51 protein-coding genes and 1 tRNA gene (1 of these 52 running past the window's edge) are annotated in these 56,705 nt (G+C 66.1%); 23 read left to right on the forward strand and 29 right to left on the reverse strand.

What is annotated here, in order from left to right:
* Positions 1-223 precede the first annotated feature (223 nt).
* The 3 genes from Q0743_RS20395 to Q0743_RS20405 all read right to left on the reverse strand — a co-directional run bounded on the left by Q0743_RS20395 (position 224) and on the right by Q0743_RS20405 (position 2,382).
* On the reverse strand, positions 224-721 hold the full coding sequence (locus Q0743_RS20395) for a TPM domain-containing protein (protein WP_298243286.1): 498 nt from the start codon (positions 719-721) through the stop codon (positions 224-226).
* 5 nt (positions 722-726) lie between these two features.
* Positions 727-1,641, reverse strand: coding sequence for a YgcG family protein (locus tag Q0743_RS20400; RefSeq protein WP_298243287.1), 915 nt, complete (start codon positions 1,639-1,641; stop codon positions 727-729).
* 132 nt (positions 1,642-1,773) lie between these two features.
* Positions 1,774-2,382, reverse strand: a complete 609-nt coding sequence (locus Q0743_RS20405; RefSeq protein ID WP_298243288.1) for a LemA family protein — start codon at positions 2,380-2,382, stop codon at positions 1,774-1,776.
* A 164-nt stretch (positions 2,383-2,546) separates the two neighbouring features.
* On the opposite strand from Q0743_RS20405, the gene Q0743_RS20410 reads away from it, so the two are divergent.
* Genes Q0743_RS20410 through Q0743_RS20420 form a run of 3 tightly spaced genes read left to right on the forward strand, consistent with a single transcriptional unit; the run spans position 2,547 to position 5,757 of the window.
* On the forward strand, positions 2,547-3,401 hold the full coding sequence (locus Q0743_RS20410) for an enoyl-CoA hydratase (protein WP_298243289.1): 855 nt from the start codon (positions 2,547-2,549) through the stop codon (positions 3,399-3,401).
* Between the two features lie 4 nt (positions 3,402-3,405).
* A complete protein-coding gene (locus tag Q0743_RS20415) occupies positions 3,406-4,545 on the forward strand; it encodes an acyl-CoA dehydrogenase (RefSeq protein WP_298243290.1) in 1,140 nt (379 codons plus the stop codon).
* Between the two features lie 15 nt (positions 4,546-4,560).
* The gene (locus Q0743_RS20420; protein WP_298243291.1) at positions 4,561-5,757 is read left to right on the forward strand and encodes an acyl-CoA dehydrogenase family protein; all 1,197 of its coding nucleotides are present in this window, start codon (positions 4,561-4,563) and stop codon (positions 5,755-5,757) included.
* Between the two features lie 211 nt (positions 5,758-5,968).
* On the opposite strand, the gene Q0743_RS20425 is transcribed toward Q0743_RS20420, so the two are convergent.
* From Q0743_RS20425 to Q0743_RS20435, 3 genes are all read right to left on the reverse strand, one after another.
* On the reverse strand, positions 5,969-8,293 hold the full coding sequence (locus Q0743_RS20425) for a xanthine dehydrogenase family protein molybdopterin-binding subunit (RefSeq protein WP_298243292.1): 2,325 nt from the start codon (positions 8,291-8,293) through the stop codon (positions 5,969-5,971).
* Positions 8,294-8,423: 130 nt separating this feature from the next.
* Positions 8,424-9,299, reverse strand: a complete 876-nt coding sequence (locus tag Q0743_RS20430) for a dihydrodipicolinate synthase family protein (protein WP_298243293.1) — start codon at positions 9,297-9,299, stop codon at positions 8,424-8,426.
* Positions 9,300-9,364: 65 nt separating this feature from the next.
* On the reverse strand, positions 9,365-10,330 hold the full coding sequence (locus tag Q0743_RS20435) for a VOC family protein (protein ID WP_298243294.1): 966 nt from the start codon (positions 10,328-10,330) through the stop codon (positions 9,365-9,367).
* Between the two features lie 187 nt (positions 10,331-10,517).
* Between Q0743_RS20435 and Q0743_RS20440 the strand changes: the two genes are divergently transcribed.
* On the forward strand, positions 10,518-11,384 hold the full coding sequence (locus Q0743_RS20440; RefSeq protein WP_298243295.1) for a S1C family serine protease: 867 nt from the start codon (positions 10,518-10,520) through the stop codon (positions 11,382-11,384).
* Complete coding sequence (locus Q0743_RS20445; protein ID WP_298243296.1) at positions 11,381-11,752, forward strand: response regulator transcription factor; 372 nt, start codon at positions 11,381-11,383, stop codon at positions 11,750-11,752. The genes Q0743_RS20440 and Q0743_RS20445 overlap by 4 nt, the downstream gene beginning before the upstream one ends.
* On the opposite strand, the gene Q0743_RS20450 is transcribed toward Q0743_RS20445, so the two are convergent.
* The 4 genes from Q0743_RS20450 to Q0743_RS20465 form a co-directional block, all read right to left on the reverse strand.
* On the reverse strand, positions 11,747-12,817 hold the full coding sequence (locus Q0743_RS20450; RefSeq protein WP_298243297.1) for a HAMP domain-containing sensor histidine kinase: 1,071 nt from the start codon (positions 12,815-12,817) through the stop codon (positions 11,747-11,749). The two genes, Q0743_RS20445 and Q0743_RS20450, sit on opposite strands and share 6 nt — an antisense overlap.
* Positions 12,804-13,496, reverse strand: a complete 693-nt coding sequence (locus Q0743_RS20455) for a response regulator transcription factor (protein ID WP_298243298.1) — start codon at positions 13,494-13,496, stop codon at positions 12,804-12,806. The genes Q0743_RS20450 and Q0743_RS20455 overlap by 14 nt, the downstream gene beginning before the upstream one ends.
* 100 nt (positions 13,497-13,596) lie before the next feature.
* Positions 13,597-14,001: a hypothetical protein gene (locus Q0743_RS20460; RefSeq protein WP_298243299.1), complete on the reverse strand. Its 405-nt coding sequence runs from the start codon at positions 13,999-14,001 to the stop codon at positions 13,597-13,599.
* A gap of 267 nt (positions 14,002-14,268) precedes the next feature.
* Positions 14,269-16,605: a Tex family protein gene (locus tag Q0743_RS20465; protein ID WP_298243300.1), complete on the reverse strand. Its 2,337-nt coding sequence runs from the start codon at positions 16,603-16,605 to the stop codon at positions 14,269-14,271.
* A 1,229-nt stretch (positions 16,606-17,834) separates the two neighbouring features.
* Here Q0743_RS20465 and Q0743_RS20470 point away from each other — a divergent pair.
* The gene (locus Q0743_RS20470) at positions 17,835-19,310 is read left to right on the forward strand and encodes an amidase (protein WP_298243301.1); all 1,476 of its coding nucleotides are present in this window, start codon (positions 17,835-17,837) and stop codon (positions 19,308-19,310) included.
* Positions 19,311-19,420: 110 nt separating this feature from the next.
* Here Q0743_RS20470 and Q0743_RS20475 read toward each other — a convergent pair whose 3' ends face one another.
* Positions 19,421-19,741: a hypothetical protein gene (locus Q0743_RS20475; RefSeq protein ID WP_298243302.1), complete on the reverse strand. Its 321-nt coding sequence runs from the start codon at positions 19,739-19,741 to the stop codon at positions 19,421-19,423.
* Between the two features lie 133 nt (positions 19,742-19,874).
* On the opposite strand from Q0743_RS20475, the gene Q0743_RS20480 reads away from it, so the two are divergent.
* Positions 19,875-20,783 carry a PaaI family thioesterase gene (locus tag Q0743_RS20480; RefSeq protein WP_298243303.1) on the forward strand — a complete coding sequence of 303 codons (909 nt, stop codon included), beginning with the start codon at positions 19,875-19,877 and terminating at the stop codon, positions 20,781-20,783.
* A 67-nt stretch (positions 20,784-20,850) separates the two neighbouring features.
* Positions 20,851-21,216 carry a hypothetical protein gene (locus Q0743_RS20485; RefSeq protein WP_298243304.1) on the forward strand — a complete coding sequence of 122 codons (366 nt, stop codon included), beginning with the start codon at positions 20,851-20,853 and terminating at the stop codon, positions 21,214-21,216.
* Here the strand turns inward: Q0743_RS20485 and poxB are convergent.
* From poxB to Q0743_RS20500, 3 genes are all read right to left on the reverse strand, one after another.
* On the reverse strand, positions 21,213-22,949 hold the full coding sequence (gene poxB / locus Q0743_RS20490; protein WP_298243305.1) for a ubiquinone-dependent pyruvate dehydrogenase: 1,737 nt from the start codon (positions 22,947-22,949) through the stop codon (positions 21,213-21,215). The two genes, Q0743_RS20485 and poxB, sit on opposite strands and share 4 nt — an antisense overlap.
* Before the next feature lie 108 nt (positions 22,950-23,057).
* The gene (locus Q0743_RS20495) at positions 23,058-23,690 is read right to left on the reverse strand and encodes a 2-dehydro-3-deoxy-6-phosphogalactonate aldolase (RefSeq protein ID WP_298243306.1); all 633 of its coding nucleotides are present in this window, start codon (positions 23,688-23,690) and stop codon (positions 23,058-23,060) included.
* 13 nt (positions 23,691-23,703) lie between these two features.
* On the reverse strand, positions 23,704-24,618 hold the full coding sequence (locus Q0743_RS20500) for a 2-dehydro-3-deoxygalactonokinase (protein ID WP_298243307.1): 915 nt from the start codon (positions 24,616-24,618) through the stop codon (positions 23,704-23,706).
* 237 nt (positions 24,619-24,855) lie between these two features.
* Here Q0743_RS20500 and Q0743_RS20505 point away from each other — a divergent pair, with 237 nt between their 5' ends.
* Together Q0743_RS20505 and Q0743_RS20510 are read left to right on the forward strand one after the other, a co-directional pair.
* Complete coding sequence (locus Q0743_RS20505) at positions 24,856-25,953, forward strand: LLM class flavin-dependent oxidoreductase (protein ID WP_298243391.1); 1,098 nt, start codon at positions 24,856-24,858, stop codon at positions 25,951-25,953.
* Between the two features lie 120 nt (positions 25,954-26,073).
* Positions 26,074-26,595 (forward strand): flavin reductase family protein, encoded by a 522-nt coding sequence (locus Q0743_RS20510; RefSeq protein ID WP_298243392.1) that lies wholly within the window; start codon positions 26,074-26,076, stop codon positions 26,593-26,595.
* A gap of 209 nt (positions 26,596-26,804) precedes the next feature.
* Here Q0743_RS20510 and Q0743_RS20515 read toward each other — a convergent pair whose 3' ends face one another.
* The 5 genes from Q0743_RS20515 to Q0743_RS20535 form a co-directional block, all read right to left on the reverse strand.
* Positions 26,805-28,661 (reverse strand): sigma-54-dependent Fis family transcriptional regulator, encoded by a 1,857-nt coding sequence (locus tag Q0743_RS20515; protein ID WP_298243308.1) that lies wholly within the window; start codon positions 28,659-28,661, stop codon positions 26,805-26,807.
* Between the two features lie 96 nt (positions 28,662-28,757).
* A complete protein-coding gene (locus tag Q0743_RS20520; RefSeq protein ID WP_298243309.1) occupies positions 28,758-32,063 on the reverse strand; it encodes a carboxyl transferase domain-containing protein in 3,306 nt (1,101 codons plus the stop codon).
* 12 nt (positions 32,064-32,075) lie between these two features.
* A complete protein-coding gene (locus Q0743_RS20525) occupies positions 32,076-33,797 on the reverse strand; it encodes an AMP-binding protein (protein ID WP_298243310.1) in 1,722 nt (573 codons plus the stop codon).
* A 150-nt stretch (positions 33,798-33,947) separates the two neighbouring features.
* On the reverse strand, positions 33,948-34,604 hold the full coding sequence (locus Q0743_RS20530) for an aspartate/glutamate racemase family protein (RefSeq protein ID WP_298243311.1): 657 nt from the start codon (positions 34,602-34,604) through the stop codon (positions 33,948-33,950).
* Between the two features lies 1 nt (position 34,605).
* A complete protein-coding gene (locus tag Q0743_RS20535; protein WP_298243312.1) occupies positions 34,606-35,376 on the reverse strand; it encodes a GntR family transcriptional regulator in 771 nt (256 codons plus the stop codon).
* A gap of 210 nt (positions 35,377-35,586) precedes the next feature.
* Between Q0743_RS20535 and Q0743_RS20540 the strand changes: the two genes are divergently transcribed.
* Genes Q0743_RS20540 through Q0743_RS20560 form a run of 5 tightly spaced genes read left to right on the forward strand, consistent with a single transcriptional unit; the run spans position 35,587 to position 40,309 of the window.
* Positions 35,587-36,699: an ABC transporter ATP-binding protein gene (locus Q0743_RS20540; protein ID WP_298243313.1), complete on the forward strand. Its 1,113-nt coding sequence runs from the start codon at positions 35,587-35,589 to the stop codon at positions 36,697-36,699.
* A 1-nt stretch (position 36,700) separates the two neighbouring features.
* Positions 36,701-37,750, forward strand: coding sequence for an extracellular solute-binding protein (locus tag Q0743_RS20545; RefSeq protein WP_298243314.1), 1,050 nt, complete (start codon positions 36,701-36,703; stop codon positions 37,748-37,750).
* Complete coding sequence (locus Q0743_RS20550; RefSeq protein WP_298243315.1) at positions 37,751-38,608, forward strand: ABC transporter permease; 858 nt, start codon at positions 37,751-37,753, stop codon at positions 38,606-38,608.
* A complete protein-coding gene (locus Q0743_RS20555; protein ID WP_298243316.1) occupies positions 38,598-39,407 on the forward strand; it encodes an ABC transporter permease in 810 nt (269 codons plus the stop codon). The genes Q0743_RS20550 and Q0743_RS20555 overlap by 11 nt, the downstream gene beginning before the upstream one ends.
* 2 nt (positions 39,408-39,409) lie before the next feature.
* Entirely contained in the window at positions 39,410-40,309 is a 900-nt protein-coding gene (locus Q0743_RS20560; RefSeq protein WP_298243317.1) for a polysaccharide deacetylase family protein, read from the forward strand.
* Here Q0743_RS20560 and Q0743_RS20565 read toward each other — a convergent pair.
* Complete coding sequence (locus Q0743_RS20565) at positions 40,306-41,988, reverse strand: methyl-accepting chemotaxis protein (protein ID WP_298243318.1); 1,683 nt, start codon at positions 41,986-41,988, stop codon at positions 40,306-40,308. The two genes, Q0743_RS20560 and Q0743_RS20565, sit on opposite strands and share 4 nt — an antisense overlap.
* A 95-nt stretch (positions 41,989-42,083) precedes the next feature.
* Entirely contained in the window at positions 42,084-43,769 is a 1,686-nt protein-coding gene (locus Q0743_RS20570; protein WP_298243319.1) for a methyl-accepting chemotaxis protein, read from the reverse strand.
* Between the two features lie 336 nt (positions 43,770-44,105).
* On the opposite strand from Q0743_RS20570, the gene Q0743_RS20575 reads away from it, so the two are divergent.
* Positions 44,106-44,606: a hypothetical protein gene (locus Q0743_RS20575; protein WP_298243320.1), complete on the forward strand. Its 501-nt coding sequence runs from the start codon at positions 44,106-44,108 to the stop codon at positions 44,604-44,606.
* A 10-nt stretch (positions 44,607-44,616) separates the two neighbouring features.
* Positions 44,617-45,090: a hypothetical protein gene (locus tag Q0743_RS20580; RefSeq protein WP_298243321.1), complete on the forward strand. Its 474-nt coding sequence runs from the start codon at positions 44,617-44,619 to the stop codon at positions 45,088-45,090.
* Between the two features lie 3 nt (positions 45,091-45,093).
* Here Q0743_RS20580 and Q0743_RS20585 read toward each other — a convergent pair whose 3' ends face one another.
* Positions 45,094-45,693, reverse strand: a complete 600-nt coding sequence (locus Q0743_RS20585) for a TetR/AcrR family transcriptional regulator (protein WP_298243322.1) — start codon at positions 45,691-45,693, stop codon at positions 45,094-45,096.
* A gap of 157 nt (positions 45,694-45,850) precedes the next feature.
* Here Q0743_RS20585 and Q0743_RS20590 point away from each other — a divergent pair, with 157 nt between their 5' ends.
* The 3 genes from Q0743_RS20590 (at position 45,851) to Q0743_RS20600 (ending at position 47,099) form a co-directional block, all read left to right on the forward strand.
* Positions 45,851-46,228: a tautomerase family protein gene (locus Q0743_RS20590; protein WP_298243323.1), complete on the forward strand. Its 378-nt coding sequence runs from the start codon at positions 45,851-45,853 to the stop codon at positions 46,226-46,228.
* Between the two features lie 102 nt (positions 46,229-46,330).
* Positions 46,331-46,702, forward strand: coding sequence for a hypothetical protein (locus tag Q0743_RS20595; protein ID WP_298243324.1), 372 nt, complete (start codon positions 46,331-46,333; stop codon positions 46,700-46,702).
* Between the two features lies 1 nt (position 46,703).
* Positions 46,704-47,099: a GFA family protein gene (locus Q0743_RS20600; RefSeq protein WP_298243325.1), complete on the forward strand. Its 396-nt coding sequence runs from the start codon at positions 46,704-46,706 to the stop codon at positions 47,097-47,099.
* Between the two features lie 36 nt (positions 47,100-47,135).
* Here Q0743_RS20600 and Q0743_RS20605 read toward each other — a convergent pair whose 3' ends face one another.
* The 3 genes from Q0743_RS20605 to Q0743_RS20615 all read right to left on the reverse strand — a co-directional run bounded on the left by Q0743_RS20605 (position 47,136) and on the right by Q0743_RS20615 (position 50,934).
* The gene (locus Q0743_RS20605) at positions 47,136-48,065 is read right to left on the reverse strand and encodes a GTP-binding protein (protein WP_298243326.1); all 930 of its coding nucleotides are present in this window, start codon (positions 48,063-48,065) and stop codon (positions 47,136-47,138) included.
* Positions 48,066-48,068: 3 nt separating this feature from the next.
* Positions 48,069-49,559, reverse strand: a complete 1,491-nt coding sequence (locus Q0743_RS20610) for an amidohydrolase family protein (protein WP_298243327.1) — start codon at positions 49,557-49,559, stop codon at positions 48,069-48,071.
* 166 nt (positions 49,560-49,725) lie between these two features.
* Positions 49,726-50,934 (reverse strand): alpha/beta fold hydrolase, encoded by a 1,209-nt coding sequence (locus Q0743_RS20615; RefSeq protein ID WP_298243328.1) that lies wholly within the window; start codon positions 50,932-50,934, stop codon positions 49,726-49,728.
* A gap of 798 nt (positions 50,935-51,732) precedes the next feature.
* On the opposite strand from Q0743_RS20615, the gene Q0743_RS20620 reads away from it, so the two are divergent.
* Together Q0743_RS20620 and Q0743_RS20625 are read left to right on the forward strand one after the other, a co-directional pair.
* Positions 51,733-52,161 carry a hypothetical protein gene (locus tag Q0743_RS20620; protein WP_298243329.1) on the forward strand — a complete coding sequence of 143 codons (429 nt, stop codon included), beginning with the start codon at positions 51,733-51,735 and terminating at the stop codon, positions 52,159-52,161.
* A gap of 191 nt (positions 52,162-52,352) precedes the next feature.
* A complete protein-coding gene (locus Q0743_RS20625) occupies positions 52,353-53,336 on the forward strand; it encodes an alpha/beta fold hydrolase (protein ID WP_298243330.1) in 984 nt (327 codons plus the stop codon).
* A gap of 34 nt (positions 53,337-53,370) precedes the next feature.
* Here the strand turns inward: Q0743_RS20625 and Q0743_RS20630 are convergent, their stop codons facing one another.
* The 4 genes from Q0743_RS20630 to Q0743_RS20645 all read right to left on the reverse strand — a co-directional run bounded on the left by Q0743_RS20630 (position 53,371) and on the right by Q0743_RS20645 (position 56,419).
* The gene (locus Q0743_RS20630) at positions 53,371-53,904 is read right to left on the reverse strand and encodes a 2'-5' RNA ligase family protein (protein ID WP_298243331.1); all 534 of its coding nucleotides are present in this window, start codon (positions 53,902-53,904) and stop codon (positions 53,371-53,373) included.
* 112 nt (positions 53,905-54,016) lie between these two features.
* Positions 54,017-55,834 carry an NERD domain-containing protein/DEAD/DEAH box helicase gene (locus Q0743_RS20635; RefSeq protein WP_298243332.1) on the reverse strand — a complete coding sequence of 606 codons (1,818 nt, stop codon included), beginning with the start codon at positions 55,832-55,834 and terminating at the stop codon, positions 54,017-54,019.
* Positions 55,835-55,942: 108 nt separating this feature from the next.
* Positions 55,943-56,017: transfer RNA gene (locus tag Q0743_RS20640), tRNA-Glu, on the reverse strand.
* A 57-nt stretch (positions 56,018-56,074) separates the two neighbouring features.
* Positions 56,075-56,419, reverse strand: a complete 345-nt coding sequence (locus Q0743_RS20645) for a hypothetical protein (RefSeq protein ID WP_298243333.1) — start codon at positions 56,417-56,419, stop codon at positions 56,075-56,077.
* Between Q0743_RS20645 and Q0743_RS20650 the strand changes: the two genes are divergently transcribed.
* On the forward strand, positions 56,418-56,705 hold the 5' end (the start) of the coding sequence (locus Q0743_RS20650) for an RluA family pseudouridine synthase (protein ID WP_298243334.1). It continues 747 nt past the right edge of the window; 288 of the gene's 1,035 nt are visible here — the first part of the coding sequence; its start codon is at positions 56,418-56,420; the stop codon falls past the right edge of the window. The two genes, Q0743_RS20645 and Q0743_RS20650, sit on opposite strands and share 2 nt — an antisense overlap.

A 56,705-nucleotide genomic window follows, 5' to 3' on the forward strand; every position in this document is an offset into this window, starting at 1 on the left:
CCGCGCGGGGAGCCTCAAAGCATGAAAGGCCGAGCTGGAGCTCCAGCCGGGCCGTCGCCCTTCGAGGCTCGCCGAAGGGGCGAGCACCTCGGGGTGACGGTGAGAGAGTTGAGTCCGCTGCCTCCACGTCGTCATTGCGAGGAGCCAGCGCAAAATTGCTTTGCAATTTTGTCGCGGGCTCCTCGCAATGACGGCAGAGGCCCCCCCCCCACGTCACACACCGTCACATCACGACGGGCGCATCCGGCAGCTCGTTCGGGTGCGATGCGCCCGGCGGGAAATGCCGCGCCAGCTCGCGCGACACCGCCTCGATGCCGGCGATGACGCCGCGCTCGAACTGGCCCGAGCCGAACTCGGCCTCCATGGCGCGGCAGATGCGCTCCCAACCAGTGGCCCCGACCTTCGCGTCGATGCCGCGATCGGCGATGATCTCGACGTCGCGGTCGGCGAGCAGGAGGTAGATCAGGACGCCGTTATTGTGTGCGGTGTCCCAGATGCGCAGGTGCGAGAACACGTCGAGCGCGCGCGCCCGCGCCGGCTGGTTGCGGAACAGGGGACGGCCGTCGAGCGCGGCCTCGACGACGAAGCGGACCTGGCCGGAATGGGTGGCTTCACCGCGCTTGATCGCCTGCTCGACGCGCGCGAGCACGGCCGGCGGAAAGATCTGCCTCGCCCGCCAATGATGCTGCACCAGATGCCTGGCAATGCGCTTGATGCTCATGACCGCTACCAGCTCCCCGAGGCGCCGCCGCCGCCAAAACTGCCGCCACCGCCACTGAAGCTGCCGCTGTCGCTGCTGCTCGACGAGCCGCTGCTCCAGCCGCCTGAGGAAGAGCCGCTCGACCAGGCGCCGCCGCGCGAGCGGCCCGTGCCCGGCGTGATCGCCGAAAACAGATCGGCGACGAACCCGATGATGAAGCCGAGACCGCCCAGCGCAAGGGCCAATCCGAACGATCCGAGGATGAACCAGGTCAGCGTCGCGATGATGCCCCCTGTCACCAGCGATCCAAGCAGCCGTCCCAGCATGGCGCGGATGGCGCCGCCGATGCCCACCGAGACGAACAGCGTGACGATGAACAGCGGCGCGAGATCGTCGAGACTGCCGAAGTTCACGGTGGGCGACGGAACCGGCAGCGGTTCGCCGTCGATCACCTTGATGATGCGATCGACGCCATCGGCGATGCCGCCGGCGAAATCGCCGCTCCTGAATTTTGGCGTGATGATTTCGTCGATGATCCGCCGTGCGGTGACGTCGGTGAGCGCACCTTCCAGGCCATAGCCGACCTCGATGCGCAAATGACGGTCGTTCTTGGCAACGACGAGGATCGCACCGTCGTCGATCTTCTTGCGGCCGATCTTCCAGGCCTCCGCGACACGGATCGATAACTGCTCGATCGTTTCCGGCTGCGTGGTCGGCACGATCAGAACGGCGATCTGGCTGCCCTTGCGTGTCTCGAAGTCACGCAGCTTTTGCGACAGCGAGGCGACGTCGCTGCTGGAGAGGGTGCCGGTCTGATCGACGACGCGGCCGGTGAGCTCGGGCACGGCGACGTCGGCGGAGGCGGGAAGCGCGAAGAAGAGCGCGAAGGCGAGGACCAGTGCGGCCGCCACCGAGTACGCCCGCCACGCATTCGCTGTCATCGCCCGCGAAGGCGGGCGATCCAGTATTCCAGAGGCCGCCGTGCTTGAACCGAGACGCCGCGGCGTACTGGATTCCCCGCCTGCGGGGGGAATGACAGTGGTGGGTGGGGCGCGCATGGGAGGCGAACGCGGCTACTTCGACGGCGCAGGCGCCGGATTGAAATCCACCTTCGGCGCGGTCGAGATTTCCTTTTCATTCGCCACCGCAAAATTCGGCTTCTCCTTGTAGCCGAACATCATGGCCGTGAGGTTGCTCGGGAACGAGCGGATGGTGACGTTATAGTCCTGCACCGACTTGATGTAGCGGTTGCGCGCCACGGTGATGCGGTTCTCGGTGCCCTCGAGCTGCGACATCAGATCCTTGAACAGAGCGTCGGACTTCAGCTGCGGATAGTTTTCGGTCACCACCAGCAGCCGCGACAGCGCGCTGGAGAGCTCGCCCTGGGCCGCCTGGAACTTCTGGAACGCGGCCGGATCGTTGAGCACCTCGGGCGTTGCCTGGATGCTGCCGACCTTGGCGCGCGCATTGGTGACGCCGAGCAGCACGTCCTTCTCCTGCTGCGCAAAGCCCTTCACCGAGTTGACGAGATTGGGCACGAGGTCGGCGCGGCGCTGGTACTGGTTCACGACCTCGGACCAGTTCGCCTTGATCTGCTCGTCCTCGCTCTGGATCGCGTTGTAGCCGCAATTGGTGAGGCTCAGCGAGGCCAGCGCCGCCAGCACGGTCAGGATCTTGCGCATTAAATTTCTCCCGGTGGAATCCGGCACAAACTACCAGATTGGGCGCGCGAGACGCCAGACTTCTTGGAGGCGCGAAAAACAGCCGACTGACGCAAGCCCCTTGCCTATCTCCGGCCGACATTGTCAACTCGGGCAAAACAACAGGGAACGTCAGGGGAAACGCGATGACCTCGTTCGAGACCATCCTCGTGGAGCGGCCCGCGCCTGACATCACCCGGGTCGTGATGAACCGGCCCGAGGCGCGCAACGCGCAGAACCTGCAAATGACCTACGACCTCAACGCCGCCTTCGACGCGGCGGTGCAGGACGATGCGGTCAAGGTCATCATCCTCGCCGGTAACGGCCCGCATTTCTCCTCCGGCCATGATCTTCGCCCCGGCGGCAAGAACGCGGCCGGCGTCGATTTTCCACCGATCGGAAATTGGGGCGGCTTTGCCGAGCCGAATGCCCATGGCCGCTTCGCGCGCGAACAGGAAATTTATCTCCAGATCACCCGGCGCTGGCGCAACCTCGCCAAGCCGACCATTGCCGAGGTGCACGGCAAGTGCATCGCCGGCGGGCTGATGCTGGCCTGGGCCTGCGACCTCATCGTCGCCAGCGACGATGCGCAATTCTGCGACCCGGTCGTCGCCATGGGCGTCTGCGGCGTCGAATGGTTCGTGCATCCCTGGGAGCTTGGCCCGCGCAAGGCCAAGGAGCTGCTGTTCACCGCCGACAGCTGGAGCGCGCAGGAAGCGCACCAGCTCGGCATGGTCAATCAGGTCGTGCCGCGCGCGGAGCTGTCAACGCGCGTGCTGGAGCTGGCGCGCCGGATCGCGGCAAAGCCGTCCTTCGCGCTGAAGATGACCAAGGAGGCGGTGAACCGCTCGGTCGACGTGATGGGCCAGCCCGCCGCGATCGACCAAGCCTTTGCGCTGCATCAGCTCTGCCACGCCCACAATCTTCAGGAGTTCGGCATGATCGTCGATCCCGCCGGACTGCATCCCTCCGTGCGCAAGCCGCCGGCGGCCGCGGAATAGAACCATGGACCTCACTCTCAGTGACGAGCAAAAGCTGCTGCGCGAGAGCGCGGAGCGTTTCGTGGCCGGCAGCTACAATGCCGATCATCGCCGCAAGATGGCGAACGATCCACTCGGCTTCAGCCCCGCGGTGTGGAAGCAGTTCGCCGAGCTTGGCTGGCTGGCGCTGCCGATCCCCGAGGAATTCGACGGCCTCGGCGGCGGCCCGGTCGAGATCGCCATTTTGATGGAAGCCTTCGGCCGCGGCCTGGTCTCGGAGCCCTATCTCGCAACCGTCGTGCTCGGTGCCGCGCTGATCGACAGATGCGGCAGCACTGCGCAGAAGCAGGCAAGCCTGCCGAAGGTCGCGGACGGCACGTTGAAGCTCGCCTTCGCCCATTCCGAGCGCACTGCCCGGTTCGATCTCGCAAGGGTCACCACGTCAGCGACCAAGACGGCGCAGGGCTGGCGCCTTGCCGGCGGCAAGATCGCGGTACTCGACGGCCACGCCGCCGACGAGATCATCGTCTCCGCAACTCTCCACGACCATCACGGCCCCTCCGGGCGGATCGGCCTGTTCGTGGTGCCGGCAACAGTGCAGGGCCTCGCGATCTCCGACTACGCACGCCTCGGCGGCGGCCGCGCCTGCAACCTTGAACTTTCCGACGTGCATCTGCCTGATGACGCGCTGCTCGGCGACGGCCATGACGCCCTGCCGGCGATCGAATGGGCCGTCGATCGCGCCATGGCCGCGCTGGGAGCGGAAGCCGTCGGCATCATGCAGACGCTGCTCGAGACCACGCTCGACTACACCAAGATCAGAAAGCAGTTCGGCCGGCCGCTCTCCGCCAACCAGGTGATCCGCCACCGCCTCGCCGACATGGCGATGCAGGTCGACGAGGCGCGCTCGATGGCGCTGCGGGCTGCACTGAAGGCCGACAGTCCGCCCACCGAGCGGGCCCGGACCGCGTCGGGCGCGAAAGCCAAGATCGGCAAATGCGCCCGCTTCGTCGGCGAGCAGTCGATCCAGCTTCACGGCGGCATGGGCGTCACCGAGGAGCTTGAGGTCGGCGCCTATTTCAAGCGGCTCGTCGCCTTCGACACGCTGTTTGGTGGCAGCGCGCATCACTATGCCCGCCACGCCGAGCTTGGCCGCAAAGCCTGACACCGGGAGAGCCTCATGGACCTCAATTTCAATGCCGAGGAGCGTGCCTTCCAGAGCGAGGTGCGCGGCTTCATTGCCAAAAATCTCACCGAGGAGATGAAGCGCGCGACGGCGCTGACGCCGTCGGTGTTCTCCGACCCCGACATCGGCATGGCCTGGCAACGCGCGCTGCACGCCAACGGATGGGGCGCGCCGGGCTGGCCGGTCGAGCATGGCGGCCCGGCCTGGACGCCGGCGCAGCGCTGGATCTTCGAGACTGAATGCGCGCGGGCCGGCGTGCCCAATGTCAACGTGATGGGCGTGAAGATGGTTGGGCCCGTCATCATTGGTTTCGGCTCGCCCGAGCAGAAAAACTTCTATCTGCCGCGGATCCTCTCCGGCGAGGATTACTGGTGCCAGGGCTATTCCGAGCCGGGCTCCGGCTCCGATCTCTCCTCGCTGAAGACGCGGGCGGTGCGCGATGGTGACGACTACATCATCAACGGCACCAAGATCTGGACCACGCACGCTCACCATGCCAACCGCATGTTCGCACTGGTGCGCACCAGCGACGGCGAGCGGCAGCAGGACGGCATCAGCTTCATCCTGATCGACATGAAGACGCCGGGCATCACGACGCGCCCGATCCTCACCATCGGCGGCGACCACGAGGTCAACCAGGTGTTCTTCGACGACGTCCGCGTGCCCGTGGCGAACCGCGTCGGCGACGAAGGCAAGGGCTGGACCTACGGCAAATATCTGCTCGAGTTCGAGCGCGGCTCCGGCATCGCGTCGGCCAAGCTCCGCGAAGGGCTGAAGGCGATCTCCGATCTCGCCGAGTCCGATCTGACGGGCCGCGCCATCGACAGCCCCGACATCGCCTCGCGCATCTCCGAGGTCGAGGTCGACATCGACGCGCTGGAGATGACCGAGCTGCGCGTGCTCTCGGCGCTGCAGACGGGGCAAAATCCCGGCGCGGTGTCGTCGATCCTGAAACTGCGCAACAGCGAGATCCGCCAGGCCGTCACGCGCCTCGGCGTCGACGTGATCGGCCACGACGCCCTCGCCGTCGAACCGATGCGCCCGCTCTACAAGCTCAACCACGAGCCGGCCAGCCCAGAGGAGATGCTGACGGTGGTGCCGGAATATCTCAACGGCCGCGCCTACACCATCTTCGGCGGCACCTCGGAGATCCAGCGCGATATCATCGCGAAGATGATGCTGGGGATTTGAGGGCGGGCGCTGGTGTGCCACATACTCGGTGTCGTCCCGGACAAGCGTAAGCGCAGATCCGGGACCCATACTCCGCAGCAATCGTTTTGCGAAGACTCGTAGTTGCCGGCTGCGCGCGACAACCACTCCCTGTGGCTATGGGTCCCGGATCGGCGCGCGCTTGAGGCGCGCTTGTCCGGGACGACAGCGGAGCTTGGAGCGACAAGGAGAGTTAACCCGCCGCCTTCGCATCCCGGATCGCCTGCCAGATCTTCTGCGGCGTCAGGGGCGTATTGAGCTGGGTGATGCCGAGCTCGGCGAGCGCGTCCATCACGCCGTTGGTGACGCAGGGCGGGCCGCCGATGGCGCCGGACTCGCCGCAGCCCTTGGCACCGAGCGGGTTGGTGCGGCAGGGCGCGGTATCGTCCAGGGTCACCACGATCGGCGGCACGTCGTCGGCGCGCGGGATGCAGTAGTCCTGGTAGCTCGCGGTGAGCAGCTGGCCGTCGGCATCGTAGGACACGCCCTCATACAGCGCCTGGCCGATGCCCTGCGCGACGCCGCCATGGATCTGGCCGGTCACCAGCATCGGGTTCACGGCAACGCCGACGTCGTCGACCGTGGTGTAGCGCACGACCTTGGAGACGCCAGTCTCCGGATCGATCTCGACCTCGCAGATATGCGTGCCGTTCGGCCAGCTCGGACCGTCCACCTCGCCTTCGGAATCGACGCTGAGCTTGGCGCCGCCTTCCTTCTCGGCGAGATCGAACAGGCTGATGCGGCGGTCGGTGCCGACCACGGTCAGCATGCCGCCCTGGTATTCGATGTCCTCGACCGAGGTCTCCAGCACGTTCGCCGCCTTCTCGCGCGCCTTCTGGATCAAATCGTTGGAGGAGACCGCCACGGCCGTGCCACCGACGAACAGCGAGCGCGAGCCGACGCTGCCGAAGCCCAGGGCAAGATCGGTGTCGCCCTGGACGACGTCGATCTTGTCCATGGCAATGCCGAGCGTGTCGGAGATCATCTGGGTGTAGGTGGTCTGCAGCCCCTGCCCCATCGCCATGGTGCCGGAATGCAGCACGACGCGGCCTTGCGAAGTCGCTTGCAGCGTGACCTTCTCGGTGTGGGCGCGGCCGCCGGTCCATTCGATATAGGAGGTGAGGCCGCGGCCGTAGAGCAGACCCTTCTTCTTCGCCGCCTTCTTGCGCGCGGCAAAGCCGTCCCAGTCGGCCAGCTTGACGGCGCGATCGAGCATGTGCGCGAAGGCGCCGGAATCGTAAACCTGCCCGGCCGCGTTGGTATAGGGCAGCTGCGCCGGCTTGATGTAGTTGGCTTTGCGGATCGCGCGCGGATCCATGCCGATCTTGCGGGCGGCAGCGTCGAACAGGCGCTCGACGATGAACACGGCTTCAGGCCGGCCCGCGCCGCGATAGGCGCCGACCGGCGCGGTGTGGGTCATCACCGACTGCACCTCGAAATGCACCAGCGGCAGGTCGTAGACGCCGGTCTGCACGAACGGCCCGAGCACCAGCGGGATGATGTTCGCCGCGCCCGAGGAATAGGCGCCGGTGCAGCCGATTGACTTGACGCGATAGGCCAGCACCTTGCCCTTCTCGTCGAGTGCGAAGGAGGCGGTCGAAGTGAGATCGCGGCCATGGGTGCCACCGACGAACTCGTCGGTGCGGTCGCCGCGCCAGCGGATCTTCTTGTTCAGCTTGGTCGCGGCGTAGGCGACGATACCGTCCTCGGGATAGAGGTTGGTCTTCTGGCCAAAGCCGCCGCCGATATCGCCAACCAGCACGCGCACGCTGTCCTTCGGGCGCTTCAGCACGGCTTCCGCCAGCACGTCGCGGGTCGAGGCCGGGGTCTGCGACTGCACATGCAGCAGGAGACGGCCGGTCTTCTCGTCGATCTCGGCAATGGTCGAGCGCGGCTCCATCGCCGACGGCACGAGGCGCTGGCTGACGATGTCGAGCTCGACGGTGTGCGCGGCCCTGGCGAAGGCTTCATCGGCCTTGGCCGCGTCACCGTAAGACATGGCGCCGACGATGTTGTCAGGCGCCTCCGGCCATACCACGGGCGCGCCTGATTTCACGGCCTCGACGGGATCGACCACCGCGGGCTGCACGTCGTATTCGACCACGATCGCCTCCGCCGCGCTCTGCGCTTCGGTGCGCGACGATGCCACGACGGCCGCCACGGCCTCGCCGGCATAGCGCACGACCTCATGGGCGAGCAGCCGGCGTGGCGGCACGGTCATCGGCTTGCCGTCGGGGCGCTTGAAGATGCTCAGGGTCGGGATGCTGCCGATGTCGTCCTTGACGAGGTCCGCCCCGGTGTAGATCGCGGCCACGCCCGGCATCGACGCCGCGGCGCTGGTGTCGATCGAGGTGATCTTCGCATGCGCATGCGGCGAGCGCAGCACGTGCAACCACAGCGCGCCATCGGCCGGCTTGTCGTCGATGAATTGCCCCTTCCCGGTCAGCAGCCGCTGGTCTTCCAAACGCTTGACGGGCTGCCCCGCTCCGAAACGCAAATTGCCGGGAAGAATGTTCATTCCGTGGGATCCTCAGGGTCTTTTCGAAACTGCGGGCAGCCTTTTAGCGGATCGACCACAGGCGTACCAGCCGCGGTTTTAGGCGGGATATCCGCGATTTCGTCATGCCCGGGCTTGACGGCGGAAAGACCTATGCAAGCTCCCGCAGCGCCGCCTCCACCACCTTGCGCGCCTCCGCCGTCAGCGGGGCCTGCGGCGGGATGGGGTCGCCGACGTCGTAGCCCTGGATCGCGAGCCCCGCCTTGATGCAGGCGGCGAGGTTGAAGCGGGCGAAGGCTTCGTTGATGCGCCACAGCCGGCGCTGCAGCGCCATGGCCTCGTCCCAGCGGCCGGCCTTGCCGAGCTCGTAGAGCTTAACACTCTGGCGCGGGATGATGCAGGCCGGGCCCGCCATCCAGCCGAGCCCGCCGATCAGCATCACCGCGGCCGGAATGTGGGCGGAGGCCGAGAACACGCGCAAGGAATCCCCGCAGCGGTTCATGATCGAGAGCAGCCGGCCCGTATTGGTCGAGGCGTCCTTGATGTAGCCGATGCGCGGATGCTCGGCGAGGCGCGCGATGACGTCGAGGGTGAGATCGGAGCGCTGGAATTGCGGATTGGTGTAGATGACGACGGGAATGTCGACGGCGTCCGCAATGGCGCGGAAGTAGGATTCGATCTGGGCATCATTGAGCGGAAAATACGCCTCCAGGATCGCCAGGATGCCGTCGGCCCCGCACTTCTGATAGGCCTTCGCCTGCGCCACCGCATCCGCCGTCGAGGTCGAGGCGACGCCGGCCACGACCGGCACGCGGCCCTTGGCAGCCTCGATCGTGGTCTGCACGACCGCGGTGCGCTGCGCGGCATTGAGATAGGCGAATTCGCCGGTGGAGCCCAGCGGCGTCAGCCCGTGCACGCCGGCGCCGATCAGATCGTCGCAGAGCCTTGCAAGCACGTTCGTTCGCACCGCGCCATCGGCATCGACGGGCGAGACGAGATAGGGAAAGACGCCGTGGAATTCGGTCATGTCGATGAGGACCCCGGAGACGCTGGTTCGCGTCTGAGGGGTCTTAGCAACGCTCGCGCCCGCGATCAAATCCTGAGCAGCCGTACCCGCGTGCCCCAGGGATCGGCGGCCTCCACGCCATTGGCGAGCGCCGTCACCTGCGCGCCGCCCTTGCGCAGGCGCTGTTCCTGGGCGGCGAGGATGTCAGGCTTTTCCGTCACCAGCGAAAACCAGGCCAGGCCCGTCATCTGATCGTCGCGCTGGCCCGCGCCCTGGCTCTGCCACACGTTCATGCCGAGGTGGTGATGATAGCGGCCCGACGACAGGAACGCCGCGCCGTTGCGGCTGCGGGTGGGATCGAGACCGATCGCGCCATGATAAAAGCTTCCGGCCTGCGCGAGATCGCCGACACGCAGATGCATGTGGCCGATGCGCAAGCCCTCCGGCGCGCCGGCATAATCGGGCACGCGCGTATTGGTCAGCGACAGCAGGTCGGGGATGTTGAGCTCGTCAGTCGCCATCTTCACGCTGCCCTCGCTCCACTGCCATTGCGAGGGATCGCGGTCGGCATAGACCTCGATGCCGTTACCCTCGGGGTCGTCGAGATAGACGGATTCGCTGACGAGGTGGTCGGCAAAGCCCGACAGCTTCACGCGGTGTGAGGCAGCGTGCACCAGCCAGCGCGCAAGGTCCTTGCGGGTCGGCATCAGGAACGCGGTGTGATAGAGGCCCGCGGCATTGCGCGGCTCGATCGCCGCATCGGGCCGCGCCTCCAGCACCAGCAACGTGATGCCCGACGTGCCGAGCTTCGCCGCAGTGGCCGAGCGCTCCATCACGGCGAGCCCGATCACGTCGCGATAATAGTCCGCGACGGTGTCGAGGTTCTTGACCCGCAGCGTCACCATGCCGACCCGCATCGGCGTGCGGCTGGCATAGGTCGGCCCGCCGCCCTGCGGCGCGCCCTCGGCTCGCGCCGCAGCCGCGGCGGCCATAGCAAGCGAGGTGGCGCCGGCGAGCTGAAGCAGGGTACGGCGGGTGAGGTCGATGGACATGAGAGCTCGCTGAAATCCGTGAGGCCATAGAGGCGCAATTTCGGGATTGCTACACGTTCCCGTGAGGCACTCCCAATCACATGTTCGTCGGCCGTGGCCCCCCGGGGCGTGGTCAGGTCCTGGCCACCCGGCCAGTTTCGCAATCGCCCGCGACATCCCAGATTGAGGGCAACATCAGGAGCACACCATGACTGATCTCACCGCCCTGTCCTCACTCTCGTCCGCCCTCGCGGACCTCGTGGCGCGCACCGCGCCCGCTGTGGTCTCCGTGCATTCGCATCGCTCGCGCGCGACCGGCTTTGTCTGGAAAAGCGGCCTGATCGTCACCGCCGACGAGGCGCTGGCCGACGAGGGCGAGGTCGAGATCGGCCTGCCCGACGGCAGCAGGGTCGCCGCCGCCATCGTGGGCCGCGACCACACCACCGATATCGCGCTGCTGCGCGCCGACGTCGCGACGGCCCCGGTCAAGCTCGCCGCAACCGTGCCGCCGCTTGGCGCATTGGCGGTCGTGGTCGCCACCAACCGCGAGACGCAGAGCGCTGCGCTCGGGATGGTGTCGGCCTCCGGTAGTGGCTGGCGCTCCCTGCGCGGCGGCGAGATCGATGCGCGGATCGAGCTCGATGTGCGCCTGCGTCCTGCCCAGCAAGGCGGCCTCGCGCTCGATGCATCAGGGCAAGCGTTCGGCATGGCCGTGCTCGGCCCGCGGCGCGTGCTGGTGATCCCGACGGCGACGATCGAGCGCGTCGCGGCGCAGCTCGAGACGCGCGGCCGTATCGCGCGCGGCTATCTCGGCCTCGGGCTGCAGCCGGTGCGGCTCGACGACGGCGTCGGCGCGATGGTGATGAATGTCGACAAGGCCGGGCCCTCGGCTGCGGCCGGCATCCGCCAAGGTGACGTGATCGTAGGGGTCAACGACCAGAAACTCTCCGGCGTGCGCGCACTGTCGCGCTCCCTGGGTCCTTCCAGCGTCGGTACGGTGGTCAACGTCGCGGTGCGCCGCGGCGGCGAACCGGTCAGCTTCAAGGTCACGATCGGCGAGAGGCCGGAGGCGTGAGCGCGGACAACGCACCGGAAATCGTGCTGTCGCTGGAGATCGACGATCCGGCGCTGGCCGATCGCCTGGCGGCCCTGCTCGGCAACGTCGCCGGGCTTCGTCTTGCCAAGCCCGGCGAGCAGGCTGCCGCGACGGTCGTCGCGCGCGATCCGCGCATCATGCCCGAGGACATCGCGCTGACGCAGCGCGAGCTCGACGTGCTGGCGCTGATGGCCGAGGGCGCCTCCAACAAGATGATCGCGCGCCGGCTCGGCATCTCCGTGCACACCGTCAAATTCCACGTCGGCTCGCTGCTCGACAAGCTCGATGCCACCGGCCGCACCGACGCGGTGGCGCATGCGGCCCGCCGCGGCGTGATCGAGCTATGACGACGCGGGGAAGCTGAGCTCGATCGTCAGGCCGGGCGCGTTGTCGCGCAGCGTGATCTCCGCGCCGTGAAGGCGCGCGACTGCGGCGACGAGGCTGAGGCCGAGCCCATTGCCCGGCGTGTAACGGCTCTGCTCGAGCCGGTAGAAGCGCCTGAAGACGTAATCATGCTGATCGGCGGCGATGCCCGGACCGTCGTCCGCGATGGCGATCACCGCACTGTCGCCGGAATGGCGGCAGCTCACCGTGACCTTTCCGCCGGGGCGACCGTGCTTGATCGCGTTGTCGACGAGATTGGCGATGGCATCGAACAGCAGGTCGCGATCGCCTGTGATCGCCACCTGGCGGTCCCCGGCGAGGCTGAGGCGGGTCGCGACCTCTTCGGCGGCGGCGTCGTAGAGTTCGACCACCTCGCCGGCGATTTCAGTCAGGTTCAGCGCGCGGAAGGCGCCGGTGCGGGCACGGGTCTCGATCTCGGAGATCCGCGTGATGGAGGCGAACATGCCGAGCACGGCGTCGAGATCGGCGATGGTGTCGCCGATCAGCGCGGCATCGGCCTCGCTGTTGCGCGGCGCGTGATAGGCCTTCTCGAGGCGGCCGCGCATCCGCGTCAGCGGCGTGCGCAGATCGTGGGCGACGTTGTCGCTGACCTGCTTGACCTCGCCCATCAGCGTCTCAATGCGGTCGAGCATCTGGTTGAGGTTCTCGGCGACGCGGTCCCACTCGTCGTTGCTGCCGCGCAAGGGAATGCGCTGGTCGAGGCCGGACAGCATGATGGCGCGGCTGGTGGCGTTGATCTCCTCGATCCGCCCCACCGTGCGTCGCGTCACCAGCACGGCGGCGAGGCCCGCGAGCACCAGCAGCAGCACGGCGACGGCGGCCATCGCAAGCTCGATCATTCCGATGAAGTCGTCATGGTCGACGGCGTGGCCGATCCGGCCCTCCACATAGGCCAGCGTACCGAAATAGACATAGGCCATGATCGCCGCAACGATCAGCCCGAAGGCCGCGATCGCGAGCAGCGCGAGGCGAAAGGTCGAGGAGCGGAGCGTCTTAGCCAGGAGCACGGAGGCAATATCCGATGCCGCGGATGGTGTGGATCAACGGATAGGCCTGGGCATCGTCGACCTTGCGGCGGACACGCCCGACATAGACGTCGATGATGTTGGTGGAGGGATCGAAATGCAGGTCCCAGACGTGCTGGAGCAGCATCGCGCGGGAGACGACGCGGCCCTCGTTGCGAACGAGATATTCGAGCAATTGAAACTCGCGCGGCAACAGCGGGATCTTGCGGCCCCGGCGGCTGGCGTTGCGCGCGATCAGGTCGATGGCGAGATCGCCGACCCGCAGCAGAGTCTCCTTGGCGATGGTCTCGCTGCGGCGGCCGAGCGCCTCCAGGCGCGCCAGCAGCTCGGTGAAGGAAAACGGCTTGACCAGATAGTCGTCGCCGCCGGCACGCAGGCCGCGCACGCGGTCGTCGACCTCGCCGAGCGCAGAAATGATCAGGAACGGCGCGGCGACGCCCTCCTCGCGCAATTGCCGCATCACGCTGATGCCGTCGATGTCGGGCAGCATGCGGTCGATCGTGATCACGGCATAGTCGCGCGCGGCGCCGTGGCTGAGCGCTTCACGCCCCGTGGCTGCGAGATCGACGTCGTAGCCGGAGGTCGTCAATTCCTCGACGAGCTGGCCTGCGGTTTCCGGATCGTCCTCGACGACCAGGATGCGACGGTGACCTCCGGTCATGCAAAACTCCGCGCGACGATCGCCACCAGACTATCCCGTTCCGGGGCTGGACGGAACTGTCCGGCGGCGACCGCGACAATGGTACGGTACGGCGATGCGTCTACCAATAGTCTCCGCACACATTGACCCATTGCCATCCATAGGGCGTCCAGCTCCTGCGCCAGCAGCCGTCGTTGTAGCCGGCGTAGAAATAAGGCGCGCCGAACACGGCGAAACGGCGGAAATGGTGATGATGGAAGCCGTGATGGCCGTGCCAGCCGGAGCCGGCAAAGCGCGGCCCGATCGCGGCATGGGCGAAGCGGGCCCCGCCGAAGGCGGGACCGCCGACATGGGCGAAGCGCGCGCCGCCCATCCCGCCGGCATGCATGCCGCCACCGAAATGGCCACCGCCGCCGAAATGGCCGCCGCCGCCATGACCCCCGCCACGGGCGAGCACAGGTGAAGCGAGCGCCATCGTCGCTGCGAGCGTGGCCGCGGCGACGCCCTTGAGAAGCCTGTTGTTCATCGAAGCATCCTCCTCGTGCGGCGGTCGTCCCGCCGCGCAGGGAGGATCAGATGAGAGGGACGCACCTTCAACTTACAAACACGCCAGATTCTGACGCGGGTGTCAGGGAGCCCCGACTCTCTCCCCGTCATTGCGAGGAGCCCTTGCGACGAAGCAATCCAGACTGTCTCCGCGGAGGGATTCTGGATTGCTTCGCTACGCTCGCAATGACGTGGACAGAGTTTGATCAGGCCCCCTCCCCGCTCTGCTGCGGGGAGAGGTGAAAGACTACACCCGCTTCCCGCCGCTCTTCTCCGCGGCGCGCCGCAGCGCTTCGGCAAGAGCGCCGCCGCCACCGGAGGATTCCTGCTTGCGCGGGGCCGACGAGGTCATGCGGGCCGGGTTGCGCTGATTGTTGTCGCGCTGCATGCCGGGGGCGTCCTTCTTGGCCCCGACCTCGTCATCGAGGCGCAGCGTCAGCGAGATGCGTTTGCGCGCGACCTCGAAGTCCAGCACCTTCACCTTGACGATGTCGCCGGGCTTCACCACCTCGCGCGGGTCCTTGATGTAGTTCCTGGACATCGCCGAGATGTGCACGAGGCCGTCCTGGTGCACGCCGATGTCGACGAAGGCGCCGAAGGCGGCGACGTTGGTCACGGTGCCCTCGAGGATCATGCCTTTCTTGAGATGCTTGATCTCCTCGACGCCCTCCATGAACACGGCGGCCTTGAACGCAGGGCGCGGGTCGCGGCCGGGCTTTTCCAATTCCTTCAGGATGTCGGTGACGGTCGGCAGACCGAAGGTCTCGTCGACGAAATCCTTCGGCTTCAAGGTGCGCACGATCTCGCTGGAGCCGATCAGCGCCTTGATGTCGCTCTTGGTCGCCGCGAGGATGCGACGCACCACCGGATAGGCCTCCGGATGCACGCCGGACGCATCGAGCGGGTCCTCGCCGCCGAGGATGCGCAAAAAGCCCGCGCATTGCTCGAACGCCTTCGGACCCAGGCGCGGCACGTCCTTCAGCGCCTTGCGCGACTTGAACGGGCCGTTGGCGTCGCGGTGCGCGACGATGCTCTGCGCCAAACCCGAGCCGACGCCCGACACGCGCGCGAGCAGCGGTGCCGAGGCGGTGTTGACGTCGACGCCGACCGCGTTCACGCAATCTTCGACCACGGCATCGAGCGATTTGGCGAGCTTGGCCTGGCCGAGGTCATGCTGGTACTGGCCGACGCCGATCGCCTTGGGCTCGATCTTGACGAGCTCGGCGAGCGGATCCTGCAGGCGGCGGGCGATCGAGACCGCGCCGCGCAGGGTGACGTCGAGGCCCGGCAACTCCTCCGAGGCGAAGGCCGAGGCCGAATAGACCGATGCGCCGGCTTCCGACACCACGATCTTGGACATCTTCAGCTCCGCGAGGCCCTTGACCAGCTCGGTCGCGAGCTTGTCGGTCTCGCGCGAGGCAGTGCCGTTGCCGATCGCGATCAGCTCGACCTTGTGCTTCATCGCGAGGCGGCCGAGCGTCGCAAGCGACTCGTTCCACTGCCGCTGCGGCTCGTGCGGATAGATCGCGGTGGTATCGACCACCTTGCCGGTGGCGTCGATCACGGCGACCTTGACGCCGGTGCGGTAGCCGGGGTCGAGGCCCATGGTGACGCGGGTGCCGGCCGGCGCCGCCAGCAGGAGATCGCGCAGGTTGGAGGCGAACACGCGCACCGCCTCGGTCTCGGCGGCATTCCACAGCCGCATGCGCAGATCGATGTTGAGATGCACCTGGATCTTGGTGCGCCAGGCCCAGCGCACGGTGTCGATCAGCCAGCGGTCGCCGGCGCGCTTGAGGTCGGCGATGCCGAATCGCTTCATGATCTTCAGCTCATAGGCGCCCGGCACGCCGGCAGGCGGCGCCTCCTCGGCCTGGATCTGCAGGTCGAGAATCTCTTCCTTCTCGCCGCGGAACATCGCCAAGATTCTATGCGAGGGCAGCTTGGTCAGCGGCTCCGAGAAATCGAAATAGTCGGCGAATTTCTCGCCCTCGGTCTTCTTGCCGTCGCGCACCTTGGAGGCCATGCGCGCATTGGTCCACACGTCCTCGCGCAGTGCACCGATCAGATCGGCGTCCTCGTCGAAGCGCTCGACCAGGATGGCGCGGGCGCCGTCGAGCGCAGCAGCGGCGTCAGTGACACCCTTCTCGGCGTTGACGAAACCTTCGGCCACCACCTTCGGATCGTTGCCGGGCTCGGCCATCAGCTGGTTGGCGAGCGGCTCGAGACCGGCCTCCCTGGCGACTTCCGCCTTGGTGCGGCGCTTCGGCTTGAACGGCAGGTAGATGTCTTCCAGGCGCGCCTTGCTGTCGGCGGCCATGATCGAGGCCTCCAGCGCGGCATCGAGCTTGCCCTGCTCGCGGACTGATTCGAGGATGGCCTTGCGGCGGTCTTCCAGTTCGCGCAGGTAGACCAGGCGCTCCTCCAGGGTGCGCAATTGCGCGTCGTCGAGCGCACCGGTCGCTTCCTTGCGGTAGCGCGCGATGAAGGGAACCGTGGCGCCGCCGTCGAGCAGCGTTACCGCCGCCTCGACCTGCTCCGAGCGAACCCCAAGCTCCTGCGCAATCTTCTGGTTGATGTTTGCCACGCGAGATTCCCTTTATCCAAGCTTCCCGCGCGGCAGCGAACTACCGGCCACGGGACGCCGCTTATGGACCAACCAAGGTTGATTCATCAAGGTGCGGCGCGCAACCGTCGACAGAGGATTTTTTTGTCGAACCGATGCGATCCCGCCACAATCGTGGGGATGGCCAGCGGATTTTGTGTTCGGGTCGGCCATGATACCAGCTCCGTCATCCTGAGGCGCGAGGCGTGCGATGCGAAAGCAGCGCATGCTGAGCCTCGAAGGATGTACGGCCGAGATGCGGCGGGGCCGCTCATCCTTCGAGGCTCGCCCAGCAGCGCGTTGCGCCGCAGGGCTCGCACCTCAGGATGACGGTGATAAACATGCGCCGCGATATCGTCTGTCACTTCGATCACCAGACACGCCTTCTCCTTCTCGCGGCTTGTTTCGCCCGAGTCTTGCTGTCTTTTTCACGCCCTGAAAACGAAAGGGCGCAGGGAAGGCCGGGTGCCGGCTGGCACCCGCAAGACTCCCGTGCAAGACTGATGCACACGCAAAGCACAGGAGCGCTACAGGGCAGCCGCAACATCCGGCCTTCCCTGCGCGATGTTTGACGGCCTATGGCGCGCTCTCCCCGGAGACGAATTCCTGCTTGCCTCCGTCACCTCGCGAATTGACGGCGCGCCTCGCCCGGTTGGGCTTGGCGCACCTCCGCAAGGCTTGGCTGTAGCAACGACAGCCAGGACCACGCGATTTGGCCGTACGCACCAGCGCCGCTCGTCCGCACGAAGGCTGGACCTCACGGGGTTCATCCCGCCCTGCTCCCGCCTCTCGTGCACGACGCCACCTGCGTCCACCGCTCCCCGATCCGCGGCTCGTTGCGACGTACGACCGCCCCTTCGCCGGATCAGGATGGGCGACACATACGCCGAAACCGAATTTCGGTAAAGTGGAATATCTTTGCGAACGTCGATTGACCCAGCGCTGGCGTGTTTTGCCCGTCGGGCAACGCAAGGGGTTGTGGCAAGCCTCGTAGCCTTGTAGCCCGGGTGAACGGAAGCGGCACCCGGGATCGGTTCGGCAGGAACGAAGGTCCTCTATATCGCTCCGCTCATCCGGCCTACAATCGAAACATCCGGGGCGGCCTCGCGACCCCTCCGCCCCGCGCAACCCTGCCCCTCGTGCCGGCTCAGTTGATTCAGGCGGCCCCTTGCGAAAAAGGTGGCGCCACTCTTCGAGGGGATCTGGATCTTATGACTTTGCCGATGAGCTGGACTGAATGGGCGCAGCACGATGGCGTCGCGCTGGCGGGACGCGTCCGCAAGGGCGAGCTGACGGCGAAGGAGCTGGCGCGCCAGGCCGCCGCCGGCGTCGCCAAGGTCAATCCGGCTCTTTCGGGCGTGGTCGAGCTGTTCGAGGACGTGATCGCCGATCCCGCCAAGGACGGCGCCAATCTCGCAGGTCCCTTTGCCGGCCTGCCCTTCCTGATGAAGGACCTCGGGCCGACCATGAAGGGCCGGCTGCAGGAGATGGGCTCGCTGCTGATGCGCGGCAATCGCGCCGCGGCCGATACCTTCCTCACCGGCAAGTTCCGCCAGGCCGGCCTCAATCTGATCGGACGCACCACGACGCCGGAATTCGGCGTGTGCTCTTCAGCCGACAATCCCGCCGTCTACGTCACCCGCAATCCCTGGAATACCGATTACACCACCTGCGGCTCGTCGGCGGGCAGCGCCGCGATGGTTGCGGCCGGCGTGGTGCCGATCGCGCATGCCACCGACGGCGGCGGCTCGATCCGCATTCCCGCCGGCGTCAACGGCAATATCGGATTGAAGGTCTCGCGCGGCGTGTTCTCGCTGGCGCCGCACATGTCCGATCTCACCGGCCTCGTCTCGATCCAGGGCTGCCAGTCGCGCTCGGTGCGCGACACCGCCGCCTTCGTCGATCATGCCCGCGGGCCGGCACCCGGCGAGTTCATGCCGTTCTGGACCACGGCGCAGCCTTATTCTGAAATGATCAAGCGCGATCCGGGCAAGCTGCGCATCGCATTGTCCCACACCTGGGGCGACTACACGGCGACGCCTGAGCTCGCAGCCGAGCTGGAGAAGACCGGCCGCTTCCTCGAAGGCCTCGGCCATCACGTCGACTACGCGCTGCCGGAGCTGGATTTCCGCGCCGCCTTCGCGGCACAGACGATGTGCTACATCTCGAACTTCGCCGTGGTGATCTCGAACATGCTCGCCGCGCGCGGGCTCACGAGCCCGCCGGAAGACCTGATCGAGCCCATGAACATCCGGATCTGGGAAGCCGGCCGCCACACGACATTCGCCGAGCGCGCGAAGATGCAGGGCGTGTTCAACACCACCTCGCGCGGCTTCGGCAGCTTCTTCGAGCAATGGGACGTGATCCTGACCCCGATCACCGCGCTGCCGACGCCGAAGGTCGGCACCAAGGAATATCTCACCATCTCCGACAATCCTGATGTGCTCGACTGGTTCGGCAATCTCTGGCGCTTCTTCGCCTTCACGCCGCTCGCCAATCTCTGCGGCATGCCGGCGATCTCGATGCCGATGGCAGCCCAAGACCACGGCCTGCCGCTCGGCATCCAGGCCATCGCCAAGCAGGCCAATGACGGCCTGCTGCTGCAGCTCGCCGCCCAGATCGAGCGCGCGCTCGACGGCAAGTGGAACGGCGGCAAGACCGCGAAGGTGCACGTGACCAAGGGATAAGCGGACTACTTTCCGTAGCCCGGATGGAGCGCAGCGCAACCCGGGGAGCGGCGACAGAGATTCCCGGATTACGCTGCGCTCCATCCGGGCTACACACTCGCATACGGCTGTCAGTTCTTCACCGCCGGGATGTCCTCCGCCGGCGGTTGCTGCTGGCCCTGCTGGTACATCGCCAGCGCCTTGTCGAGGGCTTCGCGCAAGGCCAGCGCGGCGGCGACGCTGCAGCGCAGATGCGCGGTCTGGACCACGTCGACCCTGACGGCGGCACCGACCGGCATCAGCAGGTTCGCGGCGAGCTCGATCTGGATCGCGCCGTTGTGATGACCGAAGCAGGACGCGCCGTCGAAATAGATGATCGGCGCCCGCTCCGAGCTGGAGCTCGAAATGATCACGGGCCCCTGATTGGCGGCGGGCGTTTGGGGGTCGGCCATGGGCACTCCTTGCTTCATCGACGTACGAAGCACCCACCATCGGTGCTTTGGCTCGCGCTGTCGAGGCCAAACCGGACTCGCAGGGCCCATCATGGGTTTTGCGCGGCGCCCGACACTGGTCTAGAACCTTCCCATGAGCACCATAACGACCACGCTGCCGTTCGAGGAACTCGCCGAGGCGATCAAGGGCCGTCGCTCCGATTACGGCCATATCAGCGGGCTCCAGCTCGACCGCTTCGCGCCCGCCGAGGCCTGGTCCAGCCTGCCCTACCGCCCCGTGTTCGTCGGAGACACCGAGACCGGCGTGCTGCATGGCGGCGTCGTCACGGCGATGCTGGACGAAAGCTGCGGCATGGCGGTGCAGCTTGCGCTCGACGGCACGCGCGCGATCGCGACCCTCGACCTGCGCATCGACTACCAGAAGCCGGCAACGCCGGGCCTCGACATCAAGGCGCATTCGGTCTGCTACCGTACCACACGATCGATCGCCTTCGTGCGCTCCACCGCCTATCAGGAGTCCGAGGACGATCCGGTCGCGACTGCGACCGCCTGCTTCATGATCGGCGCCAACCGCACCAACATGCTGGCCGACCGAAGGATGGATGCGCGCAGTATCCCGGTGCTGGAGGCGCCGGAGGATCCGGATGGCCCCTTCGCGCGCAGCCCGTTCGCGCGTGCGCTCGGCATCCGCGTCAACGACGACGGCACCTTGACGATGCCGTTCTCGCCGCAAATCATCGGCAACCCGATCCTGCCCGCGATCCACGGCGGCATGACCGGCGCCTTTCTCGAGACCACGGCCGTCATCGGCGTCGCGCGCGAGCTCGGCACCGCCGCGCCGCCGAAGCCGATCGGGCTGACCGTCAACTATTTGCGCTCCGGCCGCGCGCTCGACACGTTCGCCAACGTCTCGATCGTGAAGCAGGGCCGGCGCATCGTCGCCTTCGAGGCGCGCGCCTGGCAGGACGATGCGGACAGGCCGATCGCCACCGCCTTCGGCCATTTCATGCTGCGCCCGACGCCGGGAAGTGACGAGGAATAGGCGCATTTTGACTTGACGGCCGCGGCTCCGGCCACAACGATAGCGCGTCCCCGCGAGAGGTATTGGATTGCGGCATCCGCTCGACATCGTCGCCATGTTCGCCGCGCTGTGGCTGCTGGCCTCGATGATGCTCGACGCGTTGACGCCGAAGGAGCTGAACGCGGTCATGATCGCGGTGGCGATCGGCCCTGCGATCGTCATCACCGCCGTGTTCTACTACCTGCGCTGCCCGCGAACCGACTTCGCGGTGATCTTCGCGGCGCTCTGGCTGATCTCGGACATCGCCATCGCCTTCGTCTCGCCGACGGGCCTGCCGCATTTCCTGATTGCGCTCGGCTTCGTGCCCGCCCTGCTGATCGGCAGCGTGCTGCACTGGCAGCGCTTCCAGCGCCGCCACGAGCGACTGCCGGCCCCTTCCGTCAAACGAAGCTAGCGCGGCAAGAGATTCGTCTTGGCGAGGTCCAGCACCTCGTCGCCGCGGCCGTTCATCACTGCGCGCAACACCCAGAGGCTGAAGCCCTTGACCTGCTCGGCCGTGATGGTCGGCGGCATCGACAGCTCCTGCTTGGCGGTGACGACGTCGAGCAGCGCCGGACCGTCGTGCGCCAGCATCTCCTTCACCGCCCCGGGGAGCTCACCGGGATCCTCGACGCGCCTGGCGAAGATGCCCATCGCGCGCGCCATCGCGGCAAAGTCCGGGTTCTTCAGGTCGACATTGGTGTCGACGAAGCCCGCCGCCTTCATCTCCAGCGCGACGAAGCCGAGCACGCCGTTGTTGAAGACGACCACCTTCACCGGCAGCCTCTCCTGCGTCAGCGTGATGAGGTCCCCCATCAGCATGGTGAAGCCGCCGTCGCCGGAGAGCGAGATCACCTGCCGGCCGGGCTGCGCGGCCTGCGCGCCGATCGCCTGCGGCATCGCGTTGGCCATCGAGCCATGCACGAAGGAGCCGATCAGCCGGCGGCGGCCGTTCATGCCGAGATAGCGCGCGGCCCACACCGTCGGCGTGCCGACATCGGCGGTGAAGACCGCATCGTCACTCGCGTGGTCACTGATGACTTTAGCGAGATATTGCGGATGGATCGGTTTGCTGCCGGGTGTACCCTTGGCCAGCGAGTCCAGGCCCTCGCGCGCCTTCCTGTAATGCGCGACGGCATCCTCGAGATGCTTGCGCGACGTCTTCGCTTTCAGGAGCGGCAGCAGCGCCTCGATGGTCAGCTTGACGTCGCCGACGAGGCCGAGATCGATCTTGGCGCGCCGTCCGAGATTTTCGGGGCGGATGTCGATCTGTGCGATCCTGGCATCGACAGGAAAGAACTGCTTGTAGGGAAAGTCGGTGCCGAGCATCACCAGCGTGTCGCAGGCGTGCATGGCGGCATAGCCCGAGGAGAAGCCGATGAAGCCGGTCATGCCGACGTCGTAAGGGTTGTCGTATTCGACATGCTCCTTGCCGCCGAGCGCATGCACGATCGGGCTCTTCAGCGCCTCGGCGAGCTGCATCAGGGGCGCATGCGCGCCGGCGCAGCCGCGGCCGCAGAACAGGGTGACGCGCTCGGCGCCGTTGAGGAGATCGGCCAGCGCCTGCAGCTCATCGGCCTGCGGCACAACCTTCGGCGCCGCCAATTTGAGGCCGCGCGTCGTCGACAAGGCGCGCTTGGGCGGGCTGCGGAAGGCGACATCGCCGGGCATCGCGACGACAGCGACACCGCGCAGGCCTACTGCCGCGCGGATCGCGTTCTCCAGCACGAAAGGAAGCTGGCTGGGGTCGGAGACCAGCTCGCAATAATGGCTGCATTCGCGGAACAGGTTTTGCGGATGCGTCTCCTGGAAATAGCCGCCGCCGATCTCGGCGGTCGGGATCTGCGCCGCGATCGCCAGCACGGGGACGCGGCTGCGATGGGCGTCGAACAAGCCGTTGATCAGATGCAGATTGCCGGGACCGCAGGAGCCCGCGCATACCGCAAGGCTGCCGGTCATCTCGGCTTCGCCGGCGGCGGCGAAGGCGGCGACCTCCTCGTGGCGGACATGGATCCATTCGATCGTGCCGCGGCGGCGCAACGCCTCGGTCAGTGCGTTCAGGCTGTCGCCGACGATGCCGTAGATGCGCTTGACGCCGGCCTGTTCGAGCGTTTCCACGAACAGATCGGCCACGTTGTTGATCGCCATGTCGGTCTCCTGATGCGCCGCTCACACTACATGATGCGTCGATATCGGCATCGCGGCAATATGAGGCACAATAGCCGATGAGGCGTTCACGGCTTGTTTATGACCGGCTCAGTCTTTCGCAATCGCCCGATCGTAGGCCGTTATCGTCGCCTTCGCGCGCGCTGCGACATCGGCCGCGCTCATGCCGGGCTTGTAGAGGCTGGAGCCGAGCCCGAACGCGGTGACGCCGCCCTTGATGTACTCGGCAAAGTTCTGGTCGGAGACGCCACCGACGGCGGCGATCATCACGCCCGCCGGCAGCACGGCGCGGATCGCGGCAATGCCGGAGGCGCCGAGCACGCTCGCGGGAAAGAATTTCAGGCCCGATGCGCCGGAGCGCGCGGCGAGCAGCGCCTCGGTCGGCGAGAACACGCCGGGCAACGTCACCATGGCGTATTGGTGCGCGCGCACGAGCACCTGCGTATCCACGTTCGGCGACACCATCAGCCTGCCACCGACGTCGTTGAGGCGGTCGACATCCGCCGTGGCCAGCACGGTGCCGGCGCCGATCAGCACGCTTGACGGCGCGAGCTTCACGGCCGTCGCGATGGAGCGAAACGGATCGGGCGAATTCAGGGGAATCTCGATCGCGGTCATGCCGGCCTCGATCAGGACGCCGACGATGGCCTCGGTCTCCTCGGGCTTGACGCCGCGCAGGATCGCGACCAGCGGGCGCTTCATCGGTGGAAAGGGAACGCTCATCGCAAAGATCCTTCTACTTCGTCCAGATCGCGGCAGCCGCCATCGAAAGGCCGCGGCGGACGGCTTCATCCGCATCGATAGGCTGCACCGTGATCGACACCGCGTCGAAGGCGTGACGATACAGCGCCGCGAGCCGGCCCGAGGCGATCAGCGTGACGCCTGCCTGCGGTACGCTGCCGGAAAGGCCGGCCGCGAGCTCCACGCCGATCAACGTGCCCGACAGCGTCTCGCGCGCCGCCGCCGGCGTGCCGCCGAACAGCAGCTGGCGCGAGCGCGCCGTGAACAGGAGATTGGCGGCAAAGGCCGGCGCGGCATAAGCGGCCCGCACCGCGGCCTGGAAGCTCGCGACATCCTCGGCCGCGTCGGCGCCCGCGACCGCGAACGACAAAATGGTCTCGCGCGAGACCACGCTGAACAGCTCGCCGGTCATGAAGGTGGAGAAGCGCTCGACGATGCCGCTCTTCACCCGCACCCATTTCGAATGGGTGCCGGGCATGCAGACCAGCGCCTCGCCGGCGGCCTTCAGGCCGAGCGCGCCGAGCAGCTGCGTCTCCTCGCCGCGCATGACATCCGGCGCGCGTTCGTCGCGCTGCGCGATGCCGGGCAGGATGCGGATGTCGCGCGCCTCGCCGGGCACACGCACGGCCTGTTTCAGGACGGCCGCGAGCGGCGCCGGCGTGTCGACGTAGCCGGCCTCGATCCAGCCGGTCTTGGCGCCGGCCATGCCGCAGACGAGAACCGGCAGATGATCCGGCGCGTCGACCGCCGCAAGGTGCGATTGCAGCACGGCGGGAAAGCCGGTCTTCGCCGCCGCCAGCATGCCCTCATCGCTGCGGCGCTCGGCCAGCACCTTCCCGGCGCGATCGACCAGCCACAGGCGAAAGCTGGAGGTGCCCCAGTCCACCGCGACATAAGCGGGTTCGGTCATTCGAAACTGTCCTCGTCTCACGGCTGGGATGCCGTCTCGCGACAATGAGACGACCTCTCGCGGGTCTGTGCCGAGATACCGGCTATTGTGCGGGCAAACCAGCCCTTTCTCATCGATTTGAAGCCGTGCCGCGCTGGCACAGCGCTTGCCGAAGCGCTGGCACAGCGCTTGCTGAAGCTTGGCTGCTCAACTCCGTCAACGCGCGACAAGACGCGTCAACATCAGATGAGGAAACCTATGGAGATCGGCTATTTCACGATGCCTTCGCATCCGCCGGAGTGCGGCCTGAAGGAAGGAAACGACTGGGACCTGCAGGTCATGCGCTGGCTCGACGAGCTCGGCTATCAGGAGGCCTGGGTCGGCGAGCACCACACCGCCCCCTGGGAACCCAATCCCACGCCTGACCTTCTGATAGCGCAGGCCTTGATGCAGACCAAGCGCTTGCGCATCGGACCGGGCGGCTTCCTGCTGCCCTATCACCATCCCGCCGAGCTCGCCAACCGCGTTGCGATGCTCGACCATCTCTCCGAGGGGCGGCTCAATTTCGGCGTCGCCGCATCGGGCCTGCCGAGCGACTGGGCGATGTTCAACGTCGACGGCATGAGCGGCCAGAACCGCGACATGACGCGCGAGGCGCTGGAGATCATCCTCAAGCTGTGGACCGAGCCCGCCCCCTTCACCCACAAGGGCAAGTTCTGGACGGTGACCAAGCCGGACACGATGTTCGATTTCCTCAAGCCGCACATCAAGCCGCTGCAGGCGCCGCATCCGCCGATCGGCGTTGCGGGCCTGTCGAAGAACTCGGACACGCTGAAGCTTGCCGGCGAGCGCGGCTTCATCCCGATGAGCCTCAACCTCAACCCGGCCTATGTCTCCAGCCATTGGGACTCCGTCGTAACAGGCGCTGCCAAAACCGGCCGCAAGCCGAACCGTGCGGACTGGCGGCTGGTGCGCGAGGTCTTCGTCGCCGACACTGACGAGGAGGCATGGAAGCTCTCGACCGGCGACATGATGGGCCGGATGATGAGCGAGTACTTCCTGCCGCTGCTCGGCCATTTCGGCTTCAAGGACTATCTGAAGCACGCGCCCGACGTGCCCGACAGCGATGTCACCGTCGAATATTGCGCCAAGCGGAACTGGATCGTCGGCTCGCCTGCGACCGTCGCCGAGAAGATCGAGAAGATCTACGACGAGGTCGGTGGCTTCGGCGTGCTGCTGGTGTTCGGCTTCGACTACAAGCACAAGGCCGAGGCCTGGCACCACTCGCTCTCGCTTCTGAAGAACGAGGTGATGCCGCGCCTTGCGCATCTCGGCTCCGCGAAGAAGGCGGCTTGACGCATCGCGGGTGCGGCGCGATCGTGCCGCACCCGCTGCTATTTCGGAGATTTCCGCGTGACGGCCGACGCCAGTCCTCTCGACGCCAATCCTCTCGACGCAAAGGATTTCAAGCAGGCAATGCGGCAATGCGCCGGCGCCGTGGCGCTGGTGACGGTCGGCGCCGAGCACGGCAAGCGCACCGGGCTGACGGTGACCTCGGCCTGCTCGTTGTCGGACAAGCCGCCCTCGCTGATCGTCTGTGTCAACCGCAATGCCAGCGCGCATGCGCGCATCCGCGAGGAAGGCGCGTTCGCGATCAACTTCCTGCACGAGGATCACGCCCTGCTCGCGCTCACCTTCAGCGGCCAGAAGGGCGTCAACGGTGACGACCGCTTTGCGTTCGGGCAGTGGACGCGCGGCGTGACCGGCGCACCGGTGCTGACAGATGCCGTCGCCGCCTTCGATTGCGTGCTGGCGCAGGAGTTCGAGACGACGACGCATTCGATCTTCGTCGGCGAGGTGCGGGGGGTGTCGCATCTGGCGTCCGCTGCGCCGCTGGTGTATTTGCGCAGCAGCTTCCATACGCCGCACGAGATCCGCGAGACCGTTTCAGTCGGCGACCTCGATTCGCGGCATTTGAGCTGGACGGATTTTTCGTAAGGGGTCTCGCCGCGACCACAGTATCGTAGGGTGGGCAAAGCGGAGCGTGCCCACGTGCTGTCTATTTGGTGAGAGAACGTGGGCACGGCGCAAGTGCGCCTTTGCCCACCCTACGATTCCTGAGCTGCATGGATTTTTCGTAAGGCGCGGCTCTTCCCTTTTCCCCTTGTGGGAGAAGGGGAAGAACGCCTGTGGCTCGCTGCACGACGTTACTGCGCCGTCTCGATCTTCATCGCCTTGATCTTCCGATACAACGTCGCGCGGCTGAGCTTCAGCGCGCGGGCAGCTTCAGTGACGCGGCCGCCATGCTTGCGCAAGGCGTCAATGATGGTCGCGCGTTCGGCACTCGCAAGATCCGGCTCAGCCGAGGCGCCGCCGAACGGCGGCAGATCGAGATCCGCATCGGTGATGACGCCATTCTCCGCCGTGCAGCCGGCGAGCCGCAGGACGTGGCGAAGCTGGCGCATGTTGCCGGGATAGGAATAGGCGGCCAGCTGCGCCCAGGCTTCGCTGGAGAGCCGGCAGCCCGGCGCCTCCTCGCGCGCGATCTGGCGGATGATGTCGTCGCGGTCAGCGCGGTCACGCAAGGCCGGCAGCCGCACCTCCATGCCACGGAGACGGAAGTAAAGATCCGCACGAAAGGCGCCCTCTTCCGCCATGCGGCCGAGATCGCGGTGGGTGGCGCTGATCAGGCGGATGTCGACGGCGACGGGCTTGAGCGCGCCGAGCGGCCAGACCTCGCGGTTCTCCAAGACGCGCAGCAACCGCGTCTGTAGCGCGATCGGCATGTCGCCGATCTCGTCCAGGAACAGCGTGCCGCCATGGGCCTGCACGATCAGGCCCTTCGAGCCGTCGCGCCGCGCGCCGGTGAAGGCGCCGGCTTCATAGCCGAACAGTTCGGCATCGATCAGGCTCTCGGGCATCGCCGCGCAGTTCAGCGCGACATAATCATGCCGCGCGCGGTTGCTGGCGGCATGAATGGCGCGCGCGAACACGTCCTTGCCGACGCCGGTCTCGCCCTGCAGCAGCACCGGCAGATCGTGATCGACGACGGCGCCGAGCCGCTTCACGCTCTTGATCATCGCGGGATCGCTGCCGGCAAGCCGGTGCAGCGCGTCGAAGCGGCCGACGGCCGCCGCGCGGCGCGGCGCCATCGACTTCGCACGCAGCGGCGGCGCAACGTGACCCTGGCCCAACGTACTGCCATCGGCGCGGCGCAGCTCGACGACATCGTACGCGCCCCGCATACCCCGATGGTCGAGCTCGACGTAGCGAGACAGATCGATGCCGGATGCAATCAGGCCGTCGGTGAGGCCCAGCAGCGCACGCGCCGAGCGGCAGGCACCGACGATGCGGCGGTCGTCGTCATAGGCGAGCAGGCCGCTGCCACCGTCGCCCGGCACGGTCGCGATCCAGGCGTTGCGGAAATGATCGCGGAAGATCGCGCCCTCCATCCGCCGCGTCGCTTCCATCGTCACCGCAAGTGCAAGCTGATGCGCGGCGCGTTCGAGATCCACGCGGCATGAGGTGATGTTGACCGCGCCGGCGAGCCGCCCCGTCTGGTCGAACAGCGGCGCCACAGCGCAGGAGAACATGTGCCATTGCGCGCGAAAATGCTCGTCGCGATGCACCAGGATCGGCTTCTGCTCGGCGAGGCAGGTCCCGAGGCCATTGGTGCCTTCGAACGTCTCGGCAAAGTTCGAGCCCGTATAGATCTTCCAATCCATGAACATCCGCGCGTCGGCCTCGCCCGGCAGGCGGCTGAACAGCATCGTCGCGTTCGCGTCAGCCAGATTGACGCAATAGCCGGCGTCACGCAGCACGCGGGCAAGATTGTCGAGCTCGGGTGTCAGCAGCCGGATGATCTCTTCCATGGGCTCGGCGACGTGGCGGATCTCGGCTTCGGTGAGCGTCTGCGGCGGCCCCTGCCGGGCCGGATCGAGCTTGTGATTGACGAGGCACCGCCGCCAGGAGTTTTCAATGCGCGACGAGGCATCGACGTCGGCCACATGACTGGCCACGGACAAGACACGGGCGACATGGTTCGAGGCCGAAAGGCTGGCCATCGCGGACGTCTCCACCCTGTATTATTGTGCAAAGTCTGGCACCACAGGCGGGGATGTCAATCGGGAACCGGGACGCAGGCTATTGCTGCACTGCCCTCACCACGTGTCGATGCACGGCCGCTTCTTCTGCGTCCGCGCCGGCGGCTTCGGCACCGACCGGAGACCTGCCATGATCCAGCGCCGGGTCTCGGCGGGGTCGATGACGTTGTCGATCTCGAACACCGAGGCGATCGAGACGGCCTTGCCGTTGGCATAGAGCTCGGCGACCTTGTTGCGGTAATAGGTCTCGCGCTCCTCGGGGTCGGCGATCGCCTCCATCTCCTTGCGGAAGCCGAGGCGGACATAGCCTTCCAGACCCATGCCGCCGAACTCGCCGGTCGGCCAGGCCGCGGTGAAGAACGAGGCATGGAAGCCGCCGCCGATCATCGACTGCGCCCCCAAGCCATAGCCCTTTCGCAGCACGATGCCGAACAAGGGTACGGTGAGGCTGGCGCCGGTCACGAACATGCGCGAGACGTGACGGACGATCGCGGTCTTCTCGGCTTCAGGGCCGACCATGAAGCCGGGCGTGTCGCATAGCGAGACCACGGGCAGGTCGAACGCGTCGCAGAGCTGCAGGAAGCGTGCGGCCTTGTCGCCGGCATCGGCGTCGATGGCGCCGCCGAGATGGCGTGGATTGTTGGCGATCAGGCCGAACGGCTTGCCCTCGATGCGGATCAGCGCAGTGATCATGCCGACGCCATAGTCGCGGCGCAGCTCCAGCACACTGTCCTTGTCGGCGACGAGGTCGATCACGCTGCGGATGTCGTAGACGCGCAGGCGGTTCTCGGGGATGGCGCGACGCAGCAGGCGCTGATCGGCCGCCTCCCAATCCGTCACCGCGCCCTGGAAGTAGGACAGGTATTTCTGCGCGACGGACGTCGCCTCCTCCTCGTGCTCGACCAGGATGTCGATGACGCCGTTCGGCGACTGGAACGAGACAGGGCCGACCTCGGCCGGATGATAGACGCCGAGGCCGCCGCCCTCGATCATGGCAGGACCGCCCATGCCGATCGAGGCATTCTTGGTGGCGATGATGACGTCGCAGCAGCCGAGCATCGCGGCGTTGCCGGCGAAGCAATAGCCGGAGACGACGCCGACGACGGGCACGAGGCCGGAGAGCCTTGCGAATTGCACGAAGGACGGGCCGTCGAGCCCGGTCATGCCGAGCCTGTCGGTGTCGCCGGGCCGGCCGCCGCCACCTTCGGCATAGAACACCAGCGGCACGCGCCAATCTTCCGCCAAGGTCAGCATGCGGTCGATCTTCTTGTGGTTCATGTGGCCCTGCGTGCCCGCGAGCACCGTGTAGTCGTAGGCTACGACGATGCAGCGCGCGCCCTCGGCGCCGAATTTCTCGCCGTTCACCGTGGCGACGCCCATGACGAGGCCGTCGGCCGGCGTGTTCTTGACGAGGTCGTCGAGCTTGCGCCGGCGGCGCTGCGCCGCGATCGCGAGGCTGCCATACTCCATGAAGGAGCCGTCATCGACGAGCTGGACAACGTTCTCGCGCGCGGTGCGCTGATTGGTGTTGCGGCGGCGCTCGACCGAGGCCGGCCGGTTCGCGTCCAGCGTGTTGGCCTGGCGTGCGATCAGCTCGGCCAGATCAGGGCGGATGTGGTCGAGGTCGATATCGGCTTCCGCCGCCGCGCTGTCGGCCGCGACGTCGAGCGGCTCGAGATACATGATCGGCTCGCCATGCAGCAGCGTGACGCCATCGCCGGCCACGAGCTTCATGACGCGGCCGCCCTGCTCAGCCATCACGAGATGCTCCATCTTCATGGACTCGATCACGGCAAGCTGCTGGCCGGGGCGCACGATCTCCCCCTTCCTGACCTGGATGGTGACGATGGTCCCCTGCAATGGCGCCGCGACCATCACCGTGCCTTCGGGCACGATCTGCGTGACGTGGGCCTCGGTGCCGTGAGCACCACTGTGCTCTGTCGCCGCGAAGTAGAGCGGCTTTGCGGCACCGTCGGCCGCCTCAACCAGCTTTGCGATGTTGCGGTCGATGAAGTCCGTTGCGATGCGGTTGATCCTGAAATCCGGATGCGCCAGCACCGCCTGGAGGAAGGCGATGTTGGTGACGACGCCGTCGATGCGGAATTCGCGCAGGGCGCGCGAGGCTTTTGCGACGACGTCGTGCCAGGCTTCGCCCGGCGTGTGCACGATGACTTTTGCGAGCAGCGAGTCGAAGGCCGCGCTGGTCTTGTAGCCGGCATAGCCAAAGCTATCGACGCGGACGCCCGGTCCTGACGGCGGCTCGAACACGGCGAGCACCCCGCCGGTCGGGTGCGTGGCACCTGTCTCATCCAGCGTCTCCATGTTGACGCGCAGCTGCATGGCATAGCCGCGCGGCTTCGGGATCGATCCCTGCGCCAGGCCGAGCGAGGCCAGCGTGCTGCCTGCGGCGACCGCGAGCTGGGCGCGGACCAGATCGAGGCCGAGCACCTCTTCCGTCACCGTGTGCTCCACCTGGAGCCGGGGATTGGCCTCGATGAAGGCAAAGCTGTCCTCGGCCGTGCCGTCGACCAGGAACTCGAAGGTGCCGAGATTGTCGTAAGTGGCCGCCGTCGCAAGTTGCCTGGCCGCCTCGATGATGCGGCCGCGCAGGGGATCGCTCAGCGACGGGCTCGGCGCGACCTCGACCAGTTTCTGGTGGCGCCGCTGGATGGTGCATTCGCGCTCCCAGAGATGGGTGATCGCGCCATGATGATCGCCGATGATCTGCACCTCGATGTGTCGCGCCTGCCGGATCAGCCGCTCGGCATAGACGCCGTCGAAGCCGAACGCGGCCTTGGCCTCGGACTGGCAGCGCGCATAGGCTTCCGCGAGATCGGATGCGTTCTCGACGACGCGCATGCCGCGGCCGCCGCCGCCGGCCATCGCCTTGATGACGATGGCCGCGCTGCTGCCGAGCGAGGCGAAGAACGCCGAAACATCTTCCAGCGAGGAAGGCCCGCTCGTGCCGGCGATGATCGGAACGCCGCAGCGTTTTGCGAGCTGCCGTGCGGCCACCTTGTCGCCGAACAGTTCGAGCGCGGCCGGCTTCGGGCCGACGAAGGTGAGGCCGGCGTCAGCGCAGGCTTTCGCGAAGCCTGCGTTCTCGCTGAGGAAGCCATAGCCGGGATGGACGGCGTCGCAGCCGGCGCTCTTCGCCGCCTTCACAACCGCATCGATGTCGAGATAGGCCCGGGCGCCACGGCCGGGGATTTCGACGGCGTCATCGGCCACGCGCACGTGCAGCGACAGCGCATCATCGGCAGGATGGATCGCGACCGTATCGATGCCAGCATCGGCCGCAGCGCGTGCGATGCGGATGGCGATCTCGCCGCGATTGGCAATCAGGAGCTTCTTGAACGACATCGTATCTCTCAACTAAACGGCAGCAGGACTATTCGGATCGAGATCCTGCTTCTTCACCTTGCCCGTCGCCGTCAGCGGCAGGGCATCGATCATACGCACTTCCGGGACCTTGTAGACGGCCATGCGCTCGGCGCACCAGGCGCGCAGCTCTTCCGCGGAAATGGTTCCGACCGCCTCCGGCTTGAGCTGGATGTAGGCCACCGGCACCTGCCCCTTGTCGGGATCGTCGCGTCCGACCACGCCCGAGCCCAGCACTTTCGGATGCTGCCCGAGCAGCGCCTCGATCTCCGGCGGAAACACGCTCATGCCCTTGACCTTGAGCATCTCCTTGCGGCGGCCGAGGAAGTGCAGGAAGCCGTCCTTGTCGATGGTGCCGATGTCGCCGGTGCGCAGCCAGCCGTCGATCAGCGATTCCGCGGTTGCCTCCGGCTTGTTCCAGTAGCTCTTGAGCAGCGAGGGCGTGCGCACGCGGATCTCGCCTTCGGCGCCGAGCGGCAGCAGCGCGCCGGTCTCGAAATCGGTGATCTTGAACTCGGCGCCGGGGACCGGCAGGCCGACGAAGATCGGCTGGTTGTTGAGATCGAAATCGTCGTCCTGGAAGCCGGCCGTGAAGGTGTTGGAGGTGTGGGTCTCGGTCATGCCCCACGCCGCCTCCATCAGGATCGTGCCGGTGAGATCCTTCCAGCGCTTGCGATAGTCGGCGTTGAGCTTCTTGACGAAGGAGACGACGCGGACCTGCTTCAGGGACGACAGGTCGAACTCGCTCCAGCGCGGATGGTCCATCAGCTCGACCGCGCCGTCGACCGGCATTGCGGTGATCGTGACCTTGTACTTGTCGATCGCCGCCATCGCGCCGACGGCGTCCCAGCGCGCGAGCAGCACCAGCGAGCCGCCCGAGAACAGCGGGAAGATCAGGCCGAAATTTTCACCCGCGATCCAGAATTCCGGGAAGAACGACAGGAACACGCTGCGCTCGTCCGACAGCACCGAGATGCCGTAATTGGCTGCGGCGGTGTAGACCATGTCCCGATGGGTGTGGACGCAGCCCTTGGGCATGCCGGTGGTGCCGCCGGTGTAATTGAGCGCGGCGACATCATCGAGCCCGGGCGGCGGCAGCGGGATCGGCGCAGGCATCGCGGCCAGCGCCGGCAGCAGATCGGTCGCGCCTTCGACCGCAATGCGAGGCGTGCGGATCGAGTCCGGCGCGGGAAAGGCAGGCGTTGCCGGAACGACATCGGCAAAGCTGGTGACGATGATGTCGCGCAGGCGCACCTCGCCGCGGACCTGCTCGACGACGGGGATGAGCTGGTCGAGGGCCACGATCACTTCGGCCTGGGTGTCGTTGAGCTCGTAGGACAGCTCGAAGGCGCGCGACAGCGGACTGACCGGGACGTGCACCGCGCCGAGCTTCAGGATGCCGAAGAACACGATGTGGAATTGCGGGCAGTTCGGCAGGAACACGGCGACGCGATCGCCCCTGCGCACGCCCTTGGCCGCCAGCAGGGCCGCGAAGCGGTCGCTCTGTTGGTCGAGCTCGGCATAGGTCGTGACGTGACCGTAGAAGATCACCGCAGGCCGCGTGGGGCTCCGCTTCGCCCAGGCCCGCAGATATTCCGTCAAGGGAACTTCGCCGTGCAGATAGTTCGGCGAGCGCGGCATGCCCTTCGGCCAAGCCTTGTCCCACAGGCCGCGCAAGGTGGCGAGGTAGCTGTTCTCGTCGAGGCCCGCGTTCATGACGTCTTTCCCGTGCTGCTTTTCTTCTCGCGAAGGCACGCAACGGTGCCGTCGAACGACATCGTTACACGTCGAGCACGGCAGAGGTCATGTCAAGGAAAACAGTTTTCCGCACCACGGCCGATGCCGCGACGCGGAAAAAATCGGAGGTCACGTCGTGACGAGCCCGATGATCCGCCTCACGGCAGACGCGATCGGTGCGATGACCGGCACAACGAACATCGGCTGAAGGTCGCGCGCCGCTTCACCCAATGGCCCGCCGCCGATGATGACCGCTTCGGCTCCGTCCTGCTCGATGCAGGCCTTGACCGCATCGGCCAGAGCCGCGCGCAAACGTGCGGGATCGCGTATCAGCTGCTGCGGGTCGCCATCGGCAAAGCGCGTGCCGGTGTAGCGCGAACGCAATTTCAGCGCGTCCGGCAGGGCATCGATCTTCGCCTTCAGCAGCGGCGTCGTGGTCGCCACGCCGAAGCGGCGGCCATTCTCCGCGGCCTCCCGCATCGCGGACTCGCCGATACCGACCGCAGGCAGATCCATCGCCGTCCTGATGCCGGCAAGGCCGGGATCGCCGAATGCTGCCACGATGATGCCGTCGCAGGAATTCCGGTGCAAATGCGCAATCTCCTCGACCTCGGGCGCGGCGGCCTCCAGCGCATCGGCGGAGACGATCATCGAGGGCGCGCGTGTTGCCGTCGCTCCGGTGATGTCGAAGCCATCCGCAGCGACCGACTTTGCAATGGCCACCATCATCGCGGTGGTGGCCTCAAGGCTGTTCGGATTGATAAGGAGGATGCGGCGGACCGCCATGCTAGCCGCCAGCCCGCCCGCGCGCATCGATCTCCCGGAAGATCGCCGTGAGCTCGTCGACCTCGTCCGCGCCCTCCTTCGGCCGGATCCGCTGCTCCATCTCCTCGATGTGGTGACGCATGGCATCGATCGCGCTGGCCTTGTCGCGGGCGAGGATCAGCGCGCCGATATCGGGGTGAGCGTCGGGCAGGCAATCCGGCTCGCCGGGTTGCTCGAACGTCGCGATCGCCAGCGAGGTTCGCAGCATCAGCTCGCGCGACATTTCCAGCAGCACGCGGTTGCCGGCGAGCTTGGCGACCAGGACGTGGAATTCCGCCGTCAGCGACAGTGAGGCCCAGCGGTCGTTGCGGTCGTGCCGCGCCTCCAGCTCCATATGCGCCTTCAGCTCGGCCCTGCCTGCCTTGTCCAGCCGGTCGATCGCAGCGCTCACCGTGGCCGTCTCGATGACCCGGCGCGCGGCCAGGATGTCCTTGGCTTCCTCCCAGCTCGGCCGATACACGAACGCGCCACGATTGGGGATCTGCATGACCACCTTGCGCGAGGCGAGATGGGACAGCGCCTGGCGAATGTGAATTCGCGTGGTGCCGAAGGCCTTCGCGAGCTTGTCCTCGCCTAGCTTGGCGCCCGGCTTGAGCCGCTTCTGGCTGATCGCGGTCAGGATGCCTTGCACCACGGGATCGTCGTCGGTGCTGCGGAGATCGATCGCGTCAGGCTCCTGACGCTTCGGCTCGGGACGCTTCGGCTTGCGCCTGAGAGGACGGCTTCGCTTCATGCGTCGATTTTACAGGATTCTGGAAGGTGGCCGCAGCCTATTTTTTATACAAACCTCTGCCATATTTGTTCACAATATAATCAATAAATTGGCGCCAATTTTTGGCGCCTATTATTTTGTCGAGCAGTTGCAAGACGTTGGCGAATGAACCGCGCTGGCACGACGATTGCTAACCCTGCCGCAGGTCACCTGCGGAGCATGGAGCTGGCGTTGAGTGAAGTACGCGGACATTCGCTGGATCTGAAGGGGGTCGGCCACGCCTTCGGCGCGACCGTTGCGCTCGACGAGATCAATCTCGCCGTTGCAGCCGGCGAGCTGATCGCGCTGCTCGGCCCGTCCGGCTGCGGCAAGACCACGATGCTTCAGATCATCGCGGGCTTCCTGCGTCCGTCCAGGGGCGAGGTCCGCTTCGACGGCGCGCGGGTCGAGCACATTCCCGCCAATCGCCGCCGCATCGGCATGGTGTTCCAGAACTATGCGCTGTTTCCGCATCTTTCCGTGTTCGAGAACGTCGCCTACGGACTGCGCGCGCGCAAAAGGCCCGGCGCGGAGGTCACGGCGAAGGTCGAGCAGATGCTGGGCCTCGCCCAGATGTCGGCGTTCGCACGCCGATTGCCCGGGGAGCTCTCCGGCGGCCAGCAGCAGCGCGTCGCACTTGCGCGCGCGCTCGCGATCGATCCCGGCCTCGTCCTGCTCGACGAGCCGTTCTCGGCGCTCGACAAGAATTTGCGCCTCGACATGCAGATCGAGATCAAGAGCCTTCTGAAGACGTTCGGCGTCACCTCCATCATCGTCACCCACGACCAGGAGGAAGCGCTGTCGATGGCCGATCGCATCGTCGTGCTCAGCAAGGGTCGCATCGAGCAGATCGACAGCCCGGATGCGCTCTACGACCGCCCGGCAAGTCTGTTCATCTCCAGTTTCATCGGCCACACCAATCTCCTGCGCGGCATCGTGACGGAGAACGATCGCGTGCTGCTGGACGCGGGGCCCGAGATCGACCTTGGGCGCTCCACACAGCGCCGGCGCGGCACCCCGGTGACGCTCTCGGTCCGGCCCGAGAACATCGCACTCGGCGCAGCTGACCGGCCCGACGCCATTCCCGTCACGATCCGCGCCACCGTGCCGCTCGGCGCCGTCAGCGTCACCGAGGGCCTCACAACGAGCGGCGAGGCCGTGAAGGTCAGCCAGGCCCGCGCCGCCGGCATCGCGAGGGCGCAGGCGGGAGAGGCGGCCTGGCTTGCGATCTCCGACGTCTCGCGCGTCAGCATTTTCAGCACGCCGGCCGACGGCGTCCCAGACCATCAGCAGAGGAGTGTTTGAAATGAGCCTATCCCGGAGATCGCTGCTCACATCAGGTTCGGCCGCGCTGGCGGCAGCAGGCCTGGGATGGCCGACATCGTCGCGCGCCGCGACCTCGATCGTCGCGACGACCTATCCCGGCAGTTTCGACGAAGCCTTCCGCGCGGTGGTCGGGCCGGCGTTCAAGAAGACCAGCGAGGGCGGCGTCACGTTCACACCCCTGCTCGGCGTCGATCAGATCGGCAAGATCCAGGCCTCGCGCAACGCGCCCCCCTTCGACGTGGTGCTGTTCGACGAGGGCCCGCTGATTCCAGCGATCACGAGCGGCGTGCTGCAGAAATTTCCGGCCGAGCAATCGAAGTCCTTTGCCGACATTCCAAGCGCGTTCCGTCATCCCGACGGTTATGCGCCTGTCATCACCTGCCAGCTGATCGGCATCGCCTACAATCCCAAGAAGATCGCCACGCCGCCGACGTCGTGGGAGGACCTCTGGAAGCCGGAATATAAGGGCCGCGTCGGCATCACCGGGCTCGGCTCGAGCCTCGGCACCGCCTTCATGGTCGAGATCGCCAAACTCAACGGCGGCTCGGAGACCAACATCGAGCCGGCTTTCGACGCCATCAAGAAACTGCTGCCGAATGTCGGCGCGATCGCCGCCTCGCCCGGCGCGCTGGCGGCGCTGTTCCAGCAAGGCGAGATCGATATCGCCTTCAATTTCTGGAACAACGTGGCGCTGCTGGCCGCCAAGGGTGTCGACATCGCTTTCGCCAAGCCGAAGTCCGGCGCAGTCGTGATCCGCACCAGCGCGCAGATCGTGAAGAACAACCAGGATCCGAAGGCGGTGCTCGACTATCTCGACACGGTCATGTCGGTCGAGACGCAGAAGGGCCTCGAGGCGGCTCCCTGGGTGATGATGCCGACCAACAGCAAGGTGGCGCTGACCGGCGCCAATCTCACCGTCGCCAAGAGCGTCGACGATCTCGTCGCCAACAATGTTCTGCTCGACTGGACCAAATTCCAGCCGCTCCGGGGCGAATGGATCACCCGCTTCAGCAAGGAAGTGAAGATCTAGATGAGCCCGGACAGCGCCACCGGAACGAATCAATTGCTGCCGGCGGTGCCGCTGGCAGCGCTGTTCTTCGCAGCCTTCGTGCTGCCGCTGGCCGCGCTCGTCGTGATCAGCCTGTTCCGCGACCCGCAATTCTCGGGCCTATCGCTGGTCCAATATGTGAGATTCCTGTCCGATCCGTTCAGCCTCAAGGTGCTCACGGACACGCTTTGGCTGGGGGCAGAGGTCGCGTTGGCCACGCTGATTCTCGCTTATCCGCTCGCGCTCGTCTACGTCGCGAGCGGCCCCTTCATGCGAACGCTGATCACCTTCCTGATCATGCTGCCGCTGTTGACCAGCACGGTGGTGCGCACCTTCGCCTGGATCGTCATCCTCGGCCGCGACGGCATCGTCAATTCGGCGATGCTGTCGCTCGGGTTCTGGCAGGCGCCGGCCCGGCTGCTCTACACATGGGAGGGCATGGTGCTGGCGCTGACCCAGATCCAGCTGCCGCTGATGGCGCTGCCGCTCATCAACAGCCTGCTGCGGCTCGACCGCAATCTGACGCGCGCGGCCGAGGGACTGGGAGCAAGCCGCGCCCGCATCTTCGTCACCGTCGTCCTGCCGCTGACGCTGCCGGGCGCCATCGCCGGCTGGCTGCTCGTCTTCGCTGCCGCCGCAACCGCCTTCATCACCCAGACGCTCGTCGGCGGCGGCCGCATTATCCTGATGCCGTCTCACATCTACCAACAGGCCGTCGGCGTACAGGACTGGCCGTTCGCAGCAGCGCTGTCCCTGATCTTCACGCTGGCCGTCACCGGCATCGTGTTTGCCGTCGGGGCGCTGTCCCGCCGCTACGTGCGAGGCGTTGATGCGGCATAGCTTGATTGACCGCCTCTATTCAGGCGTCGTCGGCGCAATCAGCGGCTTGGGCATGCTGTTGCTGCTGGCGCCGACGCTGGTCGTGCTCGTCATTTCCTTCACCGGCGGCATCACGCTGAAATTCCCGCCGCCGAGCTGGTCGCTGCGCTGGTACGTCGAACTGCTGCAATCGCAGGAGATCATCGAGCCCGCGCTGACCAGCCTCAAGGTCGCGGCGGCCGCAACGATCCTCTCCGCGGTGCTGGGCTGCGCGGCGGCGCTCGGCCTTGCCCGCAGCCAGCTGAAGATCGCGCGCCTGCTCGATGCTCTCTTCATGTCGCCGATGGTGCTGCCCGCGATGGCGTTCGGCCTGTCGCTGCTGCTGGTCTTCAACCTGCTCGGCATCCGCCTGTCCGCGGCAACGCTCGTGCTCGGCCACACCATCATTTGCGTGCCTTTCGTGATCCGGATGGTCGGCGCTTCCGTGCAGCAGCTCAATCCGGTGCTGATCACCTGCTCGCTCAGCCTGGGAGCCAGCCGCTGGTACACCTTCCGGCGCGTCACGCTGCCGCTGATCCGCCGCGGCATCCTCGCGAGCTGCTTCGTCGCATTCCTGACGTCGTTCGACAATGTGCCGGTGTCGCTGTTCCTGGCCGACGCCCGGACCGAGGTGCTGCCGATCAAGCTGTGGGCGATCCTCGAAGGAAGCCTCGACGTGCGGGTTGCCGCCGTCTCGGGCGTGATCGTGCTGCTGACACTGGCCGGTCTCGTCTGCGCGGAAATCTCCGGCGGCGTCAGCCGCCAGATCGGAAGCCGCTGACCATGTCGATCGAACGCGATCTTCGCGGATATGGCCGGGCACGCCCGGATATCATCTGGCCCAACGGCGCCCGCGTCGCGGTCTCGCTGGTGGTGAATTTCGAGGAGGGCGCCGAGCTCGCGGTCGAGCAGGGCGACGCGGAGACGGAACGCTATGGCGAAGTCGCCTCGACATCGCCGCCGGGCATCCGCGATCTCGTGCAGGAGCAGGTGTTCGACTATGGCATGCGTGCCGGCCTGTGGCGCTTCCTCGACGCCTTCGCCGGCGCCGGAATTCGCGCGACCTTCATGATGTGCGGCCGTGCGGTCGAGCGTGTTCCGGATCTGGCCCGGACCGTGACCGAAGCCGGCCACGAGCCGGCAGTACATGGCTGGCGCTGGCTGCCGCACGCGCTCTATGACAATGCCGAGGCAGAGCGCGGCGACATCGCGCGAACGCGGGACGTCATTGCACGCGCGACGGGGGTCACGCCGGCCGGCTTCATGTCCCGCGGCAGCCAGAGCGCCTGGACGCGCGACATTCTGGTCGAGCTCGGTTTCTCCTACGACTCGAACGCGCTCGACGACGACCTGCCCTATTGGAGCCGATCGCCGCGGGGAACGATGCTGGTGCTGCCCTACGGTTTCGACACCAACGACATGAAGTTCTTCCACCCGAACGGCTTTGTGCAGCCCGAGGACTTTTCGACCTATGTCGGCGCAGCGCTCGCGACGCTGGTCGAGGAAGCCGAGCGTGGGCAATCCTCGATGCTGTCAGTCGGCTTTCACTTGCGCATTTGCGGCCGCCCCGCACGCTTTCGTGCCGTGAAAGCCATTCTCGCCGAGCTGAAGCGGCTGGAAAGCCGCATCTGGATCGCAACGCGCGCCGACATCGCGGCGCACTTTCGCGGCGTGGCGCGCTAGGCGGCGCGCACGCCCGCGACGAAGGCGCTGACCTCGGTTTCGAGCGATTGCAGCTTCTGCGTCAGGCGGCCGCTCGATTGCAGCACGAGGCCGGCGGCCTGGCCGGTCGCAGCCGTGGCGTCGGTGACGCCGGAGATGTTTTGCGCGACCTGGTCGGTGCCGGAGGCGGCTTCCTGCACACTGTGCGCGATCGCCTGCGTGGCCGCGCCCTGCTCCTCGACCGCGGCGGCGATCGACGAGGAGATCTCGTTGACCTCCATGATGGTGGCGCGGATGCTTTCGATGTTGCCGACGACCTGATTGGTCTCGGCCTGGATCGCGGTGATCTGCGCGCCGATCTCGTCGGTCGCCTTGGCGGTCTGGCTTGCCAGCGACTTCACTTCGCTTGCAACCACCGCGAAGCCCTTGCCGGCCTCGCCGGCCCGCGCCGCCTCGATGGTGGCGTTGAGCGCGAGCAGATTGGTCTGCGATGCGATCTGGTTGATGAGGTCGATGACCTCGCCGATCTTATGCGCGGCCGCAGCCAGGCCCTGCACGGTGTCGTTGGTGCGCTGACCGTCGGCGGCGGCCTTGTCGGCCACGGTTGCGGCCTGCGCGACGCGCTGGCTGATCTCCGAGATCGAGGACGACAGCTCGCCTGCGGCGGAGGCCACCGTCTGCACGTTGGTCGAAGCCTGCTGGCAGGCCGTGGCAACGAAGCTTGCGCGATCGCTCGCCTTGTTCGCGGTATCAGACATGCCCTGCGCGGCCTGCTGCATCGCGCGCGCCTCGTTGAAGACGTCGCGAACGACCGCCTGGACGCTCGCCTCGAACTTGCCGGCGAGATCGGCCATCGCCTTGCGCTTCTCCCCGTCGGCCCGCTGCTTCAGCTCCTGCTGCTCGGCATGCATGCGGCCCACGGCCGACGCGTTGTCCTTGAACACGGCGAGCGCCTTGGCCAACGCGCCAACCTCGTTGCTGCGATCGGCGTAGGGCACCTCGAAGGCGCTGTCGCCGGCGGCGAGGCGCTCGGTCAGCGCGGTGATCGTGGCCAGCGGCCGGGTCACGCTGCGGCCGATCAGGAAGGAGGCGCCGAGGACCAGCACCAGCACGGCGAGGCAGACATAGCCGAACGTCATCGCGTTCTGACGGAACACGGCGTCGACGTCGTCGAGATAGATGCCGGTGCCGATGATCCAGCCCCAGGGCGCAAAGCCCTTCACATAGGAGATTTTCCCGACCGGCTGGTCGAAGCCGGGCTTCGGCCAGAGATAGCCATAGAAGCCCGCGCCCTGCTTCTTGACGACGTCAACGAACCCCATGAACAGCGCGTTGCCGGCGGGGTCCTTCATGCCGGACAGATCCTTGCCGTCGAGCTCCGGCTTGATCGGATGCATGACCATCCTGGGGGTCATGTCGTTGATCCAGAAATACTCGACCTTGTCGTAGCGCAGGCTCTTGATCTCGGCCATCGCGGCGGCCTGAGCCTGTTCGCGCGGAAGTTTTCCGTCGCTCTCGAGCTTCTGGTAATGGGCGAGGATGCCGTAGCCGACATCCACCATGTGCTGCGTCTTGGCCTGCCGGTCGGCGACCATCTGGGCACGGAGCGTCGAAAGCGCGATCGGCACGAGTGCGATCATGCCGAGCAGGCTGATGCCGACAATCAGAACCAGCTTGAAACTGATGCGGGAGAAAATCATCGGGGCTCGCGAAATTGGCGGTACGGATATGCCAATTTATCCCGATCTCCTTAGCAAAGCTTTAAGCATTCCGGTTCCCGGAATTTCAGCCCCCGTCAGGCCGCGCGGACGGAGGTGAGGAAGGAGCTGACCTTCTGCTTCAGGCTGGCGCTGTCGCTGGCGAGCGAACGTGCCGCGGTCAGAACCTGAGATGACGCCGCGCCCGTCTCGGACGCCCCGCGCTGCACGTCGGCGACGCCCGCCGACACCTGCTGCGTTCCGTGCGCCGCCTGCTGGACGTTGCGCGAAATCTCCTGGGTCGCGGTGCCCTGTTCCTCGACCGCTGCGGCAATCGCGGAAGCGATTTCCGAGAGGCCGCCGATGGTGTCGCCGATCTCCTTGATCGCCGCGACGGATTCGCCGGTCGCCGTCTGCATGCCGCTGACCTGCTCGCCGATCTCGCCGGTGGCCTTTGCGGTCTGCTCGGCCAGCAGCTTCACCTCCGAGGCGACGACGGCGAAGCCGCGGCCGGCTTCGCCAGCGCGCGCCGCCTCGATGGTGGCATTGAGCGCCAGGAGATTGGTCTGCGCCGCGATGCCGTTGATGAGCGCGACGATGTCGCCGATGCTGCTCGCTGCCCGCGCCAGCTCGTTGACCCGCTCGTTGGTCTTGTGCGCCTGCGCGACGGCCTCGCCGGCCATGCGGGCCGACGTCTGCACCTGCCGGCTGATCTCCGTGATCGAGGAGCTGAGCTCCTCGGTCGCCGCCGCGACCGACTGGACGTTGGTCGAGGCTTCGCCGGAAGCGGCAGTCACCGTCTTCGCAAGATCCTGCGACCTGTCGGCGGTCGAGGTCAGGGTGCCCGCGGAACTCTCGAGGTTGCCGGCGGCTTGCGAGACCGTCTCGATGATCGTGCCGACGGCCTGCTCGAAATCGTCGGCGAGGCGGTACATGTCCTGCTTGCGCTGGGCTGCAGTATCTGACCGCAACTTCTCCTGCTCGGCGCGCAGCTTCTCGCTCTCGGCCATCTGGTCTCGGAAATAGGTCGTGGCGCGCGCCATCTGGCCGACCTCGTCGGCCCGCTTGGCCTCGGGCAGATCGATCGTCAGATCACCGTCGGCCAGCGCCTGCATCGCCGCGCTGACGCCGCGGATGCTGCGGCTGACCGCGAAGCCGACGAGGCCGACGAGCCCGATCGCGGGAAGCGCGAGCAGCGCGATGATGCCGACGATCTTCCAGACCATCGCCATGAAGTCGGTCCAGATGTCGTCGACGAACACGCCGGTTCCGATGAAGATCTTCCACGGCGCAAAGCCCTTGACGTAGGATAGCTTCACGGCGGTCTTCGGATCGTCCTGCCGCAGCGGCCAGTCATAGGCGTAGGTGCCCTCGTTCTGCTTGCGCACGATGTCGAGGAGAGACGGGATGACGGGAACGCCGTTGCTGTCCTTGATGCCGGAGACGTCCTTGCCCATCAGCTTGGGGCTGGGATGAGCGAAGCCGACCTGATCGTAGGTATGGGCGAACAGATATTCGTCGCCGGAATAGCGGATCTTCAGCAATGCATCCTTGAAGCGCGCCTGCGCTTCCTCGCGCGTCAGCTGGCCCGCGACGGCCGCGGCCTCGAACTTTTCCGCAAGACTGTAGCCGGCGTCGACCATGGCCTTAAGCACGTTCACCCTGTCCTGATACATCCGCTGGTACATCGACCACAGCGCGATGCCGGTCACGCAGCAGATGGCCACTGCCATCGCAATGACGGCACTCAGGAGCTTGGTACGGATCGAGATCTGGTTCAACACGGTCGTTCTCTCTGAAGAGGGGCGCAGCAACATGCCAGCGCCGCGTGCAATCAATGTCTTGAGGCAATTCGACCATCGCCCGAATGGATCTGGTATGCCCTGATCGGCTTAAAGCGTCGTAAATCGAAACCCGCGATGCCCGTGCCTTCGCGGGGTCCGCGGCAACATGGTACGGTTTGAACGATTCAAGATTGGAGTCTTTCAACGAAGCAGTTCCCGCGTGCAACTCTAGAAGACCTCGATATCGCGCTTGCGTGCGTTGACTTGGAAGACGCTCTGGCCGAACGATCGGCACAGATCAGAAGCGGCGTGCGCGCTGCAGATGCCAGAGGCTCCATGCATCAATCGACACATCACGGGTCGCTCGACCTGCCGGCGCTGAGCGCCGGCGAACGGCTCTTCATCTGGGGATTCCGCGCCAAGGCGCGCAGCAGCGGCGCGGTGCCGACCGCAGCCGACATCCAGCAAGTGTACGACCACTTTCGCGTGGGCGATGCCGTGCTCTCGCTGGAATCGATCATCGAGATCTTCGCCTGCACGGCCCACACCGCCATCGAAGTGCATTGCCCGACCTGTCCGCGCATGTCGGACAGCGAGCGCGAAATCCTGCACGCCATCGCCGCGGCACAGCAGGACCGCATCGACATCGCGCGCGAACGCTTCGAGAGCTGGCTGCCGCCGGTCGGCGCCGATTGGGCGCTCGCGCCGGTGCGCGGGCTCGCAACGATCTTCCGCATGGCAGGCCTGATCCTGCCCGACCGGCAAGTGAGGGCCATCGACCGTGACCGCACCATGGCGATGAAGAGCTGGCTGGTCGGCAGCCCGACATTGCACTGACGAGATGCTCATGACACCGGATATCTGCGGAGCTGTGGCAACTCCCGAGGCCGGCGCAGCGCGGCTCTGCCCGCTGCAGGCGGCGCTTGCGGCGCATCCCTGCATCGAGAGCTGCGATGAGTTCTGCCGCGTCGCGCTGTCGCTGTTCCGCTTCATCGGCGCGGCCTATACCACCGGCGCGTCCGATTGCTGGGAAGCGGCCTATCGCTATGCCGACGAGGCACCGGGCATTTCGGACAGTCCGCTGCTGGTGGCCCGCGCTGCCGCGCTGGTCAGGATCCTGCGCAGCGGCCGGCCCTGCGAGCTGTGCTTCATGCCGCCGTCGTGCCGACGCCTGTCGAAGGACGAGTCGGAGTTGATGCGCCTGCTGACGGTCGCGCGCCGCAACCAGCCGGGCGAGCTCGAATCCATCGTCGGCCAGTTCGTCGGCTCCGGCAAGCAAGCCGCGGCGACACGGGCCGTGAACGCGCTCGCGCTGTGCTGACATCTAGCTGCCTTTCCTGCCGAGCACGAGATCGATCGTGTGCGCGGCGATCTTGCGCAATTGCGGCTCGTTGCCGAAGGCACGTTCGAGCACGGCGAGGCCGCGCGTCACCGTGATGATGTGCAGCGCCGCGGCCGCGGCATTGCCGTCGAATTCGCCCCGCGCCGCGCCCGCCGCCAGGGTGTCCTGAACCAGTGCGGTGATGCGCGAGATCAGGTTTGCAAACGCTTGGCGCGCGTCTTCATCCAGCCCCTCGCCTTCGGCCGCGCCAAGCTCCATCAGGCCGCGCGTGGTCGGACATCCCCGCGGCGGCGTGCCCGCGCGGAAATTGCCGATGGTCAGATCGAAGAACGCGGTGAGGCGCTTGCGCAGGGAGCCCGCCCCGAGCGCCTTCTGCAGCGCTGCGAGATAATCCTCCGCATAGCGTTCATAGGCCTGCAGGAACAGCGCTTCCTTGCTGCCGAAGGCGTTGTAGAGGCTGCCGCGCTGCACGCCGGCATCGCGCGCGATGTCGGACAGCGAGGTGCCGCGCACCCCGTTGCGCCAGAACTGGTCGAACGCGATGCGCAGGACCTCGTCATGATCGAATTCGCGCGGCCTCAAGCCCTGCCCCTCAAGATATTTGACATCATGTCAAGAACGTGCTTTCTCGACATCGTGTCAAAAACTGAACGGGATTGATAGTCCGTTCTACCAATCGGACCAACCGGCGAGGCGACTTGCACCGCCGGATCGAGCCCGCATGCAAAGGGACCAGCTCATGCCTCTGCTTCACATCGCGATGCGCGCCGGCAAGTCCGAGGCCTACCGGCAGGCGATCCTCGACGGCCTCTATCACGCCATGCGCGCGGCGCTCGACGTGCCCGAGGACGACGCGTTCATGTCCATCACCGAGCACGAGCCGGCGAACTTCCGCTGCGGCACGGGTTACGGTGTCGCGCGCAGCGACGACGCGTTGCTGATCCAGATCACCGTGTTCGCCTCGCGCACGCCTGAGCAGAAGAAGGCGCTGTATCGCCAGATCGCGGATCGTCTGGGCGCAAATCCGGGCATCCGGCGTGAAGACGTATTCGTCAACGTGCTCGATGCGCCCGCCGAAAACTGGTCGGTCGGGAACGGCGTCGCGCAGTTCGCCTGAGCCAGACGGATCTGCCGATCCCCCCTTGAGAATTGCCGGCCGGAAGGGTCTGATAGCCGCGGGAGCAAACTCTACCTCACGCGGCCCCGGGACCTGAACCCCATGACCATGTCGGTCGAGCAATTGTGGAGCCTGCCGGAAACCGCGCTGGTCGGCGCCTATGCGGAAGCGCGGCGCCGCTACGCGGAGAAGAAGTTCGAGCGCGACACCCAGCGGGCCCGGCTCGAATGGATGCGCGCAAAGCTGTTCGTCAACACCCAGGGCAACGTGACCGAACGCAAGATGGCGGTCGACGTCTCCGAAGAGCTGGCGCGCAAGGGCCAGGAGGTGCGCGAGATGACGCGCGACCTCGACATGCTGAAGATCGAGGTCGATGTGATCGACACGATGATTCGGCTGCGGGGGGCGCACGGGGCGCCGCCGGTCCACGCCGATGATGCCGCCGAGAAGCCCGCCGAGCCGGAGGGGGAGTGAGATGGCCGCGTTCCGGGGAAGCTGCCTGTGCGGCGAGGTCGCGTTCGAGATCGAGGGTCCGTTCGACCGTTTCCTCAACTGCCATTGCTCGCGCTGCCGCAAGGCGACCGGGACCGCGCATGCCTGCGAGGTGATCGTGAAGGCCACCGCACTGCGCTGGCTGCGCGGAGAAACCTCCGTGCGACGCTTCGACCTGCCGAACGCGCGCAGCTTTGCCACCGCATTCTGCGAGACTTGCGGCAGCCCGATGCCGCACCTCACGCGCAGCGGGCGCGAGGCGATCATCCATGCCGGCGCGTTCGACCAGCCACTCGAAGCCGCGCCCCAGCGGCACGTACAATGGGCATCACGCGCGGATTGGTATGTGCACGGCGACGCGTTGCCGATGGAGGATTGAGGCGCCTGATGCGTCCCACGATCGGCGCGGATCGTGCTACCCGCCCGCAACGCACGCGTCCATGATATCGTCGAGCTCGGCCTTCGAGAGCACGCCGAGCTCGGCAATGAAGACGATCCGCGATCGCGGCACGCCTGCCGCCGGCGTGTCGCCAGGAGCCAGCGTGGCGCGGCCGGCGGCGAATTGAAACACCATCTGGCGGCCGGGCTGCTCGACCGTCTCGAACAGACCCTTTGCGCGCGCAAGTTTTGGAGCAAGCCGACCGATCGCCTGCTGCAGGCGCGGCAGCGAAAGCGGCTGCTCCGAGGTCCAGCTCAAGGTCTCGAAGCGATCCTCCGCCGGGCGTTTGGGTCCCGGCTCGCGCGGCGCGGGGCCGCGTGCGACATGCGCGGGAAACAGCAACGCCGACGGAATTGCGCCGTGCTTGGCATCGACCACCACGGCAGGGACGCGTTGCGCCCGAATGACCTCGCGCAGCCGCGCGCCTGCGCCCTCCTCCGCGAGATCCAGCTTGCTGAGCGCGACGATGTCGGCGACGCGGAGCTGCGAGCGATGCAGCGCGTCATCCAGCGCGGACGGCGGCGTGCCGGCGTCGAGCACGCAGAGCACCGTCTCCAGCGGCGCCTCGCGCAGGATCACGGGATCCATCAGGTTGCGGACGATGTCGGCGGGATCGGCGACGCCGCTGGTCTCGATGACAATATACTCCGGCTTCGGATCGCGCCGCAGCAGCGTCGCGAGCGTACGCAGGAGATCACCTTCGAGCGAGCAGCAGATGCAGCCATTGGCGAGGCTGACCACGCCGTCGCTGGCGCCCGCGATCAATTCCGCATCGATGTTGATCGCGCCGAAATCGTTGACCACGGCGGCGATGCGCCGCCCCTCGGCGTGCGCCAGCAGATGGTTCACGACCGTGGTCTTGCCCGCCCCCAGAAAACCCGTGACCAGCAGAATGGGGACCGGCATGGATCAGCTCTCGACGACGGGACGACGGACCGGCTTTCCCGGCCGCGCCGCAACGTCGAGAATGCCGTCGGCGATCAACGGCTGACCGCTGACGACGAGGTGCCGCACACCTTCGGACGGACGGTTCATCGCCGTGAAGGTAGCGCGGTCCGAAAGCTTCTCGTAGTCGAACACGACGATGTCGGCATCGGCATCTTTCGCCAGCCGGCCCTTGGCGCGCATTGCCGGCGTACTCTGCGACAGGATTTCCGCCGGGATCAGCGCGCATTTGCGCACGCCTTCCAGCAGCGACACGGTCTTGCGCTCGCGCACCCATTCGCGAATGAATTTCGTGAAACAGCCGGCCGAGCGCGGATGCGAGGTGGCATCGTCGGGCAGTGGCCAGGCATCGCCGGTATAGGTCTTGCCGTCCGACGTCGTCCACGGCATCGCATCGGAGGCGATGGCGCCGCCGGGATAGAGCACCGACATGTCGAGCAGGTCGCGGTGATGCGCATTGTGCTCGGTGTCGAGGATGTGCCAGAGCACCAGCGAGGACGGCTCCTCCGCCTGCGCCTTTAACAGCTCCTCGCGGTCGTGGAAGCGGTAGCCGTCGGTGACGCGCTGCACGGAATCATAGCCGGTGCCGTTGCGCTCGACGAATTCAGGGTCGCTGAAGAACGCCGCGGCCAGCACGGTCGAGCCGGTGCCGTAAGGATAAGCTTCGACGGTGATCGGCAGGCCCTGTCCCTGCGCCTTTTCGATCAGCGCGCGGCAGCGCTCGATGTCGGTCTTGCTCGACGAGTTGAAATGGCAGATGTGCATGTGCGCGCCGGTGGCGCCGGCATAGCCGATCAGGCGGATATAGGCTTCCACCGCGCTTTCGGGGTCGATCCGCGACATGAAGGCGACATGGGTGAAGGTCGGCACGTCCTTGGCCGCCGCGAGCTGGCACACTGCGGTCAGCTCCTGCACACCGGCGCCCGGCGCGTAGGCATTGAGGATGCCGATACCGATGCCGCCTTCGTTGAGACCGCGCGAGAGCCGCTCCAGAATGCCTGAGACCTCCGCATCGGTCGCCACATTGTCCATCCAGCGCCGGTCGCGCATGGCGTTGCCGAACGCCTCCAGCGAGCTCTCGGCGTTGGAGCCCGTCATCGCGCCGATGCGCGCAAAGGCCCAGTTGGTGGCAGCGCCATAGTTCAGCACGCGGCCCTTCCGCGCCTGCCGCTCATACCAGGACCCGACCGGCAGCACGCCGGCCTCCAGATCCAGTGTTGTCGTGACGCCGTCGAACGCCTGCATGCGGTCGGCCGGAATCGACTGGCCATGCGCGTGCAGATCGATGAAGCCCGGCGCGACCACAAGGCCCGTGGCGTCGATCACCCGCTCGGCCCCGCCGAGCGACGAGCCGACCGCGGCGATCCTGCCGTCCACCACCGCCACGTCGCCGATCGCGTCCATCCCGCTCGCGGGATCCACCACACGACCACCAGAGATCACCAAGCCGCTCATCTCGTCACTCCGAAAAGCTATTGCAAAAAGCCTCCAAAGGCCCGGCAGCAGCTCCGGAGGCCGAGACCGGCGGCATGGCGCCCCGTCCCGGCGTGCATGATGCAGATTTTCAGGGAACCGACCACCTCTGTCGATGCCGATGCATCATGCGTATTCGCGCGCGTCGTCAGAACCCATCGAACCACGATTTCCATTTCGGCACCGCCGTGGCGAAGGTGCCGCGATGGCTGGTGCTGCCGGTCGAGATCGCCTCCACGGCCGGGTTGCCGCTGCCGATCGCACGCTGATAGGTCATGGCGAGCTGGCCCAGCCCGACGCTGATGGCTTCGTCGGTCTCGCCGTAATAGTTGCGGACCGGGCTCTTGACGATCCAGCGATACGCCTGGGTCTGCGCGACCAGGCGCCCGTAGGCCGATGCCGCAAAGAACTGCGGATCGAAATAGTCGGCGCGGATCAACTTGTGCAGGTCGGTGGGGACGTCGGCCGGATTGAAGGGCTCGCGCATGTAGGCCTTGCGCGACACGTCATAGTAGGCATCCGCGATCAGCGAGCGCGCGAGCCCCGGCACGCCATAATAATTCTCAAAGGAGAACGCCGTCAGGATGAACAATGAATTCACCCAGCTCGCATCGTTCTTGCGCGGGAAATTGAGAAATCCGTTGAGCGCCACGAACGCGTCGACCGGCGCGCTCGCGGTGGCGACCGCATCGACCTTGATGCCTGCCTGCTCGAGCTTTTCGAGCATGGCCATGGTCACGAACCCACCTTGCGACCAGCCCGCGAGAAACAATTTGGTGGTGGTGAGCTTGAGGTGATCGAGCACGGCGCGGCTCGCGATCAGCATGTCATGCGTCGCCTGCTGGTGGCTCGCCTTCACCATGTAGCCTTCCGGCTCGGCCGAGGTGCCAAGCCCGAAATAGTCGGCACCGATCACGACATAACCCTGGCCTGCGAACTGAGCGATCATCAATTGCGTTTCCGGCGACTGCTGCGGAAACGAGGGAACCTCCTGCTTTCCGTAGACCGTGCCGTGCTGGTACGACACCATCGGGAACGAGGTGCCGTTGTCCTCGGGAATCGCGAGCAGTCCGGAGGCGACAGTCGGCTTGTTGCCGCGCTCGGGTACGACGGACGAATAGGTCACGCGATAGAGCCGGACGGCGTTGCGCGCCGGACTGTAGGTTGTGGTGATCCCGGCGAAGGCGGGCGTATCGACCTGCAGGATCTTGTTGAGCTGATCGGCATCCCAACGCGCGATGCGCTGATATTCGATGCTGGCCGACAATTTGACGACCTGACCTTCCTGCGCATGGGCGGAAAGCGCCGCGAGGAGCTGGACGAGAAGCAGGAGGGAGAAACGCCAAGCCGATGTCATGCAGGAGACCCGTCGCAAGAGACTTTGGATGAGCAGGTGACAGGCCTAAGCAGGTTCGGTTGAGATTGTGTTGCAGCTGGCCTCGAACCAGGCTGGAACCGGCCTGTCGAACCGTGCGCGATTGTCGCAGGACACTCGGGCACGCGGTCGCGATCTCGCGGCGTGTTTTGCCCGAGTTCTTGAGGTCTCCTCACCCTCTCGCAGGAAAGGGCGCAGGGAAGGCCGGGCGCCGGCTGGCACCCGTCAAGACCCCCGTGCTGAGCAAATGCACACGCAATGCACAGGGGAGATACAGGGCAGCCGAAACCAGGCCTTCCCTGCGCGATGGTTTGACGGCCTATGCCGCGCTCTCCCGGGAGCCGACCATTCCTTCTGGCCTCCCTCGCCCCGCGGATTGGATGATGCAGTCTGCCCGGTTGGGCTCGCTGGCATCTCCGCGACAGGCTTGACCGTAGCAACGACGGCCAGGACCACACGGTTTCGCCGTACGCGAGGCGGCGCCGTTCGTCTTTGCGGGCCACGCATGCTCACGAGGTTCATCTCGCCCTGCACGCGCAAGCTCCGCCTTTAACGCCGCCCGCGTCCACCGCAACTCCCAGCCCGCGCTCGAAACGACGTACGACCGCCCCTTTGGTGGGCTGGGATGGCCGACACATACGACAAATCCGAATTTCGGTAAAGTGGAATATTTTTGAACGGAGGGGTTGACAATGGCCCTGGGTGTTTTGCTCGCGGCGAAACTCGGCTCTACTTCCACATTGAACGTAATTCTGTATTCTGCGTTCCGTGGAGGAAGCCATGCCGACGACGTTCGCAAAAATCAGGGAGGCCTTCGAGTTCGCCAACACCAGCGTCGACATGGACATATTCCGCGCCTATGTCTGCAGACAATCAGGTGAGACCTATTATCAGGCCGATGAAATGTATTCGGAACCGCTCGACGAACTGCCTGACGACATCGAGGATGCGACAAAATACGTAAGGCTTCCGGACAAGCGCGACCTCGATCTCGGCAAACCCCTGGTGCTGGCTTTCGTGCGCGAGTTCCTGCCCGGTGATTTCGACGATGTCCGCTATTTCTTCAACAAGAGGGGCGCCTATTCGAAGTTCAAGGCGCTGCTCGCCAGACGCCACGCCATCGAGCGCTGGCATGCTTTCGAGAATGAGGCGACTGAGCAGGCCTTGCGCGAATGGTGCAAGGAGGAAGAGATCAGCATCGAGGACTAGACGGCCCTCTCTCGCCGTCGTCGCATCGCATGGAAGGCCGGCGATGGCTTCGCCGGGACCTCAACCTATTCTGCGCGCCGCCGTCATCTCGCCCCCATTGTCATTCAGGGAGCTGACGGGGCAGCGCTATCGGGGGCGAAGTTCCAGGGTTCCCAGTGATAGGCCGAAATCCACTTCAAGCAAATCCTTCGATGTCGCGTCGAGCTCTGCTCGGCGGACTCATGTCGGCGGGCAGCGCGCTCGCGCTCGGCGGATGCGCCGGGCTGGGTGCGACAGGCGCGCGCTATGACGCATCGTCACTCTCGGTCGATCCCACAGTTCTCGTCGCCACCACGCGCAAGCCCGTGAGCGGCGGTCGCGCAAAACCCTGGTTCGGGCCGGAGCGTGCGACGCGCATGACGATCGCGCGCGCCAGGCTGGTGGCGCCGGACGAGAGCCGCCTTTCTCTCGCCTCGGTTGGAATCGGCGACTGGCGCCTCGACCGGCTCGAACCGGTGTCGGCCGACGCCGGCGATCTCGCTGCGGAGGCCGGCGGAGGGGACGTGCTGATCTATGTGCACGGCTTCAAGCAGACATTCGAGACGGCCGTATTGGACGCCGCCCATCTCTCGGACGGGATCCGGTTCCGTGGACGGACAATCGCGTTCTCATGGCCGTCCAGGGACGGACTGTTCGACTACGCCTATGACCGCGACAGCGCGATGTGGTCGCGCGACGAATTCGAACGCGTGCTCTCCGCGCTGGTGTCGGCACCCGGGGCGGGGCGCGTGCACATTGTCGCGCACAGCATGGGAACGATGCTGACGCTCGAGAGCCTGCGTCAGCTCTATGCGAAATACGGCGACACCGTCACGGGCAAGATCGGCGCGGTGGTGTTTGCCGCGCCCGACATCGACATGGACGTGTTCTCGTCGGCGATCCAGCGCATCGGTCCGCTCGCCGGCAAGATCACCGTGATCGCCTCGACCAACGATCGCGCCTTGGCGCTGTCGGGGCAGCTCGCCGGCGGCATGACACGGGTCGGCGCGGCCGAGAAGGCCGCCATCGCCCGGCTCGGCGTGCGCGTGGTCGATGCGTCGGCGGAAGGCTGGGGCATCGTCAACCACGACCTGTTCCTGTCGAATGCGGATGTACAGAAGGTGATCCGGCGGTCGATCGACGGCACGACGGCGTGAGGGAGCGTGCGGCATTGGTTTGATGCCGTGCCGACTACGACGGCAATCTTCGCTCGGCGATGATCCGCACGGGCGGAAAGACGACGCAGTCCGCGACGTCGAACACCACCTCAATTGTACGATCAAACGCCCGTGCAAAGGCCATCGCATCGTCGCGCCGCTCGTCGCCAATGGCCGTGCCGAGCGTGCAATGGGGCGTCCAGGCGCCGGGCCGGTAATGCGGACGGCAATGCGCGGGATCGATGGCCGCGCTGATGGCGCCGTGGATGCGGGCCAGGGTGTCGTCGGCCTCCGGCTCCGCCCAGAGAACGAGCGGAGAGGCTTCGAACCAGCGAATTCGCTTGAACCCGATCCTCAACTGCCTCTCGTCGGCCACGGCTGCCTGCATCACGTCCCACGCGGTGTTCTCGTCGACCGCAGGCGAGTCGTAGATCGCAAATGTAAAATGAGGCCGGTAACCGAGCGCTCGCATCGAAGGCGCGAGCTCGAACGCGGCCACCCGATCCCACAGCCGCTCGATCTCGCCTGCTGATGCGTTGTCGGCCCGGATATTGATCGCTAATGCCACAGGCTCACCCCAGGGGTGGAACAATCGAACATACTGCAGCGACAGTGCACTGAGTTGCCAATTCCATAAAGAGCTGGCTGACAGCGTGAAAGGGCGGCCGTGCGGCGCCAGTCTACGCGATCAGACGCTGCACCAGGGCGGACTCGTTCGAATATGTCAGCAGCGCCTCGTGTGTCGCCCGGGTCACCCCGACATATGTCAGCCGGACGCACTCCTCGACGGTCTCGCCATGGCGACCGAGCAAGCCCAGGCCGGCGATGGCGACGCAGGGAAACTCCAGTCCCTTCGCGGAGTGCATGCTCAGGAACCGCACGGCCACCCGCTTGACCGACACCCTGTTGCGGTTGTCCTTGGCCATATCGATCGGGACGCCATGCTTGGCCAGGATCTGTGCGACTTTCCCTCCGATCCAGTGCTCCGGGTAGAGACACGCCATCTGCGACCACTCGTAGCCGGCCTTTCTCCGGTCGAGAAACCATTCGGCGACGCAATGAGCTTCCGCGTCCACGCTCACGCACCGCCGCACGGCGGGCTCCACTCCCTGCCGGCCGGCATCTTCGGGCAACAGGATGGCGTGCTCATCATCGGCTGTAACGCCCGGTGCGCCGATCACGTCCGCAGCGAAGCGTCGCGCGAAGGCCACGATTTGCGCGGTGTTGCGGTAGTTGACCTTCAGGACGGTCGTTCTGCCCTTGGCTTCAATTCCGAGCTGACTCCACACCGGGCGTTCGCGCCCCTTATAGATGGCCTGGATGTCGTCGTAGACGACCATCAACGCCTTGGTGCGCGGGTTCACCATCTTGGCCGCAAGCGCGAGCCATTGCGGCTCGAAGTCGTGGGCCTCATCGATGAGGACGGCGTCATACTGCTCCGCTGGAATATGCCCCTGATCCACCGCCTTCATGACCTCCGCGACGCTCGCAGCGAGTCGTTCCGCATAGTCCGGATAGTCACGCTCTGACGGAGCTGCGATCCCATAGGTCCGCAGCATCCGGTAACACCAGGAATGAAAGGTGAGGACCTGAACACGATTCTCGACACCTCTGTTCTGCATCGCATCCTCGAGCCGCCCGGCGATGCCGTTGGCGTAACAGAGGATGAGGACGGGCTTTGCCGCCGCGCGCGCCAGATATTCGGCTCGAAAGGCAAGGATCAGTGTCTTGCCCGATCCGGCGACGCCGCGAATGATGCGATGCCCCTCTCCCAGACTGCGCGCGAACTGCTCCTGATGCAGGTCCATCACTGCAAGCGTGCGGTCCGAAGGATCGGCCCCCGGCGGGTCGTCCAGAGGCAGGGCAATCTGTCGGATGCGGATCTCCGGAAAGAGCAGCGCGCGCAGCCGGTCGAACTGCGGCATCGATAGCGGCTCTCCAAGGCTTGGATGAACCATGTTCCACACTCTGGATCGGAATTCTTCCGGATTTGCGCCCTCGGTCATTTCATCCTTGAACAGACAAAGATGCTCGGCCAGCACCTCCTTGAGCTCGGCCTGTTCGAATTGCTTGCGCGTGATGTTGGTGAAGACGACCCCGAAGCCGAACGGCACGATGGGCTTGCCCATGAAACGATGACCGGGCGGAAACAACAACTGCCCGTCCCGGTCGATCGTGCGCACGACGTCGAACGCATATCTGCGGGCCTGCTCAAGGGGATTGCTCTCTTGCACATTCCCCCGGGTCGTCAGCAGCTCGACCTTCGTCTTGTCGGCCGAAACGATCGTCTCCAGGCGCCAGTCCTTGACCTCGAGCACGAGCAGACCGTTCGCGGGATGAATGATGATGAAGTCCGGATGTCGGTTCAGAGGGCCGACAGGGAGATTGTGCCAAACGACGGCGTTGTCTTCGAGAAAGTCCTTGAGGCGTTCGGCGAGCCTTAGCTCCCCACGGGTGTCGAAGCGCGCGAAGCCCAAGCTGGGGATCAGGATTGCCATTGCACAACCAATGCGGACCGCCTCACCGGCTACGCAAGTCAAAGGCGGTCTCTCCAGGCTCACATGGTTGCCTAGAGTGTGCAGGTTTTCAACGGCTTAGGATTTGGCTGGCGCTCCCTAGGGGAATCGAACCCCTGTTTCAGCCTTGAGAGGGCCGCGTCCTAACCGCTAGACGAAGGGAGCGTGAGGGCTAGCCAATAGCCTCGAAATTTGTCCGCCGCAAGGACCCCGACGGGCCTTTTACGGCTCGTTGGCAAATTTCAGCCGTCCGGCCGGCTTCAGGGTGCGGGCGTCGAAGGTGCGGATCTCGATGACCCCGCCGAGATCCAGCGTGACGACGAGGCGGTCACCGGCAACCCCGGTCGAGACGATTTTGGCGCCCTTGGGCAAAGTTGCGGTGACGTCGCCGGAGGCTTCGACCGCCCTTCCCTCCGACTTGAAAAGGCGGTAGCCCACCGCGATCAGCACGGCGCAGACAGCCAGCGCCGTGGTCAACCCCGCGATCAGCATCATCCGCCGCACCCGCGCGAACAGCGCGGCCTGCTCGGGGGTCGGTTCGGGAACAGCGGTATCAGACGTCGTCATGGAAAGTCTTGGCCCCAAGGGTCTTGGTTCAGCGCAGAGGTTAGAGGTCGTGGTCGAGGGCGACGAGGGCTCGGCCCGGCTCGACCGCGTGCTGGCGGCGCGCCTGCCGGACCTGTCGCGATCAAGGCTCAAAGCCCTGATCCTGGCGGGCGCAGTGAGCCTGAAGGCGTCCCAGGAATCGACCCAAGTCCGCGACCCCGCTTATCACGTCGCATCCGGCGATACGATCACAATCGAGGTGCCGGAAGCGGCGCCCGCCGAGCCCAAGGGCGAGGAGATCGCCCTC

It is taken from the genome of uncultured Bradyrhizobium sp. (assembly GCF_936943645.1).
Lineage (GTDB): Bacteria > Pseudomonadota > Alphaproteobacteria > Rhizobiales > Xanthobacteraceae > Bradyrhizobium.

Excerpts from the sequence above, each read along its gene's own strand:
- Q0743_RS20610 (WP_298243327.1), bottom strand. The coding sequence starts at position 49,559 with ATGAGCGGCTTGGTGATCTCTGGTGGTCGTGTGGTGGATCCCGCGAGC.
- Q0743_RS20425 (WP_298243292.1), bottom strand. The coding sequence starts at position 8,293 with ATGAACATTCTTCCCGGCAATTTGCGTTTCGGAGCGGGGCAGCCCGTC.
- Q0743_RS20600 (WP_298243325.1), top strand. The coding sequence starts at position 46,704 with ATGGCCGCGTTCCGGGGAAGCTGCCTGTGCGGCGAGGTCGCGTTCGAG.
- Q0743_RS20535 (WP_298243312.1), bottom strand. The coding sequence starts at position 35,376 with ATGAAGCGAAGCCGTCCTCTCAGGCGCAAGCCGAAGCGTCCCGAGCCG.
- Q0743_RS20615 (WP_298243328.1), bottom strand. The coding sequence starts at position 50,934 with ATGACATCGGCTTGGCGTTTCTCCCTCCTGCTTCTCGTCCAGCTCCTC.
- Q0743_RS20440 (WP_298243295.1), top strand. The coding sequence starts at position 10,518 with ATGACTGATCTCACCGCCCTGTCCTCACTCTCGTCCGCCCTCGCGGAC.
- Q0743_RS20525 (WP_298243310.1), bottom strand. The coding sequence starts at position 33,797 with ATGAACGCGGGCCTCGACGAGAACAGCTACCTCGCCACCTTGCGCGGC.
- Q0743_RS20500 (WP_298243307.1), bottom strand. The coding sequence starts at position 24,618 with ATGACCGAACCCGCTTATGTCGCGGTGGACTGGGGCACCTCCAGCTTT.
- Q0743_RS20560 (WP_298243317.1), top strand. The coding sequence starts at position 39,410 with ATGTCGATCGAACGCGATCTTCGCGGATATGGCCGGGCACGCCCGGAT.
- Q0743_RS20455 (WP_298243298.1), bottom strand. The coding sequence starts at position 13,496 with ATGACCGGAGGTCACCGTCGCATCCTGGTCGTCGAGGACGATCCGGAA.
- Q0743_RS20575 (WP_298243320.1), top strand. The coding sequence starts at position 44,106 with ATGCATCAATCGACACATCACGGGTCGCTCGACCTGCCGGCGCTGAGC.
- Q0743_RS20515 (WP_298243308.1), bottom strand. The coding sequence starts at position 28,661 with ATGGCCAGCCTTTCGGCCTCGAACCATGTCGCCCGTGTCTTGTCCGTG.
- Q0743_RS20480 (WP_298243303.1), top strand. The coding sequence starts at position 19,875 with ATGAGCACCATAACGACCACGCTGCCGTTCGAGGAACTCGCCGAGGCG.
- Q0743_RS20430 (WP_298243293.1), bottom strand. The coding sequence starts at position 9,299 with ATGACCGAATTCCACGGCGTCTTTCCCTATCTCGTCTCGCCCGTCGAT.
- Q0743_RS20475 (WP_298243302.1), bottom strand. The coding sequence starts at position 19,741 with ATGGCCGACCCCCAAACGCCCGCCGCCAATCAGGGGCCCGTGATCATT.
- Q0743_RS20395 (WP_298243286.1), bottom strand. The coding sequence starts at position 721 with ATGAGCATCAAGCGCATTGCCAGGCATCTGGTGCAGCATCATTGGCGG.
- Q0743_RS20410 (WP_298243289.1), top strand. The coding sequence starts at position 2,547 with ATGACCTCGTTCGAGACCATCCTCGTGGAGCGGCCCGCGCCTGACATC.
- Q0743_RS20605 (WP_298243326.1), bottom strand. The coding sequence starts at position 48,065 with ATGCCGGTCCCCATTCTGCTGGTCACGGGTTTTCTGGGGGCGGGCAAG.
- Q0743_RS20635 (WP_298243332.1), bottom strand. The coding sequence starts at position 55,834 with ATGGCAATCCTGATCCCCAGCTTGGGCTTCGCGCGCTTCGACACCCGT.
- Q0743_RS20545 (WP_298243314.1), top strand. The coding sequence starts at position 36,701 with ATGAGCCTATCCCGGAGATCGCTGCTCACATCAGGTTCGGCCGCGCTG.
- Q0743_RS20415 (WP_298243290.1), top strand. The coding sequence starts at position 3,406 with ATGGACCTCACTCTCAGTGACGAGCAAAAGCTGCTGCGCGAGAGCGCG.
- Q0743_RS20520 (WP_298243309.1), bottom strand. The coding sequence starts at position 32,063 with ATGTCGTTCAAGAAGCTCCTGATTGCCAATCGCGGCGAGATCGCCATC.
- Q0743_RS20505 (WP_298243391.1), top strand. The coding sequence starts at position 24,856 with ATGGAGATCGGCTATTTCACGATGCCTTCGCATCCGCCGGAGTGCGGC.
- Q0743_RS20595 (WP_298243324.1), top strand. The coding sequence starts at position 46,331 with ATGACCATGTCGGTCGAGCAATTGTGGAGCCTGCCGGAAACCGCGCTG.
- Q0743_RS20470 (WP_298243301.1), top strand. The coding sequence starts at position 17,835 with ATGACTTTGCCGATGAGCTGGACTGAATGGGCGCAGCACGATGGCGTC.
- Q0743_RS20510 (WP_298243392.1), top strand. The coding sequence starts at position 26,074 with ATGCGGCAATGCGCCGGCGCCGTGGCGCTGGTGACGGTCGGCGCCGAG.
- Q0743_RS20405 (WP_298243288.1), bottom strand. The coding sequence starts at position 2,382 with ATGCGCAAGATCCTGACCGTGCTGGCGGCGCTGGCCTCGCTGAGCCTC.
- poxB (WP_298243305.1), bottom strand. The coding sequence starts at position 22,949 with ATGGCGATCAACAACGTGGCCGATCTGTTCGTGGAAACGCTCGAACAG.
- Q0743_RS20435 (WP_298243294.1), bottom strand. The coding sequence starts at position 10,330 with ATGTCCATCGACCTCACCCGCCGTACCCTGCTTCAGCTCGCCGGCGCC.
- Q0743_RS20625 (WP_298243330.1), top strand. The coding sequence starts at position 52,353 with ATGTCGCGTCGAGCTCTGCTCGGCGGACTCATGTCGGCGGGCAGCGCG.
- Q0743_RS20495 (WP_298243306.1), bottom strand. The coding sequence starts at position 23,690 with ATGAGCGTTCCCTTTCCACCGATGAAGCGCCCGCTGGTCGCGATCCTG.
- Q0743_RS20420 (WP_298243291.1), top strand. The coding sequence starts at position 4,561 with ATGGACCTCAATTTCAATGCCGAGGAGCGTGCCTTCCAGAGCGAGGTG.
- Q0743_RS20460 (WP_298243299.1), bottom strand. The coding sequence starts at position 14,001 with ATGAACAACAGGCTTCTCAAGGGCGTCGCCGCGGCCACGCTCGCAGCG.
- Q0743_RS20580 (WP_298243321.1), top strand. The coding sequence starts at position 44,617 with ATGACACCGGATATCTGCGGAGCTGTGGCAACTCCCGAGGCCGGCGCA.
- Q0743_RS20590 (WP_298243323.1), top strand. The coding sequence starts at position 45,851 with ATGCCTCTGCTTCACATCGCGATGCGCGCCGGCAAGTCCGAGGCCTAC.
- Q0743_RS20645 (WP_298243333.1), bottom strand. The coding sequence starts at position 56,419 with ATGACGACGTCTGATACCGCTGTTCCCGAACCGACCCCCGAGCAGGCC.
- Q0743_RS20400 (WP_298243287.1), bottom strand. The coding sequence starts at position 1,641 with ATGACAGCGAATGCGTGGCGGGCGTACTCGGTGGCGGCCGCACTGGTC.
- Q0743_RS20530 (WP_298243311.1), bottom strand. The coding sequence starts at position 34,604 with ATGGCGGTCCGCCGCATCCTCCTTATCAATCCGAACAGCCTTGAGGCC.
- Q0743_RS20620 (WP_298243329.1), top strand. The coding sequence starts at position 51,733 with ATGCCGACGACGTTCGCAAAAATCAGGGAGGCCTTCGAGTTCGCCAAC.
- Q0743_RS20565 (WP_298243318.1), bottom strand. The coding sequence starts at position 41,988 with ATGATTTTCTCCCGCATCAGTTTCAAGCTGGTTCTGATTGTCGGCATC.
- Q0743_RS20550 (WP_298243315.1), top strand. The coding sequence starts at position 37,751 with ATGAGCCCGGACAGCGCCACCGGAACGAATCAATTGCTGCCGGCGGTG.
- Q0743_RS20555 (WP_298243316.1), top strand. The coding sequence starts at position 38,598 with ATGCGGCATAGCTTGATTGACCGCCTCTATTCAGGCGTCGTCGGCGCA.